This window comes from Microbacterium sp. Root1433D1, assembly GCF_001426835.1.
GTDB lineage: Bacteria > Actinomycetota > Actinomycetes > Actinomycetales > Microbacteriaceae > Microbacterium > Microbacterium maritypicum.
The window spans coordinates 224,586-282,256 of record NZ_LMFN01000003.1 but is presented as its reverse complement, the minus strand read 5'-3'; the positions used below and the strand labels follow the sequence as shown (position 1 = coordinate 282,256).

Here is a 57,671-nt window from a genome sequence, read left to right as displayed (position 1 = left end):
CGTGATCATCTTCCTGCTCGCATTCAGCTCGATCCTCGGCAACTACTACTACGGGCAGACGAACATCGAGTTCATCACGTCGACACCCGCCGTCCTGCTCGGCTACCGGCTCTTCGCCATCGGGGCGGTGTTCGTCGGATCGATCGTGTCGGCCGATGTCGTGTGGAACTTCGCCGACGGCGCGATGGGCTTCATGGCGATCGTGAACCTCGTGGCGATCGCGCTGCTCTCCGGAGTCGCCTTCAAGCTCCTCAAGGACTACACGCAGCAGCGACGCGAAGGACTCGATCCGGTCTTCACCAAGGCCCGACTCCCCGAGGTCCGAGGAATCGAGGTGTGGGAGGACGAGCTCTCCGTCACCGGACCGATCGACCTGCCGACGTCTCGCCGCCGCTGAGCCGCCGCCACCACGGCCGCGACGTCAGGAGCCGAAGGTCGCCGCGTCGATGACGAAACGGTACCGCACGTCGGATGCGAGCACGCGCTCGTAGGCGGCGTTGATGTCGGAAGCGGGGATGGTCTCGATCTCGGCGGCGATACCGTGCTCGGCGCAGAAGTCGAGCATCTCCTGCGTCTCCTGGATGCCGCCGATGTTGCTGCCGGCGAGCGAGCGACGGCCGCCGATCAGCGACATCACCCCGACCGAGAGCGGTTCGCCGGGAGCTCCGACGCACACCATGGCGCCGCCGACGTCGAGCAGGCTCAGATAGGAGCGCAGATCGATCACCGCGCTGACGGTGTTGAGGATCACGTCGAACGACGACCGCAGCTCACGGAAGGTCTCCTGGTCGCTCGTCGCGCGATAGTGGTCGGCGCCGAGCCGCAGCCCGTCGTCCTTCTTGCTCAGGGTCTGCGAGAGCACGGTCACCTCGGCACCGAGTGCGTGCGCGATCTGCACGCCCATGTGCCCGAGGCCCCCGAGTCCCACGACGGCGACGCGGGTGCCCGGTCCGACGTTCCAGTGCCGCAGCGGTGAGTATGTCGTGATGCCGGCGCACAGCAGGGGAGCTGCGACATCCAGGGGCAGCGCGTCGGGGATCTTCAGGACGAACGCTTCGGTGACCACGACCTGCTCGGAGTATCCGCCCTGCGTGACGGTGCCGTCACGATCGGTGCTGCCATAGGTGAGGACGGCCCCCTGGGTGCAGAACTGCTCCTCCCCCCGCAGGCAGTTGCGGCACTCACCGCACGAGTTCACCAGGCATCCGACGCCGACGCGATCGCCGACGGCATGCCGGGTGACGCCCTCGCCGATCGCGGCGACGGTGCCGGTGATCTCGTGGCCGGGAGCGAGCGGGTACTGCTGAGGCCCCCAGTCGCCGCGCACGGTATGGATGTCGGAGTGGCAGATACCCGCGAACGCGATGTCGATCAGCACGTCGAGCGGGCCGAGCTCGCGTCGCTCGATGACGGTCTTCTCCAGCGGGGCCCCTTCACGGGGTGCGGCATAGGCGTTCACAGCAGACATCTCGGACTCCTCGGATCGGGTACCTGCCGAGACTACCCAGCACCGGATGGGAATCGGCCGTCCCGGCCGAATCGGCGATTGTCAAGGCCGGGTGCGCTCCGCTCGGCCACGCTTAGGCTCACGCCATGACCACCTCCGACGACACGATCTCCCGGTACCTCACCCGCTATGCGGACAGCCTGACCGCGTTCGATGCCGAGACCGCGGCGAGTCTGTGGTCGACGCCGGGGACGATCGTGAACGACCGCTCCTCCGGTGTGCTGGAATCCCGTGACGCCATGATCGACGGTCTGCGGCATTCCTATCCGATCTACCAGCGGCTGGGCCTGGCCTCCGTCGGATTCGAGCTGCTCGAGCGTCGCGATCTCTCCGACCGGCTCGTGCTCGTGCGCGTGCGCTGGCTGTTCTTCGACGCCGGCGGCGTGCAGCTGACCGACACCGACAGCTACTACCTCCTACGCGACGAAGACGAGGCGGGTCTGCAGGCGTGCGTGTGCGTCGAGACCGACGCGGCGCAGAAGCTCCAGGCCCTGGCCACCGAACGCGGAGTGGATCTCACAGCGGCACCCTGACACCCGATCCGCATCTCCCCGAACACCTGTCGGGAGGATGCGCACCTGTCGGGAGAATCGCGCGGATTCGCCGTACGCTCGTCACGAACTCCCGACAGGTGGATCAGGTCCGGGCTGAACCGCAGGCGGTCAGCGCTGCTTCTTCTTCAGCGCCTTCTCCTGGATCGGCGCCTGACCGGTCGCTGCGAGGTCGGCGTAGTAGGCGCGGGCCTCATCCTGACGCTGCTTCTCCAGGCCGCTGGCGATGGGCGCGCGCACGTGCTCGGGCTCGTAGCCGAACGCGTTCACGAGGTCGAGCGCATACGGACGAAGACGAGCGCACAGGCGGTCGATGTAACTCGACACGGCCGCAGCGCGCTGCGTCGACAGGCGTCCGTTGATCAGGTGCCAGGCGAGGTGCTTCTCGATGAGCTGCAGGCCGAAGAGGTCGCGCAGCCAGGTGAGCACCTTCCGCGTGTCCTCATCGTCGATCTGGTGGACGGCGTCGGTGAACGCCTCCCACTGCAGCAGCTCGCCGTGCGCGCGGGCCGCCTCGATGAGCTCGGCCTGGTTCTCGTTGAACAGGCGGGCGCCGAGGGCCTTGTCCTTCGCACCGGGGCGCAGGCGGGAGGCGATGTCGGCCACCATCTGCTGCACGCGTCCGGCGAGCAGGTCGTGCTGCTGCTCCTCACGCAGACCCCGCTCGACCGAGCGGCTCACCTGACCGAAGTCGGAGACGGCCTGACCGAGCTGGCGGAGACCGGCGCCGTGGAACAGCTTGCCCGCAGTCATGCCGACGGCGAATTTCGCGAGCGCCGCCGCATCCTTGCCCTGGAACTGCTTGGCGTAGTCGGTCAGCAGACGCTTGCCGACGAGCTGCAGCAGCACGTTGTTGTCGCCCTCGAAGGTGACGTAGATGTCGAGGTCGGCGCGGAGTCCGACCAGACGGTTCTCGAACATGAAGCCGGCGCCACCGGTGGCCTCGCGGGCCTCCTGCAGCGTGTCCAGCGCGTGCCAGGTCGACAGCGGCTTGAGCGCGGCGGCCAAGGTCTCGAGGTCTTCACGGTCGGCCGGGGTGTCGGTGCGGCCGGAGAAGACGCCGTCGAACTTCTGCAGGAACTCGTCGTGCGCGAAGATCTGCGCGTACGTGGTCGCCAGGCGCGGGAGCAGACGGCGCTGGTGCTTGCCGTAGTCCATGAGCACGACCTCCTGCCCGTCCGCACCGTCGAACTGGCGGCGCTGGGTGGCGTAGGTGATCGCGATGTGCAGGCCGAGCGCCGAGGCCCAGGATGCCGCGCCGTCGAGCGACACACGTCCCTGCACCAGGGTGCCGAGCATCGTGAAGAAGCGGCGGCCGGGGCTGTCGATCGCGCTGGAGTACGTGCCGTCCGCTGCGACGTCGCCGTAGCGGTTGAGCAGGTTGGTGCGCGGGATGCGCACGTGGTCGAACGAGAGGCGCCCGTTGTCGATGCCGTTGAGTCCGCCCTTGAGGCCGTCGTCCTCGCGGCCGATGCCGGGAAGGTCGACGCCGTCCTCGCCGCGCAGCGGCACATAGAAGCAGTGAACGCCGTGGTTGACGCCGTTCGTGATCAGCTGCGCGAAGACGGTCGCCGCGACGCCGTGCAGCGCCGCGTTGCCGAGGTACTCCTTCGTCGCCCCGCGGAACGGGGTGTTGATCACGAACTCCTCCGTCGCCGGATCGTACGTCGCGGTCGTACCGACGGCCGCGACGTCGGAGCCGTGGCCGATCTCGGTCATCGCGAAGGCGCCAGGGATCGAGAGGTCCATCACACCGGGAAGCCACTTCGCGTGGTGCTGCTCGGTGCCGAGCTGAAGGATCGCGGAGCCGAAGAGTCCCCACTGCACGCCCGACTTGATCTGCAGGCTGGGGTCGGCCACCACCAGCTCCTCGAAGCCAGCGATGTTCGCGCCGTTGTTCTCCTCGCCGCCGAGCGACTTGGGGAACGCGCGGTGCACGGCCTTGTTCTCGACCAGGAGGTGCAGCTGGCTGAGCACGCGCTCGCGGTGCTCGTCCTTGCCGAGCTCATCCTTGCGCCAGAACGCCGAGTCCTTGATCATCTCGCGGGCCTGGCGACGCACGTCTGCCCACGTGCCCATCAGGGCGTCGTTGACGCGGGCGACATCGATGTGCAGGTTCGCATCCGCGGTGTCGGTGGAGGTGCGAGTCGTCTTCGGACGGACGGCGGCGTCGACCATGTGCGTTCCTCTCAGAGGGAAGTGGGATTACAGCCATGGTAGGTCTGCCACAACCAGAGACGAACTGCCCTGTCCACATCCTCCAACGCCCGACGGGCACATCTCGCCGCCGCGTTGTCGTCAGACCACAGTCCGGACTGGCGGAACCGCTTCTGGCGTCGCGGGCGGCGGTGCGGCGCCCGCTTCCTGCCAACGCCGCTTCGTCCCCGCGCTCAACCGCCCCCATGTGCGGTCGCGGATGAAGATCGCATCGATCGCGATCATGGTGAGCGAGAACCACGGGAGCCCCATGAGCACCGCGATGCCGATGTGGAAGGAGAGGATGCCCAGCAGGCCGATCAGCCGGGTGGGACGCGTCAGCAGCATGAGGGGGAAGGCGACCTGCAGGAGGATCGACCCCCAGCTCGCGATCGTGACCATCGGCCCCCACGCGGTGACGAGGTCGCTCAACACCGGCCAGGTGCCGAACCGCGCGGTCTGCAGCGGGTTGTAGACCGCATACCCCTCTTCCCACGGCGCACCACCCGCCTTGTAGAGCGCACCGGACGCGTAGACGAAGAACACCTGGGCGGCGAGTGCCACGAGGGCGAGATTGTGGAACATCGTTCCCAGCAGCGCCGGCTGGCTGTTCGGGGCGAACCACTCCCCCGACTTCGCCCGACGCCTGGCATCCAGCGACCACCGGGCTGCGGGGTCGGCGAAGAGCAGCAGCAGCAGCGCGATGCGGAACATGTTGTCGCCCTGGTCGCCCACCATGTCGTTGGCCTCGATGAAGCCCACCCAGAGGCAGAAGAAGATCGGGAGCACGATCCGGAAGCGCCACCCGAGGACGAACAGCACGGCGAGCACCCCGAGGAGAAGGTAGAGCGCCGTGTAGAGGACGTCGTTGCCCATCGCGGCATGGAACGCGCTGAACGCCCAGATCTTCGGGAACTCGCTCACCGGCTCCGCGAGCTCGCCGTTCCAGGCAGAGCCCGATCCGAAGGTGTACAGGCGGGTGCCGAAGTTCGAGGCCAAGAGGCCGATCGCGGTGACGCCGAAGAGGATGCGCGTGACCGCGAGCCCGTAGAGAGCCTTCTTGCCGTTGAAGAGCCAGTCGCCGATGAACGCCGAGATGCGATCGACGGCCGAGAGCACCATCGCCCAGAGCCCGGCGATCATCGACGACACGAAGCTCAGCAACCGGGTCACGAACGACCTCGGCACGGTGTTCGCCGTCGCGGGCGCCGGATCACGGGGAGCAGCGGGAGGGGCGGTCGCCGGGGCGGGTGCCGACGTGGTCGTGCCCTGCGGCGCAGGATCCTTCCTCGTCTTCGCGTCGGACTTCCGCGCCGAGGTCTTGACCGGCGCGCTCACGGCTGGATCCTCTCGAACTGGCCACGGAAGGTGTTCGCGAAGTTCTCTCGACTCTGCCCTTCCTCTTCTATAGGGAGTCGCCATCCGGTGGTCGAGAACGTGGGGTCCGGCCGCTGGGCGCTCGGATCGTTGCGATCCTTGTAGGGGATCACGTTCTGACGGCTCACGCGGTACTGCACCTTGACCACGGCATCCGCACCCCAGATCGCATAGGCCACCTGGGTCGCATATGCGGTGGAGAGATGCTCCTCGGCCATGTAGGCCGTCGTCGACGGGTTCTCGTCTCCGGGGAGTTCATCGAAGGAGCGCACCATCCACTCCTCCCAGCCCTCCTTCGCGAAGTCGAGACCGACCACCGCCTGCTGGTCGGCGTTGAGCTTGTTGTAGGCGTTCATCTGTCCGCTCGCCACCTCACTCGACTGGATGCCGGCCCGCGGCGGGAAGAGGTTGTACCGGATCATCGACAGCTCGACGTCTGTGGCACTCACCCAGCCGGTCTCGACCTCCTCGCCGTCCTTCTCGATGACGGCGCGGACGTTGAAGTGGTAGTCGCCGTTGATGGGCTCGGGTGCGAAGACGCTCCACGATTGGCCGAACATCGGCAGCATGTATCCCGCCAGCACCTCCTGCGTGGGGATCTCCCGTAGCGCCGAGTAGGGAGCGATCCACAGGAACGACGCGCTGATGTGCCACAGCGTCAGAAGGCAGGCGGCGAAGGCGATGAGCTTCACCCACCAGGTCGGGCGCGGATGCACCGCCGCCGTCTCCGGTGACACGGAAACGTCCGCCTCCGGCGAGGACTCGACTCTGGTGCTCATCCACTTCCCTCCCACCGCCGAGGGTCGGGACCGCCGTGGGGAAACGGCCCCGACCACTCAGCGTTCCTGCATCGCGATCTACTCCGTCTGGACCAGGGGCCGGCGGGATCTCGCGAGTCTCATCGTCCCCAGCCCGAGTGTGAGGAGCAGCGCGGCCAGCGCGATCCACCCGCTCTGGAGCTGCCCGCCGGTCGTGGCCAGGCCCGATGCCACCAGCTGGAACGTCGCCGACACACTGCCGGAGGTCGCCCCGGTCAGTGTCACGGTGTGGGTCCCCAGATCGGTGGCCGCGGGGACCGTCCAGGTGAAGGTGACCGTGCCCTGGGCGTTCGCGACCTGGCTGCCCAGCGCGAGCGGGTCGGAGGTCATCACACCGGTGACCGTCTCTCCGGGCGTGAAGCCCGTGCCGACTGCGGTCTGCTGCTTGCCGCGCTCCAGCACAGGGGACTTGATCGTGATGGCGATGTTCCCGGTGGGATCGGCCGCCGCATCCGCCGAGGCGCTCGCAGTGGCAGTGGCGGAAGCGGTCGCGGAGGCCGCAGCCGTGGCTTCGGCAGAGGAATCCGCCGCAGCCGCCGCCGAGGCCGTGGCCGAAGACGACGCGTTCGCCGCCGCTGCCGCCGAGGCGTTCGGATCCGCATCGGCCGAGGCCGAGGCGTCGGCCGCGCTCGTCGAGGTCGCATCGTTCTGCGCCGCCGCCTGAGCCGCGGCCGCTGCCGAGGCGTTCGCCGCCGTGGTGGCCGTGGTGGAGGCATCCGTGGAGGCATCGGTGGTCGCTGCGGCCTGGGCCGCGGCGCTGGCCGACACGTCCGCCGCGGCGGATGCCTGGCTGGTCGCGTCGGCGAGTGCCGCAGCCACAGCGGCTGCCTCGACCGAGGCGTTGCTGTCATCATCCGCCTGGGCAGACGCCGAGGCCGATGCCGAGGCGTTCGTGTTGATCTCCGCCGAGGCGTCCGCCGAGCCGACCGCATCCGAGGAGGCATCGGTCGAGGCGCTCGCAATCGCCGCTGCGCTCGCGTTCGCCGCTGCACTCGTGCTGGCATCGTCCGTGGCGGACGCTTCGGCCGCCGTGTCCGTCGTGGCGTCGGCCAGTGCTGCCGCCTGCGCGGCGATCGCCGCACCGGCGTTCGCTTCGGAGGTGGCATCCGCTGTCGCCGCCGTGGACGAGGTCGCCGTCGCCGCGGCCTCCGATGCCGCCTCGGCTGCCGGATCCGCTGCAGCCGATCCCTCCGCCGTCGCGTCGGAGAAGGCCGCCGCCTGCGCGGAGGCTTCGGCGACCGCAGCGGTGGAGGCGTCGGCATTGGCCGAAGCGGATGCCGAGGCCGCCGCGTTCGCGTTGGCCGCGGCCTCCGACGACGCGTCCGCCGAGGATGTCGCCGTCGCTGCGGATTCGGACGAAGCCGCGGAGTTCGAATCGGCTGCTGTCGAAGCCGCGGCGTTCACGTCGCTCGAGGCGTCTGCCTGGGCCGCGGCCTGGGCAGCGACAGCCGCTGCGGCGTTGGCCGTCGACGTCGCGTCGGTCGATGCCGTCGTGGACGCCGTGGTCGTCGCCGCGGATTCCGCGGCGGAGGTGGCATCGGCCGTCGCCGCCGCCGATGCGGTGGAGGTCGCATCAGCGAGAGCAGCGGCTTCCGCAGCTGCCTGGGCCGAGGGATCGCCGTCGGCGGTCGCATCGGCCGACGCCGAGGCCGAGGCCGCCGCGTTGGTGTTGACATCGCCGGGATCGCCCGCGGTCACCTCGGTGGTGTCCGAGCCGGTGACCGCACCCGCGGTCGCCGTGAGCGTGTAGCCCGTGCCAGGGGTGGTGTCGATGGGCACCGGATAGTTCGCCGCGAAGGCCCCGGACGCGTCGGTGGTCACCGTCACCGGACCACCGACGTCCGCGCCACCGCCGGGAGCGGTCAGCTGCAACGAGACCGAGGTGCTCACCGGCCACCCGGTACCGGTGACGGTGAGGTTGGTGCCCGCAGCAACCGTCGCCGCCGCATCGACGACGACCGGAGCCGCAGTGACCTCTGTCGTGTCGGTCGCGGTCTGAGCGCCGGCCGAGGCCGTGACCGTGTACCCGGTTCCCGCGGGAGTACCGGCCGGCACCGGGTAGTCGAGCGTGAACGCGCCGAGCCCGCCCGTCGTCACCGTCTGCGGTGTACCGATGGCCCCACCTCCCGGTGCCGAGAGCTGCACGATCACATCGGTGTCGGCCGGCCAGTTGGTGCCGGATACGGCCAGGTCGCTGCCCGCCTGCACCGTCGCCGCCGCATCCACGGTCGCCGCGGCCGTCACCTCGGTCGTGTCCGTGGCGGTCTGGGCGCCGACGGTCGCCGCCACCGTGTAGCCGGTGCCGGGTGTGGCCGATGCGGGCACCGGATAGTCGAGCGTGAACGCACCGGACCCATCGGTCGTGACCGTCTCAGGGCCGCCGATGTCCGCTCCACCGCCGGGAGCGGTCAGCTGCACCGACACCTCGGTGTTCGCCGGCCAGTTCGTGCCCGTGACCGGGAGCGTCGTTCCGGCCTGCACGGCCGCCGCTGCGTCGATCGCCACCGCGGCGGTCACCTCGGTCGTGTCCGTGGCGGTCTGGGCGCCCGCGGTCGCCGTCACCGTGTAGCCGGTGCCGGGTGTGGCCGATCCGGGCACCGGGTAGTCGAGCGTGAACGCACCGGTGCCATCGGTGGTGACCGTCTCAGGGCCGCCGATGTCCGCTCCACCGCCGGGAGCGGTCAGCTGCACCGACACCTCGGTGTTCGCCTGCCAGTTCGATCCCGTGACAGGGAGCGTCGTTCCGGCCTGCACCGTCGCCGCCGCGTCGATCGCGACCGCGGCGGTGACCTCGGTCGTGTCGATCGCCGTGACGGCTCCGGCCGTCGCGGTCACGGTGTAGGCGGCACCCGGTGTCGCAGACGCCGGCACGGGGTAGTCGAGTGCGAACTCGCCGGCTGCATCGGTGGTCGCCGTCTCGGGGCCGCCGATGTCCGCGCCGCCGCCGGGAGCCGTCAGCTGCACCGACACCTCGGTGTTCGCCGGCCAGTTCGATCCCGTGACAGGGAGCGTCGTTCCCGCCTGCACCGTCGCCGCCGCATCGATCGCCGCGACCGGAGCGTCGGTCACCTCGGTGGTATCGGTGGCGGTCTGCGTACCCGCCGTGGCCGTCACCTCATAGCCGGTGGCGGCCGGGGTTCCCGCTGGGACGGGGTAGTCGAGGGTGAAGGTCCCCGCGGCGTCGGTGGTCACCAGCTCGGGACCGCCGATGTTCGCGCCGCCTCCCGGCGCCTGCAGCTGCACCGACACCTGGGTGTTCGCGGGCCAGTTGGTTCCGGAGATGCCGAGGTTCGTGCCCGCCTGCACAGCCGGTGCGGCATCGACCGCTGCTGCGGCGGTGACCTCGGTGGTGTCCGTTGCAGTGCTCGTGCCGTCGGTCGCGGTGACGATGTAGCCCGCGCCGGGAGGTGTCGCAGCGGGGATCCCGTAGCCGAAGGTGAAGGCTCCGTTGATGTCTGTCGTCACCGGCAACGGGTCGTTGACGATCCCTCCACCGGGAGTCGTCACCTGCACCGAGACCTGGGTGTTCGCAGGCCAGCCGGATCCGGTGACGGGAAGGCTTGTTCCCGCCTGCACCGTGGCAGCCGCATCGATCGCCGCGACGGCCGCAGCCGCAGACTTCACCGTCGAAGACCCGAGGTCGAGGGAGACTCCGCCGCCGACCGCAGGGAGCAGGTCCACCGCGAGGGCGCGCACCGTGAAGCTGTCTCCGGGGATGTCCCCCGTGGCGGGCTGTTCGTTGATCGTGATGTCGACGAGATCGGAGAGCACGCCCTGGAGCACAGGATCGAGCGTCGTCAGCACAGGGCCCGTCAACGCGGCGAGCGCCGGCTGCGCGAGCGGGATCACGCTGTTCAGGGCGGTGTTCACGAGCGGACCCGTCGTGGTGGCGACCGCATTCGTGACGGCCGAGACCACCGGGTCGAGGAGGACGCCGATGTTGAGGCCGGCGAGCGTGATGTCCGTCGTGACCGTGGGCACGGGGGTCGCGGTGCCGGCGAACTGCGCCAGCGAGCCCTTGACCGTCACATCCCCCGACACCAGTGCCGTTCCGGTGAGCGGAACAGTGAGATCGACGCCGACCGTCAGCGTCACCTGGAGCGCGTCGAGCGTGGACTTCAGGATCGTGGAGACCTTGCCGTTGAGGCTGTTCGGGTGCGTACCCGTCAGCGCGGAGGTGACCCCCTGCTGGATCGCGGAGATGGTCGTGGCCGAGAGCACCGGGGTGTTCGCCGGCAGGGTGTTGAGGTTCGCTCCTGCGCCGGTCTCGACGAGGATCTTGGCGAGATCGACGGAGACCGTCCCGGTGCTCAGGTCGACGAGCACCGATCCCGTCGTGTTCTCGATCGGGGTCTCCAGCACTTGGGTGGTCACGGTCTGTCCTACCGTGTCGAGTCCGGCGATCCCGACCGTTCCTCCGGTCGCGGTGAAGGCTGCGAGCAGCGGCACATCGGGGATCGCGTTGATCGTGCTGACGAGGGTCGTGACGAGAGCGGTCAGCGCTCCACCGGGGCCTGCGAGATCGCTCACCGGAGTGACGGTGCCCTGGATCGCCGAGGCCAGCGTTCCCGACAGCCCGGCGACCAGGTTGCTGTGCAGGTCGAGGTTCAGATCCGCGATGCGGTACTGGGATGTGGCCGCCGCAGCGTTCGATTCGGCGCGCGACGCGAGGGCACCGATGCCGACCGAGGCCTGATCGAGGACCGCGTCGGTGAGGCCGGCGACGGCGAGCTGGTCGAAGAGGTCGGTGAGCTCGAGCGTGCCGGGATTCACACCGCCGTCGATGGCGCCCGTGTCGATCGCCCCGCCCGTGGTGATCGTGCCCGACGACGCGATCGACTGCGTCTGCGTCGGCGACGAGCTGAAGCTCTGCGCCGCACCCAGATCACCGAGCCGCAGCAGACCCGGCCCGGTGCCGTCGGTCAGCAGCGGCACGTTCAGGGTGCCGACGTCGATGTTGAGCGCCTCGAGCAGACCCACATCCAGCCCGCCGAGCTCAGAGCCCGGGGCTGCGGGGTTGCTGGTGAGCGTGTGACCGAGAGCCGCGATGTCCAGGCCCCCGAGCAGAGCGGCGGGCAGCTGGATGATCTGCCCCTGCGCGACTGCCGGATCGTTCGGATTCGCCGTGTCCAGCGCATTCGCCGCAGTCGGCACCAGCGCACTCGCGAGGATCACCGCGCCGACGGTGACGCCGGCGATGCCTCCTCCAACTGCTCTGCGTCGCCGCAGAACCCTCTCCTGCATTTCCATCCGCTACTCCCGTGTGATGCGATCTTCCGCGTCACATGGCCCCCCCACGGGTCGACTTCAGTCGGCCGAGCGATGTTGCGCCCATTCTTACGGGATCGCAAAGGGGATGTCCAGCATTCGTCCAGAAATCGTCCTGATTCCGGCATCCTGCGAGACATTGCGCCCCCGAGGATGCGTGCGGCGAGACAGGGCACCGCCGTCACGACCTCGGAGACGAAGAAACCGCCCCGCGGACCGGGGGTCTGCGGGGCGGTTCCAGATCGGAAACGGTCAGAGCGAAAGCCCGTGGCCGAAGCGGAACAGCGGATCAGCGGTGTCGAACGGCACGTCGGGACGCGAAGCCTCGACCGCGGCCATCGACCGCGGCAGGTCGAACGGCAGCGCGCCCTGCGCGGGGAACGCGCCGCTGAGCACATCGAGCAGCGCCGCACCCGAAGCACCCCAGTTCACGGTCACCGCGGCGGCAGCTTCCACGATCGGCGTCAGGATCGGCGGACGATCGGCGAGCACGTCGACAACGGTCGGCACGGCGTCCGCGACCTCGCGCACATGCGCGACCACCTGCTCCGAGAACGCGAGGGAGCCGGCGTGGAAGAAGTTCTCGAACATCGTCTCGCGCTCCTCGAACGGGGCGTGCAGGCGGATGATCGCCAGATCGGCCTCGCCCGGCGTCTCCACGACCTCCCCGAAGGATGCTGCGACCTCGGCGTCGATGCCCTCGACGTAGAGCTTTCGGCCGAGCGCGAAGGGCAGAGCACCGTTGTTCGAGAGCACCGTGATCGAGGCGCGCTGGGCGTCCTCCCCGGCGGCACGGAACTCCGCGCGCCCGACGATGTCGTCGGCCGCGTCCTCGTCGACGTACGGGTTCTCGAACAGACCGAGCTCGAACTTCTCGCGCAGGATGCGTCGCGCCGAGACGTCGAGACGGGCCTCGGTCACCTCGCCCTCGGCGACGAGCTCGAGCAGGAGTTCCGGATTCGCCTCACCGCCGAACTGATCGGCACCGGCGTCCAGCACCTTCTTCATGCGCTCGCGCGGCGTGAGGTGCTCCACACCCCAGGCACGTGCAGGGAAGGGCTGGCCGAAGATCTCGGAGTCGCTGATCAGGCCCCAGTCGGTGCACACGACACCGTCGAAGCCGTAGCGCTCACGCAGCAGACCCGTGATCACGGACTTGTTGAACCCGAATCCCACCTCCTCGTACTCCGTGCCGACGGGCATCCCGTAGTAGGGCATCATCTGCCGGGTGCCCGCGGCGAGCGCGTCTTCGAACGGCTTCAGGTGAAGCTCGAACTCGCCGCCAGGGTAGACCTGCTCCCGACCGTAGGGGAAGTGCGGGTCCTCGCCGTCCTTCTGCGGTCCCCCTCCGGGGAAGTGCTTGGTCATGGTCGACACCGAGCCAGGGCCGAACGATGTGCCCTGGAAGCCGCGGATGTAGGCCGCGCCGAGCCTGCCGGACAGCTCTGCATCCTCACCGAAGGTCGCCGTCTGCCGGGCCCACCGCGGCTCCGTCGCGAGGTCGACCTGGGGGTGCAGGGCCACGCGCAGCCCGACCGCCGTGTACTCCTGACGGGCGATATCGGCGAAGCGCTCGACCAGTGCCTCATCGCGGGTCGCCGCGAGGCCGAGGGTCTCGGGCCACTGCGAGAAGGGGCCGGCGAGGATCGAGGCCCCAGGGTTCTCACTGAAGGAATGGCGCGGATCGGTCGACAGCGTCACGGGAATGCCGAGGCGGGTGGATGCCGCCAGACGCTGCAGCGCGTTCTGCCACGCCGCGATCTCCCGCCCGGTGGGCGCGGCGCCGAGCAGGTTGAAGTGGGTCATCCGCTTGGTCTCGAGGAACTCGCGGGCCGACGGAGTCGCGAAGACGGGGTTCGGCTCTTCGAGATCGCCGATCGCGATCATCGTGTGGAAGAACAGTCCCGCCTTCTCCTCGATCGTCATGGCGTCGAGGAGCAGCTGCACGCGTTCGTCGACGGGCAGATCGGCGTCCAGCCAGGGGCGGACCGTGGATGTGGCTGTGGTGTCGGAGATGGTCACTTGACTCCCTTGATGCGGTAGACGAGAACGGCGCCGGCGAGCGCGACGAGCGCGCCGAACAGGTACCAGGTGGTGTAGCCGCCGAGCGGAGTGGCCGCTCCCAGCGCGATGATGCCGGGGGCGATGGCCGGGGCGATCGACTGCGGAAGGGCGTTGGCGATGTTCAGCACACCGAGGTCTTTCGCCACGTCGTCGGGGTTGGGCAGCACCTCGGTCGCGAGGGCGAGGTCGACGGAGAGGAAGGAGCCGGCGCCGAGACCGATGATCGACTGCGCGATGATGACGGTCGTGACATCGGGAGCGATCGCGAGGATGACCAGGCCGATGACCATGATGACCCCGGCGATGGCGACGAACGGGCGACGCTTGCCGATCTTGTCGGAGAGGAATCCACCGAGCGGGGACGAGATCGCCATCGCCGCCATCGAGGCCAGGTTGGCGGCGAGGATGATGCCGACAGCGCCCTGCTCGTCGAGCCCGAACTTGGTGACGAGGTAGAGCGGCAGGAACGTGGCGATGCCGGCGTATCCGAACATCACGAAGAACTTGGTGAGCCACGTCCAGCCGAAGTCGGGGTGCTTGCGCGGATTGAACACGAACGAGCCGAAGAACATCGCGACGGTGAACTTCTCTGCGGGCTTCTCGGTGAGACGCCGGTCCTTGAGGGTCAGGACGAACACGATCACGAGGATCAGCGCGATCACGCCGGGAACGACGAAGCGCTCGAAGTCGCCGGGGAGGAAGTTCACCAAGAAGCTGCCGGCGAGGATGCCGATCGGAGTCGTGATGCCGATGATGCCGGAGACCTTGCCGCGGCTGGTGACCGGCACCTGATCGGGCAGTGTCGCGTTGGCGGCGGCCAGCACGGCGTTCATCGCGGTCTGCACGAGGCACCACGCGAGCAGGACCATCCACACCGAGGTCGCCGACCCGATGAGGACGAAGCCGCCGAGGCCGATGATCGCACCACCGAGGATCCACGGACGACGCATGCCCCAGCGCGACGTGGTGCGGTCGGAGAGCCGACCGACGAGCGGGTTCGCGATGAGGGCGAAGATCGCGCCGACGCCCATCACGAGCCCGAGGCTGCCCTCGGTGTTCACGGGGTCGATGTGCTGGACCTTGAACGCCATCGACACCATGACCGGGGTGAGCAGGGCCAGGTAGACGCCGAAGTTCACGGCGGCGAGGCCCGGCGTGTACCCGCGCGGGGTCTTCAGCGGCGTGGTCCCCGGGGCCTTGAACCCGGTGGTGCCGACCGCGGCCGCGGAAGCGGCGGATGACAACTCTGTCATGACAGTCCTTTCGATTCACCGCACGTCATCGGCGACGCGGTTCTGGGTTGACCATACAGCAATCTCGACCGATTGGTAACTGAAACCAGACCGCTTGGTAATGAGCGAGGATAGGATGCACAAGGAGGATGCGATGACGACCACAGCGACCGGCTCGCGACATGCCCGCGCTGCCGCCACGCGCCAGCGCATCCTGTCTGCTGCGCACGACCTGTTCGTCGCACACGGCTATCGGTCGACATCCCTCCGCGACATCGCCGCCGCCGCCGCCGTCAGCCACCCGGGCCTGCTGGGCCATTTCGCCTCGAAGGACGACCTTCTCGGCGAGGTCGTCGCCGCACTGGAAGCCGACAACGAGAGCGTGTTCAGCGCGATCGCGGCGGCTGCCGAACCCGGCGAGCTGGTCTTCTCCAGCATCGCCGAGCGAAACGCACGCACTCCGGGCTACCTCGAGCTGTTCGCGGCGCTCACCGGCGAGGCCTCGGCCGCCGGTCACCCCGCGCACGCGCGGATGCGTGAGCGCTACTGCCGGCTGCGCTCGCTGAGCGTCGACGTCCTGGAAGACGCGAAGTACCACGGAGTCATCGCGGCTGATCGCGACGTCGACGGCGAGACCGTTAGGCATACGGCCGGGTGGGACGGCCTGCAACTGCTCTCGCAGTACCTTCCGGATCGAGTCGACGTGGTGGAGATGCTCGAGGAACGCGAGAACCTCTGGGCGCTGCCGGTCGCATGGCGCGATCCCGACGACGACCCCTCATCCGACGCGCACGCGGCCGGCCCCCTGCCCGAGCTGCGCACGACGGCGACGCCGGACACCGAACCCGGTTATGCGGTCGGCCGTCGCCGCCGCACGCAGATCCTCGCCGATGCGACGCGCCTGTTCGCACGCGACGGCTACGGCGACACCAGCCTGCAGGACATCGCCACCGCGGTCGGGGTGTCGAAGTCGACGCTGCTGCACCACTACCCGTCGAAGGAGCTGCTGCTCAGCGCCGTCCTCACCGAACGGGACAGCGCCATCAACGAGAACCAGGGGTTCTCCGGCGCAGCGTCCGCCGGAGAAGTGCTCCGCAGCATCCCCGATGGCGCCGCGCGGAGCTCACAGGATGAGCCGGGCCTGATCGAGGTGTATGCGGTGCTGTCCTGCGAGGCGGTTCCCGCCGCCCACCCCGCGCACGACTACTTCGCGACGCGGTTCGCGAACGCGCTGGAGTACTTCACCGAGCTCTTCCGCCTCGCCCAGGTCGACGGCGACCTGCCGACGGATCGCGACCCGGTGCACGAAGCCACGTGGCTCATCGCGATGTGGGACGGACTGCAGTACCAGTGGCTGTACGACAGGGAGCGGCTCGACATCGCCACGCACCTGCGCGCCCACCTCGACGACGTGCTGCCTCCGCGCTGAGTGCTGCGGCCTCGGATCAAGCGCTGACTCCGCGTCGGATCAGGCGGCGGCGATGACCGCCAGCACGCCCTCGCCGTAGGCCTCGCGCTTCTTCGCCCCGATGCCGGTGATGCCGTCGAGGTCGGCGAGGGAGGCCGGACGATGCTCGGCGAGCGCACGGAGGGTGGCATCGCCGAAGACGATGTACGCGGGCACGCCCTGCTCGCGCGCCGTCTCGGCCCGCCAAGCGCGCAGTGCTTCGAAGAGTCCGCGATCCCCCGCGTCCAAGGCGTCGGCGGCGCTGGCCTTGCGAGCGCGGCCGGAGGAGGTGGGGCGCCCGATCGTGTCCTTGCGCAACGGCACGGCGGTCTCCCCTCGGAGCACACCGGCCGCCTGCTCTCCGGGCGCGAGAGTGCCGTAGTCTCCCTGCGCGACCACGATGCCGCGAGCGAGGAGCTGCCGCACGACACTTCGCCAGTCCTGGTCGGAGAGGTCGTTGCCGATGCCGTAGGTCGCGAGCTTGTCGTGGCCCTGCTGCCGGATGCGCTCGGTCGAGGCCCCGCGGAGGATGTCGATCAGATGCCCGGCGCCGAACGCCTGATTGCGCTCGCGCTTGAGCCGCACGATCGTCGAGAGCAGCTTCTGCGCGGGGACGAGGCCGTCGAACGTCTCGGTGTCTTCCAGGCACGTGTCGCAGTTGCCGCACGGCTGCGACTCCTGACCGAAATAGCCGAGAAGGTTCTGGCGTCGACACTCCACGGTCTCGCACAGGGCGAGCATGGCGTCGAGGTGCTGACCCATCCGCATCTTGAACGTGCGGTCGCCGGGGCTCTGGTCGATGAGCCTGCGCTGCTGCACGACGTCGCCGAGGCCGTATGCCATCCAGGCCACAGAGGGCTCGCCGTCGCGACCAGCGCGACCGGTCTCCTGGTAGTAACCCTCGACCGACTTCGGCAGGTCGATGTGCGCGACGAAGCGCACGTCGGGCTTGTCGATGCCCATGCCGAAAGCGATCGTGGCGACCATGACCACGCCGTCTTCGCGAAGGAAGCGCGCCTGGTTCGCCGCCCGCACCTCGGCGGGCAGACCCGCGTGGTACGGCAGCGCATCGAGCCCCTGGGCGGCGAGGTAGGTCGCCGTCTGCTCGACCGACTTGCGGCTGAGCGCGTACACGATGCCCGCGGGCTGCGCACCGTCGTCGCTCGCCGGCGTCTGGGATCTGATGAACGCGACCAGCTGCTTGCGCGGGTCGACCTTGGGCACGATCCGATACTGGATGTTCGGGCGGTCGAAGCTCGCGACGAAGTGCTTCGCGGCGCCGAGCTGCAGTCGCTCGGTGATCTCCTTGTGCGTCGCCGCGGTCGCCGTGGCCGTGAGGGCCATGCGCGGCACCCCGGGGAACCGCTCGCCCAGGTCGCCCAGGGCGAGGTAGTCGGGGCGGAAGTCGTGACCCCACTGCGACACGCAGTGCGCCTCGTCGATCGCGATCACGCTGAGCGTTCCGCGCTGAAGAAGAGCAGTGGTCTGCGCGCTGGAAAGACGCTCCGGTGCGACGTAGATGAGGTCGAGCTCGCCGGCGATGTACGCCCTCTCGACCTCGCGACGCTCATCGATGGCCTGCGTGGAGTTGAGATAGGCGGCGTTGACGCCGTTGGCTCGCAGCGCATCGACCTGGTCGTGCATGAGCGCGATCAACGGGCTGATCACGAGCCCGGTGCCCTCGCGCACGAGAGCCGGCACCTGGTACGTGATGCTCTTTCCGCCACCGGTCGGCATCAGCACGACGGCGTCGCCGCCCGCGATGACCTGCTCGACGATGTCGGCCTGATCGCCGCGGAACTCGTCGTACCCGAAGACTGTGTGCAGCGCCTCGCGCGCGGTCGGGTAGCGACTCGGGGCGGCGGCGCGCACAGCCGACGGCGCGGCCGTGGCGGACCGCGGAGCCACCGGGGTGACCGGCCCCTGCCCCCAGTCGAGCGGGGGCTCGAAGCCCGCGCCCTGCGGCTCCCAATCCATCGGCTCCGGCGGGACGGACGACTCCCACCCGTCGTCGTAGGGCTCGTCGGCGTACGGCAGATCCGCGTACGGGTCACGGGGAGTCTGCGGCATCCCTCCAGCGTAACCACCCCCGCCGACGCGGGCGGCGCGTCCTCCACAGGCGAGGGGCGTCGCGTGCCCCGGGGAGACGGCGCACCGACTCGTCGCCCGGGAGCGACCAGGGCGCTTCCGGCGGGCGTAGGTTGGAGGCATCCCGTTCGAAGGAGCACCCGATGACCGACATCACCGTGACCCGCAACGACGAAGAATCGCGCTACGAGCTCCGCTCCGACGACGTGCTCGCGGGCTTCGCGGCGTTCGATCTGCGCCCCGGATCCATCCGCTTCACCCACACCGAGATCGACCCGGCATTCCAGGGGCAGGGACTGGCGGGAAAGCTCGCATCGGCCGCTCTGGCGGATGCGGCGGAGCGTGGTGATGCGATCGTGCCGCTGTGCCCGTACATCGCGAAGTACCTCGAAACCCACGAGGTGCCGGGCGCGGAGATCCGCTGGCCGAAGCCCCCGTCCGCCCCCGCCGGATCCGCAGGTGAGGACCCGACGGGCCGAGCGGAATGATCGGGCAGCGCCGCCTTATCCTCGAACCCCGCGAAGTGCCGCTCGGCGGGGTACGCGGCATGAACGTGCTGCGCGCACTGCCGCACCGCAACCTGCCGACGATCGGCGCCTGGTGCTTCCTCGACCGGTTCGGTCCCGCCGACACCAAGATGCGGGTCGAACCGCATCCGCACATCGGACTGCAGACGGTGACCTGACCGCTGGTCGGAGAGATCCGCCACCGCGACTCGCTCGGCAGCGACGCCGACCTGCGCCGTGGGCAGCTGAACCTGATGACCGCGGGGAACGGGATCTCGCACTCGGAGTACTCGATCGGCGACGGGCCCGTCCCCCTCGATGCGCTGCAGTTCTGGGTGGTGCTCCCGGATTCCGCGCGCCACGGTGCCCCCGGGTTCGAACGGCACACCGCACTGCCCGCGCTCGCGATCCCGGCCGACGAGGGCGCGGATGCCGAGGCCACCGTCGTGCTCGGCGAGTTCGCCGGGGTGTGTTCCCCCGCCACCGTGCACACCCCGATCGTGGGCGCCGAGATCGTGCTCTCCCCCGGCTCGCGGGTGCACCTGCCGCTGCGTTCGGGCTGGGAGCACGCGCTGATGCTGGTCGAGGGCGATGCCGTGGTGGCAGAGCATCCGCTCGATCGCAACGGCCTGCTCTATCTCGGCGACTCGCGCGACGAGGTGGAGGTGTCGAGCGACGAGGGTGCGCTGCTGTTCCTGCTCGGCGGCGAGCCGTTCGAGGACGAGATCGTGATGTGGTGGAACTTCGCCGGCCGCACGCACGAGGAGATCGTCGCAGCGCGCGACGCGTGGGAGACGGAGTCGTCGGCCGCTGCTGAGCCGGCACGGTTCGGCATCGTCGGCGGTCACGACATTCGTATCCCCGCTCCGCCGCTGCCCGACGTGCAGTTGATGCCCCGCGGACGCCGGATCTGATCCTGATGACGACGTCGGACCTCTTCCCCGGCACTCTGGCGCCGATGCCGGGCGCCACAGCATCCGCCACGTTGATCTGGCCGAGCGTCGAGTCGGTCGCGCCCGCGCGGTTCGTGGAGGGCTTCAAGCCCTTCGCGGCCTTCGCACGCGATTCCGGTGCAGACCCCGCCGCCCTCGCGACCGACCTCTTCGCACTGTGGGACTTCATCGCTGCGCACGCCGAGCTCCTCGATGCTCCCGAGATGACGGAGGCAGCCTCGCGGTTCCTGGGGAACGCGATAGCCGTGGCGCATCCCGCGGCGAGGTGGCGGATGACGAGCGAGCCTGAGGTCGGTACCTCGGCCATGTCGATTCCGGTCGCGGGCGTGCTGCGGGCGATCGTGGAGCACCCGGAGCAGCGTGAGGCGTTTCGAGAGATGCTCGCCTCCTGGCCCCAGGCCGACCGCGACGACCTGGAGTCGAGTGCCCTCGCGCACCACGAGGTCGACGTCGACCTCGTGGTCGCCCCTATGGCGTTCGCACGTCCGCCCCTCGCGATCCCGGAGTTCTTCGACGACGACGGCCGGGTCATCGACTACGGGTCCCGCTGGGCCGGTGGCTCTCCGCCGGACGACGCCTACTCGCGGGTCTCCCATCCTGAGCGCTTCGCCCCCGTGCTGTCCGTCGTCGACGCGCTGGTCGAGCACCTGGCGACCTGGTACGTCGTCGACGTCGACCGACGAGTCTCCGAATCGGGGGCCCGCGTGATGTGCCTGCGCCCCACGACGGGCGCGACGATCACCCTCACGGTGTCGGCCGAGTCCGTCGACATCGAAGCCGGGGCCTTGTTCCGGGACCGTGCGCCCGTATGCACCTGCGACGCCTGCGACGAGACCGCCGAGAGCGTGGCCGACAACCTGGAGCAGACCCTTCTCGCGATCGCGGCCGGAGGGTTGAGGGAGGTCTTCCCCGTCGGACAGCGGCGCTGGCTGCACACCCGGATCCACACCCCCGACGGCAGCGGACGATCCAGTGGCGGCCAGCCCGACCCGGCGATCCCCGCGAAGCGTCTCGACGAGGCCGCCGACGTTCTCGGCCGTCTCCCCGATGGCTGGTGGCCGGCCTGGACGCTGCGCGCGGAGCCGGTCTGACTCAGCCGCGCTCTGGCGTATGCACCCGCGCGAGGAAGCGTTCCGTGCGCGGCGACGGGCCCCGCGGGTCGAGGATCGAGACCACGACGGTCACCGTCGTCGCGAGGGGAATGGTCCAGGCGGCGGGCTGGGCGAGGTACGGCGCCGCCGCCCCGACGCCGTCGATCAGGGCATGCACGAGCAGCGCGAGGCCGGCGGCGAGACCGCCGGACAGCATCCCGGCGACCGCCCCACGCGCGGTGAGTCCTCGCCACCAGACTCCCAACAGCACGACCGGCGACAACGTCGACGCCGCCACGACGAACACCACTCCGACACTAGATCCGAGACCGGCCGGGGCCGTGAGCAGCGCCACGGCGAGCGGCACCAGCGCACAGAGCACCGCCGAGAGCCGGAACGAGCGCACCGATCCTGAGAACACGTCCTGGCTGATCACTCCGGCGAGCGACACCACGAGGCCGGCAGATGTCGCCAGGAAGGCCGCGAACGCCCCGGCAACGATCAGTGCCGTGAGCAGCTCGCCGAACGCCCCGGGGAAGACGCGGGACGGCAGCAGCAGCACCACGGTGTCGGCGATGCCCGGCACTGCGAGGTCGGGAGCGGCGATGCGCGCCAGCAGGCCCATCGTGCTCGAGACCGCATAGAACGCACTGACCATGCCGATCACGATCACCGTCGTGCGTCGCGCCGAGACCCCGGTCGGACTCGTGTAGAAGCGCACCAGGACATGGGGAAGGCCCATGGTTCCCAGCAGCAGCGCAAGCAGCAGCGAGGCCGTCTCGTAGGCGTCGAACCCCGAGGGGCCGGCCTCGACCGGGAAGACCAGCGCGGGGTCGAAGTCGTGCGGACCGCCGCTGAGCGCGAAGGCGATGAACACGACCGGCACGAGGAGAGCGGTGAGCTTGAGCCAGTACTGGAACGCCTGCACATACGTGATCGCGCGCATGCCGCCCGCGGCCACCGCTGCAGCCACGAGCACCGCGACGGTGACGGCTCCCACCCATTCCGGCAGGCCGGCCACGACGAGCAGGGTGAGGCCGGCGCCGTGCAGCTGCGGCACGATGTACAGCCAGCCGATCACGAGCACCGCGATGCTCGTGACACGTCGGGCCGACGTCGACTCCAGGCGCGCCTCGATGAAGTCGGGGATCGTGTAGGCGCCGCTGCGTCGGAGCGGCGCCGCCACGAACGCGAGGACCAGGAGGTAGCCGGCCGCGTATCCGATCGGGAACCAGAACCCGCGGGCGCCGTCGAGCAATACAAGGCCTGACAGCCCGAGGAAGGTACCGGCCGAGAGGTACTCGCCACTGATCGCCGACGCGTTCCACACGGGTCGCACGGTGCGCGACGCCACGAAGAAGTCGCCCGTGGTGCGGGAGATGCGCAGTCCGTAGACCCCGATGAGCAGCGTCGCGACGATGACGAGCGCGACGCCGATGAGATCGAGCACCACGTTCATTCGCGGTCCCGGAGCGCCCGGTACCGACGCTCGTTGCGCGCGGCGGTGCGCACGTAGAGCACCGCGAAGACGACGATGATCGGATAGAACGCGTACGCCTGCAGCAACCACGACAAGGGCAGACCCCAGACCAGGACCTGTCCGATCTCGGGGATGAGGGCGATCGTCAGGGTGAGCGCGATCACGACGACCACGAACCCGGCGACCGTGCCGAGCGCGAGTCGGAGCTGGCTGCGCATCAGGGCCCGGGCGTACACGGCATCCGCCTCGTCCACTGGGGAGCCGGGCAGGGCGATGCCGCGGGTGAAGGTCGCTGGTCGCCGATCGGGCAGGTCGGCCGTGACGCGCACGCGCTTCGGCTTCTCGGTCATCCGGCGCCCTCTCCACGCAGCAGGGCATCGCGCACCGCCGGCACCAGACGCCGACTGACCGGCAGCGAGACCGCGCCGATCGACACGGCGGGCTCCGCCCCGGACAGACGCGCCTCGGTCACGGCGGCCGTGCGCACGAGCGAGGAGCGATGGATGCGCAGGAATCCGGCCGCCGCCCACCGAGCCTCCAGTTCCGAGATCGGGATGCGCACCAGATGCCCTGTGCCGTCGCCGGTGTGCAGCCGGGAGTAGTCTCCCTGCGCCTGCACCCAGCGCACCTCGCTGCGGCGCACGAACCGCACGACGGATCCGACCGTGACCGGCAGCACCTCGTCGTCGCCGAGGCCCGCGGTGTCGCCGAGCTCGACGACCCGGGCGACCGCCTGACGCAACCGCTCGAGGCGCACGGGCTTGAGCAGATAGTCGGCAGCCCGCAGCTCGAACGCCTCCACCGCCCTGGCCTCGTCGGCGGTCACGAACACGACGGACGGCGGTTCGGCGAGGGTCATCAGAGCGCGCGCGAGCTCCATCCCGTTCAACCCCGGCATGTGGATGTCGAGGAACGCGATCCGCACCGCCCGCTCGGACAGCACCCGCAGTGCCTCAGCCCCCGACGATGCCGTGAGGATCTCACCGACGCGGGGGTCGGTGCGCAGCAGATGGACCAGCTCGTCCAGGGCGGGTCTCTCGTCGTCCGCGACGAGCACATCGATCGGAGGTGCGATGGTCATCATGAACGTCAGTCGTTGTCCGGGTCGTGCTGCGGCTGCGATTTCGGGACCCGCATGCGCACCAGGGTACCGGCGCCGGTGTTCGTCTCCACCACCAGGCCTCCGTCCGCGCCGTAGAGCTGACGCAGCCGGGTGTCGACGTTGCGCAGGCCCACGTGGACGCCGTCGTCGCCCGCTGTGAGGGTCGCTCTCAGCCCCTCGGGGTCCATGCCGACCCCGTCGTCCTCGACCGTGATCTCGGTGTGGGTGCCGTCGTCGCGCGAGGCGATGCGGATCTCCCCTCCCCCGACGCCGGGTTCGAGACCATGACGGACCGCGTTCTCGACGAGCGGCTGCACCGACAGGAACGGAATGACCGTCGCGAGCGTCTCCGGCGCGATCTGCAGGGTGACCCTCAGCCGGTCACCGAAGCGGGCCCGCTCGAGCTCGAGATAGGAGTGGATGCTGCCCAGCTCTTCGGCGATCGTGGTGAACTCGCCCTGCCGACGGAACGAGTAGCGGGTGAAGTCGGCGAACTCGAGCACCAGCTCGCGCGCACGCGTGGGGTCGGTGAGCACGAACGACGCGATCGCCGTGAGGGCGTTGTAGATGAAGTGTGGGGAGATCTGCGCCCGCAACGACCGCAGCTCAGCCTCGGCCAGCTGCGTCCTCGACGCATCGAGTCCGCCGAGTTCGACCTGCGCCGCGCACCAGTCGGCGACCTCTTCGGCCGCCCGCACCAGCGCTGCCCGCACGGATGCTGCGAAGGCGACCACGACACCCACCACGCGGCCGTCGACGAGGATCGGAGCCCCGACGGCCTCGAGCTCACCGTCCCTTCCGCGCGCCGGGAAGACCTGCCGTCGACCGGAAGCGCCCACCTGCGCGGCGATGCGGCGTGCCGCGGACTCCAGTCCGTCGGAGGGGCCGTCGAACGACACGGTGCCCTCGGCGCTCACGATCGCGACCGCTGCGCTTCCGAGCAGCACGCGCAGGTGCCGTGCGGCCTTCACGACGTCGGGGGCGGAGAGCCCTGCACGCAGGTGCGGTGCCGCCAGGCTCGCCTGGTGCAGCGCCGTGAGCGCGGCCTGTTCGGCATCGCTTCCCAGGTCGGCGGCCCCGCGGGCGAGTCGGCGTGCGAGCAGGAGGAGCACCGAGAGGACGATGCCGCCGAGCACGCCCAGCACGGCGGCGAGAACGACGTCGGTCATGGTCCCAGCCTAGGCACCGACGACACCGCGCTCAGCAGCAGCGGGCACCGGGGTTGCGATCCTGGTCGTCCATCCGCTGCCGCCAGAACTGCCGTTCGGTCAGCGGCTCCTCGTCCGGGTGCTGGCGACGCTGATGGGCGACATACGTCGCATAGGCGCTGTCGCCCATCAGTGTCGTGATGTACCAGCGGATGCCGCGCCCGGCCCGCGCCACGGCGCCGACGAGCGTCCGCAGGAGGGTGGTCGCGGCATCCGCCCGGTTCATGGTGTCGGCCATCTCAGTGGGTCGACGCCTTGCGCTCGTCGGCCAGGAGCGGCTCCCACTGCTTCTCGAGTTCGCGCTCCTCGGCGCTCGGCAGGAACCCTGCCGGAGCGAAGCGGCGCGAGGCCACGGGGGCCTCCTCGGTGTTCTCGCCGCCGCCGTTGCGGATCGCCTTGATCGTCACGATCACGGCGGCCACCATGACGACGATGGCGAGGGTCACGAAAATGATCGAGAGCGTGCCCTGCACGGCGGTGTTGCGGATGACGGCGTCGAGCACCTGGGGCTCACCGAGCGAGGTGTCTCCGCTGTCGCGGGCGGCGACGTAGCGGAAGTGATTCGCCCAGTAGCCGATCGCCGGAACCGGAGACGCGATCTTGTACAGCGAAGCCGTGATGGTCACGACCGCGGTGAACGCGAGCGGCAGCCCGATGATCCACAGCCACTTGACGTAGCTCCGACCGCGCTTGGCGACGATGGCCATCACCACGGCGAGCGCGATCGCGGCGAGCAGCTGGTTCGCGATGCCGAACAGCGGGAAGAAGGTGTTGATGCCGCCGAGCGGGTCGGTCACTCCGAGGATGAGGATCGCTCCCCAGCCGGCCACCATGATCGCGGTGCAGATCCACACTCCGGGGCGCCACGAGACGTCGCGGAACTTGGGGAACCAGGCGCCGATCGAGTCCTGCAGCATGAAGCGGGCGACGCGGGTGCCGGCGTCGACGGCGGTGAGGATGAACAGCGCCTCGAACATGATCGCGAAGTGGTACCAGAACGCCATCATCGCCTGACCGCCGAGCGCCTGCTGCATGATGTGCGCGAGGCCGAGCGCGAGCGTCGGCGCCCCTCCGGTGCGCGAGACGATCGACTCCTCGCCCACCGCGGCTGCCGTGCCGGTGAGCATCTCGGGTGTGAGGTTCACCCCCGTCAGGCCCAGCGAGTTCACGAAGGCCACCGCCCCCTCGACTGTTCCCCCTGTCGCGGCCGTCGGGGCGTTCATCGCGAAGTAGATGCCCTGGTCGATCGAGATCGCGGCGACGAGGGCCATGATCGCGACGAACGACTCCATGAGCATGCCGCCGTAGCCGATGAAGCGCGTCTGACGCTCCTTCTCGATGAGTTTCGGAGTGGTTCCGGACGCGATCAGCGCATGGAACCCGGAGAGCGCCCCGCACGCGATCGTGACGAACAGGAAGGGGAAGAGGGGCCCTGCGAACACCGGTCCCATGCCGTTCTCGCCGAAGACGCTGACGGCGGGGACGGTGATCTCGGGGCGCACGAGGACGATGGCTCCCGCGAGCATGACGATCACGCCGATCTTCATGAAGGTCGACAGGTAGTCGCGCGGGGCGAGCAGCAGCCAGACCGGAAGCACGGCGGCGATGAAGCCGTAGACGATGATGCCCCAGGCGATGGTCGTGCGGTCGAGGTGGAAGATCGCCTGACCCCACTCGGTACCGGCGACCCAGCCTCCGCCGATGATCGCGGCCATCAGCAGCACGAAGCCGATGATCGACACCTCGGTGACCTTGCCGGGGCGGAGGTAGCGCAGGTAGACGCCCATGAAGAGCGCGATCGGGATGGTCATCGCGACCGAGAACACGCCCCACGGGCTCTCCCCCAGCGCGTTGACGACGACGAGGGCGAGGATCGCGACGATGATCAGCATGATCAGCAGCGAGGCGATGATCGCGGCGGTGCCGCCGATCCGGCCGAGCTCCTGACGGGCCATCTGGCCGATCGTGCGTCCGCCGCGGCGCATCGAGAAGAACAGCACGGTGTAGTCCTGCACGGCGCCGGCGAGCACGACGCCCACGATGATCCAGATCGTGCCGGGGAGGTACCCCATCTGCGCGGCGAGCACGGGACCGACGAGCGGTCCGGCACCGGCGATGGCCGCGAAGTGGTGGCCGTAGAGCACGCGACGGTCGGTGGGGACGTAGTCCTTGCCGTCCTGCTTCACCTCGGCGGGCGTGGCCCTGCGGTCATCGGGGCGGGTGATGTACTTCTCGATCACCTTGGAGTAGAACCGATAGCCGATGAGGTAGGTGCACACCGCGGCGAACACGAACCAGATCGCGTTGACGGTCTCGCCGCGGACGATCGCGAGCATGGTCCAGGCGACGGCGCCCAGCAACGCGATCGCGGACCACAGGATGATCTTCGGCAGAGTCCAGCGGTTCGCCTTCTCGTGGTGCTCCTCGGTGAGGGCGACGGAGGGGAGTTTCGGATCGGTGACGATCACGGGCTCGTCGTCGACGAGTCCGGCGCCGTCGCGGCGGCGCGACGAAGGTGCGGTCATGGAGGTCTCCTCGGGATACGCGACGTTGCGTTCCCCCACGTTAGGAAAGCGATGCCGCCGCACGGGGCCGAGCGAGTGGATGCTGCGACGAGCGGCGCGGATCACGCGGTGAACGGATGCGCGCACGCAGCACAGCACCCCGCGGTCCATCGACCACGGGGTGCTGTGCGGTGTCGCGTGCGGACTACTCCCTCTTCTCCCCACGCGGTGACGGGGTCTCCGGTGCGGGGGTCTCCGGTGCGGGCGTCGCCGGGGCGCTCGTCTCCGGTGCCGGGGTCTGCGGTGCAGGAGCCTCCGGTGCCGGGGTCTCCGGCGCCGGGGTCTCGGGTGCCGGAGCCTCCGGTGCCTTCGCCTTCGGCACGTCGACCGTCAGCACGGTGCGTACATCGGAGTCGCCGTACTGCACGAGCCCGAGGTAGCGCGTGCCGGCGGTCAGACCGGTCCAGCTGAGGTCGTACGACATCTGCTTACCGCGGACCGCGGCGAGCGGGTTCGGCGTGGCGGTGAGGTCGCCCTCGCCGTCGAGCAGCACGTTGGCGTAGGTCATGTCCCACGTCATCGGGCCCGTCGTGGAGTAGATGTTCGCCACCACGAGGTACGTACCGGCCGTCGGCGACGGGATCGTGACCTGCTCGTCCGCCGAGCCGGTCGCCGAGCGCCAGCGCTGGTAGTACTGCAGGTCGTCCGGGCTCACCACCCGGTACACGGTGAGGTCGAGGTCGCTGCCCTTGTCGTCGGACGAGTCGAGGTCGAACCTCGACAGCGTCGTCCCCTCGGGCACGTTCACGATCCACGACACGTCCTTGTTCGCGTCGCCCGACTTCTCATCTCCCGAGTGACCGTCGACGGGGTTGTCCGCGTCGGCGAGCATCTCGAACGGCGTCAGACCCGAGAGTCCGAGTGCCAGATCACCGGTGAGGCCGGGGGTGATGTCCACCGTGGTGCTGCCGTCGACGCCGGTGCCCGTGACCTCCGCCGGAGCGTCGGCCGTGACCGGGAACAGCGCGATCGGCGACCGCACCGAGTTCTTCGCACTCGTCCAGGTCAGCGAGCCGGTGGCCCACTGCTCCACGGGGGCGCTGGCGTTGTCGAACGTGACCGTGAAGGTCTTCGTCTGGCCGGGGCGGTCGAACTTGAGCTGCTGAGGTGTGACCTTGATGTTCACTCCCGGCACCGAGGCCTTGGCGGTGAAGGTGCCCTTCTCGGTCGAGGTGACCGTGCGGGTGACGGTCTGCGCGCTGGTCAGCGAGCCGATCGAGATCGACGCCTGGTTCAGATCGCTGCCGTCGATCGGGTCGATGCCGGGGAAGTCCGACAGCCCCTTCCCGTCGAGGAACGCCGCCCAGTCCTTCACCCCGTTGAGGTAGAGCAGACCCGGGTTCAGGTACCGCTTCGGATCGACCTGACCCGCACCCTGCTCGAACGGGTTCTTGTTCTTCGATCCGTCGGGCAGCACCGTGTCGTAGGCGGTGGTCATCATCGCCGACTTGATCTCGGCCGGCGTCGCCTTGGGACGCTCGCCGAGGTACAGAGCCGCGAGACCTGCGACGTGCGGCGAGGCCATCGACGTGCCGGAGAGGATGCCGAAGGTCGGCTTCTCGCCCGGTGCGTTCTCGGTCGCCGCGAGGATCGCGACACCGGGAGCCGCGACGTCCGGCTTCATCACATCGCTGCCGTCGGCCAGCATCGGTCCGCGGCTCGAGAATCCCGCGATCTGCGGCGTCGGGGTGGTCACGCCCGTGGTGTTCTCACCGACGAGGGTGATCGGACGGTCCACGCCGCCCTGCACGTACGCGAGCACGGCGGCGCGGTGCACGGCGTTCAGGTGCACGGTCGGAACGGCGTGGAAGTCGTTGTCGAGCGAGTCGGCCCCACCGGGCACGTTCACGAGGACCATGCCCATGCCACCGGCGTCCTTGACCACCTGCGACTTCTCGGCGCGGGCGTTGCCTCCGCGATCGCAGACCACGATGTGGCCGGCCACCTTCGCGGGGTCGAGGGTGCCGGGCAGGCAGAGCTGCGGATCGGCGGCTCCTGCGGCGGCGGCATCCACGGCGGCGATCGACGGACCGGTGACCGTCTGCCCGAACGGCACGCTCACCGAGGCTCCGGCCTGCTCGAATCCGTCGAACTGCACCGTGCCCTCCCAGGTGGGGATGGTGGAGGCGGCGACCGTCGTGTACCAGGGCGATGCGTGATCGGCCGTGACCGGGTCGGGGCCGTCGTTGCCGGCGCTCGTCGCGACGAAGACACCCGCGGCTGCGGCGTTGAAGAACGCGAGGTCCTCCGGAGCCATCACGGTGCTCGCGGCGCCTCCGCCGATGGAGTAGTTGATCACGTCGACGCCGTCGGCGACGGCCTGGTCGATCGCGGCGATCAGGTCGCTCTGCGCGCAGATGTCATCCGTGGTCACCGTCGTGTCTGGACCGACGTAGCAGGCCTTGTAGGCCGAGATCTTCGCCGCGGGCGCGACTCCCGAGATCGTGCCGAAATCGACGTTCTCGATGCTGGCCTTGACCTTGAAGTTGCCCGCCGCGGTGCTCGCGGTGTGGGAGCCGTGGCCGTCGCCGTCCCGGGGCGAGAGGTAGTCGTACTGGAAATCGAAACCGGCCGCCTCGGCTCCGGCGTAGAAGTACTGTCCGCCGATGAGCTTCGACGAATAGTCGCTCTTGTCCCAGTCCTGACCCTCGACCATCGCGGCCTGGAACTGCCCGCCGTCCGACTTGTCGAAGTAGACGTAGGTGCCGTCGGTGTAGGGCTGAGCGCCCTTGTTGCGGTTGTGCTGCTTCTTCTGCTTCTTGATCTTCTTGCCCTCGAACGAGGGGTGCTCGGGGGCGATGCCGGTGTCGATCACGCCGACGACGACGCCCTCTCCGGCTTTCTCGACCCCTCCGGTCTGCTGCCACACGCCGCCGCGGCCCTTGCGGTCGTCGCCGAGCCCGAGGTAGTCGGTCGACGTCTGCGCATCGGGGTGACGGATCTCATCCGGGTACACCCCGATGACGTCCTTCGACGCACGAAGTGCGTCGACCTGTTCGCCGCTGAGGTCGGCGCTGAAGCCGTTCAGCACCACCTGGTAGGTGGTGTCGGGGGTGACGCCGATGTCGCTGACGAGATCGGTCTGCTCGGTCTGCAGATGCTCGACATAGCGTTGCGAATCCTGCGACTGCGTCTCCAGCTGCTCGCCTTCGGCGGGCTTGGTGGCCTTCAGACCCTTGACGTCGCCTTCGTAGGTGGCGAGCGGATCCGACTTCATCACCACGATGTAGTGCCCGGGGGTGCCTGCGACGGGGACGGGGTGCGTCACCTCCTCCGTCGCGGCGTAGCCGGTGGTTGCCGTCGATGCGATGAACAGCGTGGCCAGGGTGGTGGCGGCTGCCATCCGGAGGGGTGTTCGACCCATGTGGTGCTCCCGATGATCACGGCGCAGCCGCGTTGCTGCACCGCGGCCAACATAGTCCGGCTCTCGGCGATCGACGCGAGATCTGGCCGATCGACCAACCCGCATTCGCCGATCGACCAGGGTTATCCACGGCCGCCCTCCCGATAGGTCGACAGTAAGCTGGAGAGGTGGCCCGCACCTCCGTCCTGTCGACCCGCGTACTGCTCGTCTGCGCGGCGATCGGTGTCGCAACGGGCATCCTCGCGGGCATCGCCGGCTGGGTGACACCTGTCCTGCTGGCCAGTCCGCTGCTGTTCCTCTACGGCCTCGTGCTCGGTTCGCACGTGCTGCCGGGCATCATCGCGCAGGAGGTGCTGCGCCTTCCGCTCGTCGCGCTCATCACCCATGTGTTCGCCGCCCTGATCGCGAGCGCCTTCAACCCCGCCTGGGCGCTGCGCTTCATCGGCACCGCGCTGCTGTTCGGCCTGATCCAGGAGGGGGTGGCCGCCCTCACCCGCTATCGCTCCTGGGGACCGTGGCGCTTCTTCCTCTCGGCGGCGATCATCGGCGTCTTCGTCGCGGTCGTGGTGTTCTTCGCCGCTCACCTCTCGGTGATGCCGCTGTGGGCGCAGCTGCTGTACCTCGCGATCTCCGTGCTCGGACCCATCGCGTGGACCGCTGTCGGCCTCGCGATCGGCTCGGCGCTCAGTCGCGCCGGCGTCGCCCGCCGGTAGGCACCGCTCCCAGCCGTCTCGCGACCGCGCCCGAGATCGAGCTCACGAGCGCTTCGAGCGGACCACGACGCTGCAGCGCGGCCAGGATAGCACCGACGACGAGCGCCCCCAGGATGTGGACCCCGAGGATCCCCGGCCCGAGGTACCACCACGGGATATCGGCCGGCGCGTCGATCTGACCGACGGACGCCAATGCGACGGTCGCGGCAGCCGCCGCGAGGACGTGGAGCGTGTAGACCGTGAGCGGTGCGGCTCCCGCCGCCCTGATCGGCTCCAGCACGCGGAGGGCGGCCTTCGGGAGGACGCCGGCGAGGAACAGCATGCTCGCGATGACGAAGAGGGCGATGCCGACGCCGCGCAGGATGTCGAGGGTCGTTCCCGTGTGCGGAGTCTGCAGCGCGAGCGCCCACCACTCCGGGGAGAGCGGTGCGCCGAAGCCCGGGGATCCGACCAGGCCGTCGATCGCCTCGGCGGCCTCCACCGGCATCGTCGCGATCACCGCAGCGCGCCCGAAGAGACCGTAGACCAGGGCACTGACCGACACCGCGAGCACGGCGAGAAGAGCGCCGACTCCGGCCATCCAGGCGAGGAGACGGGGCTCCGCCGCATTCCGGCGTGCGCCGATCAGCAGCTTCGCCACGGCCATGCCCACGAGCACGTAGACGATCCAGGTGATGACGGGGTAGGTCCCGGTGACGAAGACCGCCCGCAGAGCCACGAGCGGCTCTCCCCACTGCGGCCAGCTCACACCGCCGCCCTCTCCGACGACGCCGATCATCCCTCGCAGCTGGGCGTTGAGGATGGGGCCGATGACCGCGAGGACTCCTGCCCACACGAGCAGTCCCTTCGCGCCCATCCGCAGGAACGGGATACTGCCCAGCATCGCCACCCCGAAGTAGACGAGGACGACGACGATGCTCCCCGGCGCCAGGGCGAGCGTGGCCCCGAGCACGATGACGAGGAGACCGCGCACAGCCATCGCCCACCGGGCCGCCGCGATGTGACCCCGCTCCAGGTAGGAGCGGGTCGCCAGGACCACGCTGATCCCGCCCACGACCGCGAACAGGGTCGACGCGTTCCCGTCGACGACGTTCGACAGCCAGGAGATGTGGCCCGGCATGCCGACCGGCGGGAGGAGGTGCGCGCAGAACATGCCGATGATCGCCAGGAACCGGGCGAAGTCGATGCCGACCATACGGCCGAGCTCTCCCCGGGATCCGGTCCCGCCTTCGCGGCGCGTCGGCACGCGTCCGCTCTCCTGCGGCTTCGCGATCGCGATCGTGTTCGTGTCTTCTCGCACGTTCTCCCCTTGTTCCGTTCGGCGCACAGAATGACGCCTCTACGACGATGCCCTGCATGCGGGCACAGCGCGTCCGCCTTCGGGATGACCGCTGTCATCCGGAAGAGGGCTTCTGCGCGCATGGATTATCAGGTAAGGCTCAGCTAAGTTAGAGGGGTACGATCCGCCGACCCGGGACTCCACCGTGCGCCCATCCGCGCCCCTGCTCCGCGTGCGTGAGCTCTCGCTCACCCACGCCGATGCGGCGCACCCCTCACCACGCGATGTGACCTTCGACATCGACGCGGGCGAAGTCGTGCTCCTGCTCGGACCGTCCGGTTCCGGCAAGTCGACGCTCACCCTCGCGCTGAACGGCCTGATCCCCCACGCACTCCCCGCGCGCATGGTCGGCACCGTCGAGGCGGGCGGGATCGACACCGCGAGCGCGCAGACGGCCGTGCTGAGCACACAGGTCGCGATGGTCTTCCAGGACCCCGATGCGCAGATCGTCACCGGAAGCGTCTACGACGAGGTCGCGTTCGGCCCCGAGAACCTGCTGCTCCCGCTCGATGTCGTCGAGAGTCGCGTCGAGGAAGCACTGCGACGGGTCGGCCTCTGGGATCGGCGCGATGAGAACCCCGACCATCTCTCCGGTGGCGGGAGGCAGAGACTCGCGATCGCGGGCGCTCTCGCGATGGGATCTGCGCTGATCGTGCTCGACGAGCCGACGGCCAACCTCGACCCCCAGGGCATCGACGACGTGTACGCCGCCCTGGCGGAGGTCGTCGCCGCCGGAGACCGCGCCATCCTGCTCGTGGAGCACAACCTCGACGCGGCGATGGCGTTCGTCACGCGTGCGATCGTGCTCGACCGCGAAGGTCGCGTCGCCTTCGACGGACCGGCCGCCGAGGTCATCCGCGAGCATGCCGATGAGCTGGTAGGGATGGGCGTGTGGCTTCCCGGCGCCACCCTGGCGGCGCTGCGCCTTCGGAGCCAGGGGATCTCCCTCGACCCACTGCCGCTGTCGCCGCAGGAGCTCGCTGCCGCGCTCGAGCGCGAGGGACTCTCCTCCCGCTCCGCCCGGCCGCCCGGCGCCGGAGGTTCCGGGCCACTGAGCGACGAGAGCGACGGCGAGACGAGACGCCAGGCGCCGCCGATCATCCGCGCCCGCGGGCTGACCGTGCGCCGATGCCGGACGGAGATCCTGCACGGGATCGACCTCGACCTCGAGGCCGGCAGTCTCACGGCCATCGTCGGGGCGAACGGTGCGGGCAAGACCACGCTGATCCAGGCACTCGCGGGCGTCGTCCCCCCGCCGCGCGGGCAGGTATCCGTGGACGGCGTCGACGCGGGGGCCGCGTCTCCGCGCGACCTCGCCGCACGCATCGGGTTCGTGTTCCAGAATCCGGAGCACCAGTTCATCGCGGCGACGGTCTTCGACGAGCTGGCCCACGGTCTGCGGCTGCGCCACGTGCCGGATGCCGAGATCACGGCCCGCGTCGACGAGATGCTCACCCGCTTCGGGCTGGAGCACAAGGCGGATGTGCATCCGTTCCTGCTCTCCGGCGGCGAGAAGCGGCGGCTGTCGGTGGGTACCGCGCTGATCACCCGTCCGCGCGTGCTGGCGCTCGACGAACCCACCTTCGGACAGGACCGCGCCAGGGCCGCCGAGCTCCTCGAGCTGCTGCAGAACCTGCGTGCGGAGGGGACGACGATCGTGATCGTCACGCATGACCTCCAGCTCGTGGCCGAGCACACCACCCATGTCGTCGTCCTCGCCGATGGTCGGGTGCGGGCGGTCGGGCCCACCGCCGCTCTTCTGCAGGACGAGCAGCTGTTCGCCGCCGCGGGACTGCGCCTGCCGGCCCTGCAGCGCGTGCTGACCTCCGCCGGGCTCGGAGCGACCTCGTGACCACGGCGACGTTCGACCCCTACGCACGGATGACGGCGACATCGCGACGACAGTTCCTGTACGCGCTGAACCCGCTCGCGAAGATCGCCGGATTCGCGCCGGCGATGGTGCTGCTGGTCTTCGTGCGGGATCTGGCCACCCCCGTGGCCTTCCTGGTGCTCGCCTACGCCCTGATCCTGGTCGGCGCACGCCTGACGGGCAGACTCCTCGCCCTGCTGCTGCTCGGGCTCCCCGCCGGCATGCTTCTGATCGGTGTCGGCTTCTCGCTGTGGGTCGATGCCGGCCTCGTCGCCGGCAGTGCCCCCGTCCTGCAGATCGGCGACTGGACGCTCTACAGCGGGGCCCTGCTGATCGGTTTCGCGACCGCGCTGCGGCTCGGCTCCATCGTCGCGCTCGCGCTCGTCGGCGGGCTCACCACCAGCGGCCCCGATCTCGTGCGGGCCAGTGTGCAGCAGCTGCGGGTTCCTTACCGGATCGGCTACACGGCCCTGGCCGCGTTCCGGTTCGTGCCGCGGTTCGGCCATGAGCTGTCGGTGATCAGGGCCGCTCATCGGGTGCGCGGGTATCACGGCGGACGCGGACCCTTCGCGCGCATCGCTCGGGGGTGGGGGTACATCGTGCCGCTGCTGGCCGGGGCCATCCGTCACGCAGAGCGCGTGGCACTCGCGATGGACTCGCGTGCATTCGGTGCGCACTCGACGCGCACAGAGCGACACCTCGTCCCGTTCCGCACACGGGACACCGTCTTCACCGTCGCGACCCTGCTGGCGTCGGCGGCGATCTTCGTCGTGTCCTTCCCCTGGCAGCTTCCCTGAAAGGCGCATCGTGGCCTACAGCAAGATGGTCAAACCCGAGTCGGCCGATCTCATCCAGCTGGTCGTGCTGCGCACGCGACGGCTGTCGACGCACTGGATCCGTGTGACGCTCGGCGGCGGCGAGATCGAGAAGTTCCGTCCGATGGGGTTCGACCAGTGGTTCCGGCTGTTCCTCCCGATCGGGGGTGATGCGGGCCTGGAGCGGGTGCCGGCGAAGGCGAACAAGGTGTTCGGGTATCTGAAGTTCCTGCGCATCCCCGACGGCGAGCGTCCGGTGATGCGCAACTACAGCGTGCGGGCATTCCGCCCGGCGACCGCGGATGCCGGTGCCGAGATCGACGTGGACTTCGTGCTGCACGGATCGGCGGCCGACGGTACCGCCGGACCGGCCTCGCGGTGGGCCGAGACCTGCCGGCCGGGCGAGCATGTTCTGATCATCGACGAGGGGCTCACGTTCAATCCGCAGCGCGGCGTGGATCGCGTCGTGCTCGTCGGCGATGAGACCGCCCTGCCCGCGATCGCCTCGATCTGTGCCTCGCTTCCGGCCGGCGCCATCGGTACCGCGATCGCGGAGACGCCGAGCGAGGAGGATGCGCTGGAGTTCGCGCATCCCTCGGGCATCGAGGTCGTGCGGATCGTGCGGCCGCACGGCGTCGCTCCCGGTTCGCTCGCTCTGGACGCGCTCGCCCGCACCACCCTGCCGGAGGCTCCGTTCCACGCCTATGCGGCGGGCGAGCAGGCGCTCGCCTCCGGCGCCCGCAAGCACCTCGTCGGTGAGCGCGGGGTGGACAAGAATGCGGTGAGCTTCTGCGGGTACTGGCGGGTCGGTGCAGCCTCCCCCGCGTCGAAGGCCGCTCGCGAGGCCGCGGCGGAGCCCCTGGCATGAGCGCGGATGCCGCGGGCCGGTCGCCCCGCACCGGCGGACGATTCCGCTTCCCCACCGTCATCCTGCTGACCTGTGCGGCGCTCGGTGTGGCGGGAGCGGTGCTTCTCGCACCGATGAACTGGTTCTCGACCGTGCTGACCGGGCCGCTCCCGTTCGTGGGCATGGCGCTCGCCGGTCTCTGGCTGCTGCCATCGGTGATCGCGCTGCGGCTGCTGCATCGTCCGCTCGTCGGACTGCTCGTCGCGCTGATCGCCGGTCTCGTGATGGTGCCGTTCTCCGGATACGGTTTCAGCACCGTGCTGACCAATCTCTGGTGGGCGGCCTTCACGGAGCTGCCGTTCCTGTTCGTACTCTGGCGCTACTGGGGCACCTGGATGCACTATCTCGGCGCCGTCATCGTGGGCATCGTGTATCCGATCTCGGCGTGGGCGTGGTTCGACCTCGGGTCCATGTCTCTCTTCGCCCAGATCGCCTTCTTCGCCGTGACGATCGCCAGCTGTGTCGGCGGCACGGCCCTCGGCATCCTGATCGCCGACCGTCTCCGCAGGGCGGGAGTCGGCAGGCGCCGCTGAACCGCGCGAGCGCAGCCGCACACGCCAGGCAGCGACATCGCCAGGCAGCGATGTCGTCCGGCTTCGAAGCCGTCAGGCCGCGACGTCAAGCAGCACCGTCGTCAAGCAGCGCCGTCGTCAGGCCGCGATGTCGAAGCGTGCGCGGCCTCCGAGCCTCGGGGTTCGCGCAGAGTCGACGTATCGCGGCGGAATGAACCACACCCGCGCCTCCGCACCGCTCCCGCTCCCGCTCCCGCTCCCGCTCCCGCTCCCGGCAGTATCGATGCGGATCTGCCACCCGTTGTCGTGGATGCGATGGTGACACGTTTCGCACAGCAGCACTCCGTTGGAGAGATCGGTCGGCCCGTGGTCTCGTCTCCACCATCGAATGTGATGCGCCTTCGTCATCTCCGGCGGCAACCCGCACATCGCGCATCCCCCATCACGCTCTACCAGCGCCAGCCGTTGCGCCCGGGTGAACAACCGCTTCTCCCGTCCCCAATCGAGAATCTCGCTGTCTCCGCCGAGCACACACGGGATCACGCCGCCCCCGGCCGCCATCCGCCGCGCGGCCCCGACGCTGACCGGCTGATCGACCCCGTCCACGGTCGCCGACCCCGTGCCGGCCTCCAGATCGTCGAGGTTCATCCGCACGATCACCGTCGCACCGGCGACCGGCACCCGCTGCTCACACCCGAGCACGTGCGCGCAGAACACCGCGAGGGCATCGGCCTGGATCATCGGCACCGTCCGCCGATCCGCATCGGGCGCTTCCGCATCGGGCGCGTCTTTCCGCGCGGCGAACACGGCGGTCACGTAGCCCCGGATCGCGGTGACGACCGGCGCCGCGGTCTCGACATCGAGCACGGCGTTCAGATGCACCATTCCCTCACGCTCGAACAGTGTCAGCGCGCGCCTGCCGCGGCGCTCTTCCTCACGAGGCTCCAGACCATCCGGATCGAGCCATGCTTCTGCACGGACCACGAGCTTGCGCACATCGTCGAGTGCCAGACCTGCCGCCTTCTCCGCCAGCATGCGCTCGGCTTCGACGACACGCTCCACCCCCGTGGCGATCCGACAACGATCGAGCAACCCGATGATCATCGCGGCGGCGGGAGCACCGAGCGCCCCCGAATCCAGCGCCTCGCTCACCAGCGGATACTTCGCCGGCAGACGCGCACCCAGAAGGTCGCTCCGGGGTGCCGTCGCCTCTCCCACCTTGACGAGGCGCGACGCATCACCGGTCGACACCCCCGTGGCTGCCGCGATCAACGTCGCCGGGTTGCGGTAGCCCTGCTGCTTGGCCAGGCTCTCCGCCCCGAGCTCTGGACGTGACTCGCGGGAGATGCACGCCGCCACCGACACATGCACGGCATCCAACCGACGCCGCAACACCCCGATAGACGCGCTCACCTCGATCAGCTGCTCGCGGGACAGCTCTCCGGAGTCACCGGCATCTGACCACGCCTCATCGAGGCGTGACATCGCCTCGTGCAACGCGGTCAATTTCGACATACTCGATTCTACCGCGAACCGTCTCGACATTCGAATTTATGTTCTATTGAATACCGGTGCGACCGGCATGTCGTGAAGACCGAGAACCGAGTCAGCCGCCAGGAGTGCGTCGCTCCGAATGCCTGGTGGCACCGAGGTCCGGCGATCGACCAGGGACAGGAAGAGGCCCCGGATGTCGCATCCGGGGCCTCTTCTGCGCAGGTGACGTCAGCGCTTGCCGACGATCTGACGGCCGACGAGATCGCGCATGATCTCGTTCGTGCCGCCGTAGATGCGGTGCACGCGAGCATCGGTGAAAGCGCGGGCGATCGGGTACTCCATGATGTAGCCGTAACCGCCGTGCAGCTGCACGCCCGTGTCGAGCACCTCCCACTCGCGCTCGGTAGCCCAGAACTTGACCTTCGCGGCATCCTCGGCGGTGAGCGTGCTGTTCTTGTAGGCGAGCAACGCGCGGTCGATGTACGCCCACATCGCGTCCGTGGTCGCGGCCATGTCGGCGAGCCGGAAGCGGGTGTTCTGGAAGTCGGCGATGCGCTCGCCGAACGCCTCGCGGTCCTTCGTGTAGGCGACGGTCCAGTCGAGGGCGGCCTGCGCGGCTGCGGCTGCGGCGACGCCGATCGAGAGACGCTCAAGCGGCAGGTTTAGCATCAGCTGGATGAACCCCTGACCCTCCTTGCCGCTGATGAGGTTCTCGTCAGGGACGAACACGTCGGTGAAGCTGAGCTCGGCCGTGTCCCAGCCGTGGAAGCCCATCTTGCTGAGCTTCTTGCCCTGGTCGAAGCCCTCCATGCCCTTCTCCACGAGCAGCAGGCTGAAGGCGTCGGGACGGTTGCCCTCACCGGTCTTGACGAAGGTCACGACGACGTCGGCCGTCGTACCGGAGGAGATGAACGTCTTCGCACCGTTGAGGATGTAGCCGCCGTCGACCTTCTTGGCGTTGGTCTTGATGCCACGCAGATCCGAACCCGCACCCGGGTCGGTCATGGCGAGCGCGCCGAGCACCTCGCCCGTGGCCATGCGGGGAAGCCACTTCTCCTTCTGCGCCTGCGTTCCCATGTGCACGAGGTAGGGCACGGCCAGGTCGTCCTGGATGCCGAAGGCACCGGCCAGCGAACCCGCGCCGGAGGCGATGACCTCCTCCATCACGATCGTGCGGAAGCGGTAGTCCTGCAGCATGCCGGCGCCACCGAACTCCTCCGGGACCGACAGGCCGATCAGACCCGCCTCTCCGGCGGCCAGCATCGTCGCCCGGTCGATCTCCCCCGCGGCGTCCCACCGCTCGATCGCCTCGTTGGTCACGTGGCGCTTGACGAAGTCCTTGACCAGGTCCCGGAATGCCTCGTGATCCTCGTCGTAGATGTCGCGTTCCATGCCGTCCTCCTGAACGTCTCATGCATCGTTGCTCCGGCGATTCTACGTCGCACGACCAGTCCAGGACAGGACGTTGTGAGAATGCATCCCATAAAACGTGACACTGGGTACCGCGGTTGTCGGATGCCGCAACCGTGGCGTTCCGCGCCGATTCAGTGCGCGTAGTCGGGGGCGGCCGGCAGCGCGAAGAACTCCTCGAGCGTGTGGAACCCACCCTCGTGATAGGCGGCGGCGAGGTCGACGCCGACATAGCGGACGTGCCACGGCTCCGGCGCATACCCCGTGACCGGGGTGCCGACCTGCTCGTAGCGCACGATGAATCCGTACTCCCAGGCGTGCGCCGCGACCCAGTCGCTCTGCGCCGTGGCGCCGAAACCATCGAGGCCGCCGCAGCCCGTCCCGCACGCGACCACGTCGAGCGCGAGACCCGTCTGGTGCTCACTGTGTCCCGGACGCGCCGAGCCGGCATCCGCCTCGGCCTGGCCCTGCGATCGCACGTGCGAGCCGTAGGTCGTCACCTGGAGACCGTACGAGCGGTATCCGTTGTTCGCGCCGATCCGCCCGACACCGGCAGCGACCGCCGCATCCGCCATCTCGCCGACGGCAGCGGCCACGTCGGTGCGCACGCGCCCGGACGGCGTCGTCATCTGCAGCGGCACCGAGGCGAGGTCCGTCGGCTCGTACTCTGGCGGGTTCAGCGGCGACGACTTGTTCACCACGACCCACAGCCGCGCCGGATCACTGAGCGAGATGCAGGGAGCGTTGCCCGCGACGACGGCCTCGCGGAAGGCCGCGCCACCCCCGAACGCCGCGATCGTCGCCGCGTCATCGCCGTTCGCGATCGCCTGCTGCACCGAGGAGTCTGCGCAGGGGTCGGCCGCCGTGGTCGCGGCGACCTTGACCGGCGGGACCTGCATGACCGCGACCGGCACCGGCATCGAGTCGGCGCCGGAGGACGGCACCGGACCGGAACCGATCGACAACAGGACCCCGATCGCGGTCACAGCGACACCGATCGGCAATGCAGGTCCGCGGATCGGGGACCGCGGTGCCGCATGCTGAGGGTGCGGCAGGAAGGGCATTGATCCATCCTCTCATTCGAAGATAAGTTGCAGAGTCGCTTGCGTTAACATCGTCTTTCTGTTCGAATTGTCGAATGAGGTGGCAGGGACAGAAGCTCGGAGAGACGGATGCGGCGGCGCTGCCCGGCCTCGAAGACCGATCGAGCGTCCTGCGCTCCGTCACGACTCCCGAGTTCGCCGGGATGACGTTCCACGAGGTGCTGTCGAAGTCGGCGCTGAATCATGTGCCCGGCGCCTCGCGCATGCCCTTCGCCTGGACGATCAATCCCTATCGGGGGTGTTCGCATGCCTGCGTTTATTGCTTCGCCCGCGGAACCCACGAGTACCTCGACCTCGACGGCGGGGCCGACTTCGACTCGCAGATCGTCGTCAAGGTCAACGTGGTGGAGGTGCTCGAGAAGGAGCTGCGGCGCGGCAGTTGGGAGCACGAGACCGTCGCCCTCGGCACCAACACCGACCCGTACCAGCGGGCCGAGGGCAGGTACAAGCTCATGCCTGGCATCATCGAGACCCTCGCCGCGTCCGGCACCCCGATCTCGATCCTCACGAAGGGGACGCTGATCCGCCGGGACATCCCGCTGCTCGTGAAGGCCGCGAAGCGGGTGCCGATCGATGTGCAGATGTCGATCGCGATGTACGACGACGACCTGCAGAAGGCGATCGAGCCCGGGGCTCCGACGACTCAGGCGCGACTCGACACCGTGCGGGCGCTGGCGGATGCCGGGTTCCCGGTGACCGTGTTCCTCATGCCGATCATGCCGCACATGACCGACTCGCTCGCCGCGATCGACAGTGCCCTCGTGCGCATCAAGGAGGCCGGGGCGCGCGCCGTCATCTACGGAGCCCTGCACCTTCGTCCGGGAGTGAAGCCGTGGTTCTTCGAGTGGCTCGGCGAGGCGCGGCCCGACCTGGTGTCGTCTTACCGCGGGCTGTACCCGGGAGCGTCGGCCGAGGCCCCGAAGGGGTACCGACAGTGGCTCGCCAAGCGCACCCGTCCGTTGATCCGCATGCACGGCCTCGACGGCCGCCACGAAGACGACTACTCCCGCCGCGGGTTCCGCCCGGGGCAGGGCCACGTGCAGACGACGGTGTCGACCGCCGCGACGGTGCGCTTCACGCCCAGCGCACGATCCGAGGCGTCACCCGCGCAGCCGATGCTCTTCTGACCCGACGGTCAAGCGCGCATCCCGCAGCCGCGTAGGCTCGGGGATCATGGCGATCGGTTCCACAGTCCACACATTCGAGGTGCAGCTCGCTGACACCGATCGCGGCGTCTACGAGGACTACTCGCTGCGCGTGGCGCGGCATCCGTCCGAGACCGATGCCTACATGCTCACGCGTGTGCTGGCCTACGGGCTCGAGTTCGCCGAGGGCATCGCCTTCGGCGGCAGCATCTCCTCGACCGAGGAACCGGCTGTGCTCGTGCGCGACCTCACCGGCCTCATCGCCGCCTGGGTCGAGATCGGTGCGCCCGACGCCGAACGCCTGCACTACGGCAGCAGGCTCGCCGAGCGCACCGTGGTCTACACCCACCGCGACCCCGCCAAGGTGATGGCACCGTGGACGGACAAGCGCATCCACCGCCGCGAGGACATCCGCGTCTACAGCTTCGACCCCGGCTTCATCGACAGCGCGGCCGGGCTGATCGAGCGCCGCAACACCATGACCCTCACCGTGACCGAGAGCGTGATCTACCTCGACCTCAACGGCACGAACCTCACCTCCGCCGTGCACGTGCACGAGCTCTCCTGACCGCGCACACGCGAAAGGCCCCGCCCCGCGGAAGCGGGACAGGGCCTTCGGAGAGATGACTCAGGCGGTCAGGTCGGCCGCGGTCGGCACGCGACCGGCGATCTCCTCGATCACGTCGTCGTCGAGACGGGCGTTCTCGAACGGCGCGTCGATCTCGGCGCGGTCGAGCAGCTCGGTCATGCGACGCTGGCGCTGACGCGTGATCAGCGTGACGACACGGCCCGAACGACCCGCGCGACCGGTGCGACCCGAGCGGTGCAGGTACGTCTTGTACTCGTCCGGCGCATCGGCCTGGACGACCAGGTCGATGTCGTCGACGTGGATGCCGCGGGCGGCGACGTCGGTGGCGACGAGCACGTTCACCCGACCAGAGGTCAGACGCTCCAGGTTGCGCGTGCGCTTGGCCTGGTTCAGGTCGCCGTGCAGCGAGACGGCCGGGATGCCGGCGTCGTCGAACTGCTCGGCGAGCATGTCTGCGTAGGCGCGGGTGCGGGCGAAGACCAGCGTCTTGCCATCGCGGTCGACGAGCGAGGTGAGGATGTCGGCCTTGTCGCGGTGCTCGATCACGAGCACGCGGTGCTCGATCGTGCTGGAGTCCTGGTCCTCTCCCGCGACCTCGTACACGGCCGGGTCGACGAGGAACTCGTCGACGAGAGCCGCGACCTCACGGTCGAGCGTGGCCGAGAACAGCAGCTTCTGGCTGCCGTCGGCGGTGTGACGCAGAATGCGCTGCACCGGCTCGACGAACCCGAGCTCGCACATGTGGTCGGCCTCGTCGAGCACCGCGATGCGGCAGTCCGAGAGGTCGAGCTTGCCCTGGTTGATGAGGTCCTCGACACGACCGGGGGTGCCGATCACGATGTCGACGCCCTTCTTGAGCGCGCCCACCTGGCGGCCCTGCGGCACACCACCGTAGATCTGCGTGGTGAACAGGCCGACGCTGCGGGCGATCGGCTGGATCGTGCGGTCGATCTGCAGCGCGAGCTCGCGCGTCGGAGCGAGGATGATCGCACGCGGCGACCGTCCGAACTCACGGCGCTTGCCGGCCTGCGACTGCAGCACGCGCTCGACGAGCGGAGCACCGAAGGCGATGGTCTTGCCGGAGCCGGTGCGGCCGCGGGCGAGGACGTCACGCCCTGCGAGCACGGCCGGGATGCTGGCGGCCTGGATCGGGAACGGCGTGGCCGCACCCATACCGACGAGGGTCTCGACGATGTTCGATCCGAGTCCGAGGTCGCCGAAGGTCACACCATCGACCTCGACGGCCGCGACGGACTTCGCCTCGAGGCGCTCGTGCACGACGTCGTCGCCCGGTGCGAACTTCGCTCCGGTCGAGGCCGGACGGCTGGTGGCGTTCCAGTCGTTGCGGCTCGGACGCTCGTTGCGCGCCGGACGCCCCCGGGTGTCGGAGGTCAGCGGGCGCGGGCGCTCGGTGCGGTAGGCGCCGCCGGTCGACGGACGCGAACGCTCGTCGCGGCCACCCTCGTACGAACGCTGCGTGCGGTCGCGGTCGAAGGCACGGCGTGCGCGGTCGGCGTCGAAAGAGCGCTCAGGGCGCGCGGCGCCACGGTCGTTCGACCGGGTCCGGTCGCCGGCACGGTCGTCGCGACGCGGACGCTCGTCGCGGTCGAACCGCGGACGCTCGGCACCGCGGTCGTTGTCGAACCGGGGGCGATCTCCACCGCGGTCGTTGGCGAACCGGGGACGCTCGGCGCCACGTCGATCGTCGCGACCCGGACGCCCACCATCGCGGTGGTCGTTGTCGCGGAAGCCCTGACGCTGGGTGCCGGCACCGCGGTCGTCACGACGCGCGCGGTCATCGCGGTCGAACCGGGGGCGGTCGCCGCCGCGCTCGTCGCGGTAGGTGCCGGGTCCGGTCGGACGCTGTCCGCCGCGATCGTCCCGACGCGGGCGGTCGGCGAAGCGTCCGCCGGCGGTGGGCCGGTCGTTGAAGCGGGGGCGCTCGGAGCGCTCGTCGTTGCGGTGGTGCGGGGCCTCACGACGCCCGGACTCCGCGCGGTTGCGGATGCCGCGGGCCTCGTCGCGGCCGGCGCGCTCAGACGCACCCCAGCGCTGCTTGGGCGCACCCGACTCGGCTTCGGCCGGACGGTAGCCGCGGTGGCCGGCGCTGCGGCTGCCGGGGCGACGGTCGTAACCGCCTGCGGCAGGAGCGGTGCGGCGATCGCCAGCATCCGCTCGTCCACCGCGCTCATCGCGCGCACCGTCACGGGCGGGGCCGCCGTTGTGACGATCGTGGAAGGAGGTCTTCTTCGCGCCGTAGCGCGGCTCGAAGTTCGCGGACGGGCGTCCGCCGCGGGGCTTCTTGTTCTTCGGCATTGCGTGTCTTTCTGTGTTCTCGCACGAGAACAGCGCCGCGCGCACGCGCGAGCACCCTGCGCCTGGTCGAACTCGACCAGCGGGGTTCCGGACTGTCAGCGGCCGGGGCCATTCATGTGATGGTTGATTAGCGTCGAGCGACGCTCACCATCGGCCCCTGGACTCACACTTCACACACATAAAACGTCCGCGCCAACGCGCGGGTGTCCGAAGCCGACCGGTCAAGTGTAGCCGACGCGCCTGAGAGACTGCCGACCCGATGGTGGCCGTACGATGACGAGGTGAGTACCGCTTCCCCCACCGGCGCCCAGATCACCCTCCGACTCGGCGAGGTGGACGCGCAGATCGCTCAGGTCGGCGCATCCCTGCGTTCGCTGCGCATCGGCGGTGTCGACCTCGTGCCGCCGTACCCGTACGACCTGCCCACCCCGGCCTGCTCCGGCGTGGTCCTCACCCCCTGGCCGAACCGGGTGCGAGACGGGGAGTGGGACGACGAGGGCACCACGCGACGGCTCGCGATCACGGAGCCGAAGCTGCGCAACGCGAGCCACGGCCTGCTGCGATTCACGGCCTACGAGGTCGCGCACACCGACAGCGAAGCCGTGCTGCGGGCGAACATCGTCCCCCAGACCGGGTACCCGTACCTGATCGAGACGACCGCGACGTACGCCCTCACCACCGACGGCATCGAGGTGACGCACACGCTCACCAACCGCTCGAGCACGCCGGCGCCGGTCGCCCTCGGCACGCATCCGTTCGTGACGATCGGCGACGTCGATCCGCACGACCTCGTGCTGCGGGTGCCCGCGGAGACGGCGTTCGAGACCGACGAGCGGATGCTCCCCACCGGCACCCGACCGGTCGGACCCGAGCTGCGCGAAGGTGTGCGCCTGGGGGATGTCACCCTCGACACCGGATTCACCGATCTCGCACGCGACCCCGACGGGCGCGTGCGCCACTCGCTCACCGCGCCGGACGGTCGTCGCGTCACGCTCTGGCAGGGCGAGGGCTTCGACTACGCGCAGGTGTACACGACGCCCGCCTATCCCGGGCAGAGCCTCGCGGTCGCGATCGAGCCGATGACCGCGCCCGCCGATGCGTTCAACAGCGGCCTCGGCATCCGTCGCCTCTCCCCCGACGAGACCTGGACCCTGCACTGGGGCATCGCGCTGTCCTGAGCCCGGCCGTTTGCGCTGTGGGCGGCTCGTTGCGGGGCCGCAGCAGTGAGCACCTCCTCGACGATCACGTGGAAAGGCCCCGAATCACGCATCTGGATGCGGATCCGGGGCCTTTCTGCGGAGGTGATCACCACCCGAGCGCGGCTACTCCCCGCGCTCGCGCAGTTCGCGGCGGGTGAGCTGCGATGCGTGCGGCAGGCCGGAGGCGTCGATCAGCACCGGCTGCCCCGACGCCGCAGCGGCACCGGACTCATCAGGCCCGACCGGAGCATCCGGCGTCGGGGTCCCGCCGGCACCCGCTCCACCGGCCTTGCGAGCCGCACGCCGCTCCTTGGCGCCCTCGACGAGGTTGTAGAGCGTCGGCAGCACGATCAGCGTCAGCACGGTCGACGAGATCAGACCGCCGATCACGACGATCGCGAGCGGCTGCGAGATGAACCCGCCGTGCCCCGTGATGCCCAGAGCCATCGGGGTCAGGGCGAGGATCGTCGCGAGCGCGGTCATCAGGATCGGCCGCAGACGCTTCTCGCCTCCGGCCTTGACCGCCTCGATGGTCGACAGACCCTTCTCCCGATACTGGTTCACGAGGTCGACGAGCACGATCGCGTTCGTCACCACGATGCCGATGAGCATCAGCACACCGATCAGCGACGCGACGCCGAGCGGTACGCCCGTGAGGATCTGCAGCAGGATCGCACCCGTCGCCGCGAACGGCACCGACACGAGCAGCAGCAGCGGCTGACGCAACGACTTGAACGTCGCGACCATGACCACGTAGACGATCAGGATCGCCGCGAGCATGGCGAGGCCCAGCTGCGAGAACGAGTCGGCCTGCTGCGAGGCGACACCGCCGACCTCGGCGGAGGCTCCGTCGGGCAGGTCGACCGCCGCGAGCGCCTCGTTCACCGACTGCGTGGCGGTGGCGAGGTTGTCGGATGCCGGGGGCACGGTGATCGTCGCCGTCCGACGGCCCTGCTCGGTGGTGATCGAGGTGGGTCCGTTCTGCTGCTCGACGGTGGCGATGTCCTGCAGCTGCACGATGCCGGCGGGGGTCGGGATCGCGAGCGTCCTGAGCGCCTCGACCGTGGTCGGCGGGTTCGGGGTGACGATGTAGACCGTGAGGGCGGTGTCGTCGATCTCGACGGATCCCGCCTGCTGCGGGCGCATGGTGCCCGACACGATGCCTCCGACGGCGACCTCGGAGAGTCCGCGCTGTGCGGCGGCCTCCCGGTTGACCACGACGGCGATGTACGGCAGCGACGCGGCGAGGTTGTCGCTCACCTGGCCGACGCCGTCGCGCCCGTCGAGCTCTTCGACCAGCGTGGTCGTCGCGGTCTGGAGGTCGTCGGAGTTCGAGGCGCTGACCGTGATCTCGATGTCGCTCGATCCGAAGCCGGCCGATGCCGAGACGGCCACGTCGCCCACGTCGTCGCCGAGTCCGTCGATCGCATCCTGCACGTCGGCGCGGAGCTTCTCCTGGTCGGCATCCGAGTCGGTCAACACCGAGTAGGTGACACCCGCACCGCCGGAGAAGGCATCGCTGAGCGCCGAGCCGCTGGTGCCGATCGAGGCCTGCACATGCTCGATGCCGTCGATGTCGAGGAGGGCATCCTCGACCGCGACCGCGGCATCCGACTTCGCCTGCAGGCTCGCCGACGGGCCGAGGTCCTGCGTGATGGTCATGGTGTTCTGACCGGAGTCGCCGAGGAAGTTGACCTTCATCAGCGGCGCAGCGGCCAGGGTGGCGCCGAGCACGACGACCGCGAGGATCACGGTGATGCCGGAGTGCTTCAGCGTCCAGCCCAGGATCGGGCGGTACTGGCGCTGCAGCCAGGTCGGCGGGGCGTCGGGGTGCTCGGGGTCGATCGCGTCGCCGTGCTCGTCGAGCAGCGGCTTGCCGGGCTTGAGGAACCAGTATGCGAGGACCGGCACGATCGTGAGTGCGACCAGGAGCGACGCGACCATCGCGATCGTCACGGTCATCGCGAACGGACGGAACAGCTCGCCGACCATGTCGCCGACGAAGACGATCGGCAGGAACACCGCGACCGTCGTGATGGTGGATGCGGTGATCGCCATGGCGACCTCGCGCACCGCGAGACGGATCGCATCGCCCTTGTCGGCATCGCCGACGTAGTGGCGTTTGATGTTCTCGATCACGACGATGGAGTCGTCGACCACTCGACCGATCGCGATCGTGAGCGCGCCGAGCGTGAGCACGTTCAGCGAGTAGCCGAACGCCTGCAACCCGATGAACGTGATGAGCACGCTGGTCGGGATCGAGATCGCGGTGACGAGCGTCGACCGGACCGACAGCAGGAACACGAGGATCACGAGCACCGCGAAGACCAGGCCGAGAAGACCCTCGGTGGCGAGCGTCTCGATCGACTGCACGATGAACGGCGCCTGGTCGAAGATCACCGTGAACTGGGCGTCGGGGAAGGCCTCGCCGATCGTGTCGAGCGCGGCGATCACGCCGTTGGACACCTCGACCGTGTTCGCCGCGGGGAGCTTGGTGATCGAGATCGAGAGCGCGTCCTTGCCGTCCACGCGCGAGATGGAGGTGACGGGGTCGGACTCCTGCACGACCGACGCCACATCGCCGATCGTGGCATCGGTGCCGACCAGCGGAAGCGCGGCGATCTCCTCGACCGAGGTGATCTTCGCCCCGGTCTGGACGGTGAGCGTCTGCCCGTTCTCGGTGATGTCACCGCCGGGGAAGAGCGTGCCGTTCTGCTTCAGGGCATCGCTGATCGCCGTGGTGCTCGTGCCGACGGCGGCGAGCTGCGCGACGTCGGGGGTGATGCTGATGCGCTGCCCGACCCCGCCGACGATCTCTGCGGCGTTGACGCCGTCGACGTCTTCGAGTTCGGGGATCGCGACGGACTCGAGCTCGGCCTGGGCGTTCTCGGCATCCTCGAAACCCGTGACGGCGACCTGAATCACCGGGAAGTCGTCGATCGAGACCGAGAGCACCTGGGGGCTCACGTCCTCCGGCAGCTGCGAGGAGATGCGGTTGATCGCCTGCTGGATCTTCTGCTCGGCCGTGGCGAGGTTCGTGCCGTAGGCGAACATCGCCTGCACGATCGACGCGTTGGTGGTGCTGGTCGCCGTGGTCGATTCCAGACCGGGCACGCCCTGGATCGCCGCTTCGACCGGCGTGGACACGTCGTTCTCCACCACCTCGGGCGATGCGCCGGGGTAGGTCGTCATGACCACGAGCGCCGGCAGCTCGAGCGAGGGGATGAGCTCCTGCTTGAGGTTCGTGAGCGCGAGCCCGCCGAACACCGCCGCGACGATGGTGATGAGGGCGATGAGCGCGCGGTTCTTCAGGCTCAGGATGGCGAGTTTCGACAAGGCGGTTTCCTCGGTGTCAGGGGGTGGCTGTCGCTGCGGAAGGGGTGGAGACGGCGTCTCCGAGGATCCGCGCCAGTGCGGACTCGATGAAGGACTGGGCGAGGCGATCGTCGCGGATCTGCATGCTCCACATGACGCCGTCGATGAAGATCATCGCCGCTCTGGCGCGTTCTTCGCCGTAGGTCGGCGCGAGCAGTTCGACGAGGCGGTTCGACAGGTGTCGCGCGAGTTCACGAAGGCGAGGGTCGTGCACGGCTGCCGTGACCACGGCGCGGTCGGCCTGGACGGCGTGGTGGTCGTCCATGCTCTCGAACACGAGAGCGGCGATCACCTCGGGGCTGTCGCCGCGCTCGGCGAGAGTCTGACGGACACCGTCGAGACGCGCGTCGACCTCTTCGGCGAGCGCGCGGAAGGCCGCGGACCTGAGGTCGTCGAGGGTGTCGAAGTACTGGGTCGTCGCCCCGAGGGGCACCCCGGCGCGCGCGGCGACCATGCGGTGCGTTACGGCCTCTGCGCCCACCTCGACGATGAGCTCTGCGGCAGCGGTGACGATCTCGAGACGGCGCGCTTCAGGGTCACGTCGACGACGCGCACCATGCTTCATCCCGCCCCCTTGGACATCCGTACATGTACGTTTGTACATTTTCGGATTGTGAGGATGCTGGGAGAAAGCGGGCGCGCTCGCGACGGCGACCGCTGCGGGGCCCGAGACCCGGTCAGTTCGGCCGACTCTCCGCATCCGTGCGTACCCGGCGGAACCTCATCCGGATGACGACGAACAGTCCCGCGAGGGTGAGCGCGACGCCGAAGATCTGGATCGCCCCCGGCGGAGCGGCGAGACCGAGCAACACCGATGCGATGCCCACCAGTGGCGGCACCGCAAGCCCGAGCAGGGCGACGTATGAAGGGCCGGCGGTGAGGATGATGCGATGCTGCACGAGATACGCGGGAACGTAGATGCCGAGTCCGAGCACGGCCAGCACGGCGATGCTGACCGGCTCGATCATTCCGCCGAGTCCCACCTCGATGACGGCCCACACCAGCAGGGGCACGCTCCCGAGGGCGAACACTGGGAGGATGCGCGCAGTGATCGCGCCGGCGCGGTCCCGGTTCACGTGCGCGAAGAGCAGCCCGTAGACCGACATCGACACCATCGCGCCGAGGGCGGCAAGGATACCCCCGACGACGTCCGCCTCCGCTGCGCCGTCGATCCTAGGGACGATGTACAGCAGGGCGCCGGTGACCGCGACGATGGTCGCCGCGAGCACGAGCGGATGCACACGGGCGCGCGCAAGAGCGCTCTCGAGCAGCAGCACGACTACGGGCGAGAGCGCCAGGACGAGGCTCGGGATCGCCGGGCCCGCGAGAGCGATCGCGAGGGTCGAGAGCATCGTGTAGCCGGCGACACCCGTGACGGCGAGGGCGGCGAGTTCCCCACCGGAATAACGCGGAGCCGTCGCCGGCGAAGGCGGACGCGCCAGAGTCGCCACCGCCACGAGGCCGAGCACGGCGAACCCGGTGCGACCCGCCGACACCACGGCGACCCCTGCCCCCTGCAAGGCGACCCCTGCGATCACCCAGGTCGCGGCGAGCAGCACCACGAGCGCCACCGATTCGAGTGCGAGCCGCACGCGATCGGTGCTCGACGAGACCGACCGCATGGCGACCCGCGCTGCGCTCATACCAGAGCGGCCTCGACCTGGCCCCGCTCGAAGTAGGCGACGAGCTCGGGATCCAGCGGCGGGATCTCGATCGCCGAGCCGTCACCTCGCAACGACGCGGTGGCGAGGATGCCCGCGGCCACTGCCTCGCGCGCGGCGACGGGAGAGGTCTCGGTCAGACCCCCGTGGCGGACGAACCGCAGGAACTCGGCGACGAGCAGCGCGTCGGCGCCGTCGTGACCCGCATCCGGCACCTCGGGGACGATGAAGGTCTCGTCGGCGTCGGCCGCGCCGGCATGCCGCCGATTCCACAGCTTGACCTCGCTGCCGGCCACATCGCCGAAGTTCTCGATGCGCCCCTCGGTGCCGATCACGGTGTAGTTGCGCCAGTAGTCGGGGGTGAAGTGGCACTGCTGGTACGACGCGAAGATGCCGCCCTCCAGCTGCATGTTCACCATCGAGATGTCTTCGACGTCGACCACGGGGTGGAGCCCCGTGAGCGCGGTGGGCGGCCAGTTGTCCATGCTGAACCAGTCCGGCATCCGCTCCCCCGCCCTGTCGCGGCGGTCGGTGATGTCACCGTAGACGCTCAGCGCCCCCATCGCGGAGACCCGCTCGCTGTAGGCGCCGGCGAGCCAGTGGATGATGTCGATGTCGTGGGCGCCCTTCTGCAACAGCAGTCCGGTGGTGCGGCGGCGGTCGGCGTGCCAGTCCTTGAAGTAGAAGTCGCCGCCGTGGCCGACGAAGTGCCGCACCCACACGGCCTTGACCTGGCCGATGCGGCCGCTCTGGATCAGCCCGCGCATGAGGGTGATGACGGGCATGTGCCGCATGTTGTGGCCGATGTAGAGACCAGTGCCGGTGCGGCGTGCGGTCTCGAGCATCGCATCGGCGTCGGCGAGGTCGATCGCGAGGGGCTTTTCGCAGAACACCGGCACTCCGGCTTCGAGGGCTCGGATGCTGAGGGCTGCGTGCGTGTCGTCGGGTGTGAGCACCATGACGGCGTCGACGCCCGAGGCCAGCAGCTCGTCGAGGGAGTCGGTGATGAGGGCGTCCGGCACGAGGGCGCGAGCGTCCTCGCGAGCGCGCGGGGCGAGGTCGCACACGGCGCTGATTCGTGACCCCTGCCCCGGACGATGCACCTCTTCCTGGAGGGTCGAGCGCGCGCCGAAGCCGATGATGCCGATCTGGAGATCCACGATGGTCCTTCTGTGTGATGAGTCTGTGCGGATGCCGAGGTCAGCGGGCCCGCGGTGCGGGGGCGTCGAGGTCGGTCGATCCGCCGGGGAAGAGCGTCCACGCGAAGTCGTGCAGACGCCCGGGTGCGGAGTCGCTCTCGAGGGCACGGTCGACGATGATGCGCGCCTGCCTCTCGTAGAAGTCGGTCGGACCGACGGTCGTGAGCGTGGGCGCGATCAGGCGGGCGTCGGGGGTGTTGCCGACACCCACCACTGCGACGTCGTGCGGCACCCGGAGCCCGAGCATGTGCGCGGCGTTGATCGCGGCGATCGCGGCGAAGTCGGTCGTGGCGTAGACCGCGTGCGGCCGGTTCTCGCCCGACAGCAGCTCGACCGCGGCGGTGAAGGCGCTCGCCTGGGTGTCGGCGTACGTCACCGTCCAGGCAGGGTCAGGCTCGATGCCGGCAGAGGCCAGCTTCTGGAGGTACGGCGTGTAGCGGGTGACCTGCTCACCGGCGAGGCGCACCGCTCCCTCCGCGGCGATGCATCCGATCGCGGTGTGCCTCTCCAGCAGGTGATCCATCGCGATCTCGCACCCCGGGATCGCGTCGGAGCGGATCACGTCGAATCCGTCCGGCTCGAGATGCTCCGAGAACACCACGAGGCGCTGTCCGCGACGCACGAGGTCGGCGAGGTTCTGCCGCGCCTGGTCGTCGAGTCCCACGCCGTCGAGGTAGGCCACGTCGCTCTCGACCCGGTCGAGCGCGGCGTGCCAATCGCCGTCGGCGAGGATCAGCGTGGTGAGCCCGTGCCTGTTGGCCTCGGCGTTCACCGCGTCGGCCACGGCCAGCGACCACGGGTCGCTGAGCATGTGCAGCGACAGCTGCACCATGCCGCTGCGTCCGGTGCGGATCGCCCGCGCCGCGCTGTTCGGCCGGTAGTTCAGCTCGTCGGCGGCCGCCAGCACACGTGCGGCGGTGGCCTCGGCCACACCGGCGCCAGATGCGGCACCCGCCCGTCCGGAGAACACGTACGACACGGTCGCTGTCGACACGCCGGCCCGTTCGGCGACCATGCGCAGGGTCGGACGCCGGGGCGCCTGGTGCTCGCTCTTCGCCATGTCTCAGCCCTTCGATCCGCTGAAGGCGATGCCCTGGATGAACTGCCGCTGCAGGACCATGAAGGTCACGAGCATCGGCAGGGTCGCCAGCAGCGCGCCCGCCATCAGCACCGGGTAGTCGGTGCCGTGGATGCCGACCAGCTGCGAGAGCCCGACCGACAGCGGCATCTTCGCGGGGTCGGTCGTCACGATCAACGGCCAGAGCAGATCGTTCCAGGACCACAGCACGGTGAACACCACAAGTGCGATGATGCCAGGCTTCGCCAGCGGAACCATGATCCGCCAGAAGGTCTGCCACGGATTGGCTCCGTCGATGCGGGCGGCCTCCTCGAGCTCGGCGGGCATCGACAGGAAGAACTGCCGCATCAGGAAGGTGCCGAAAGCACTGAAGATGCCGGGCACGATGAGCGCCTGCAGGGTGTTGAGCCAGCCGAGTGCCTGGATGATCTCGTACTGCGGCAGCAGGTAGAGCTGCGAGGGCACCATGAGCACCGAAAGGAACACCACGAACAGCGCGTTGCGTCCCGGGAAGGGGATGCGCGCGAACGCGTAGCCCGCCATGGTGCACAGCACCACCTGGCCGACCGTGCGCCCCACGGTGAGCCACACCGAGTTCAGGAACATCTGCCCGAACGGCATCGAGTCGAACACCTCGGCGAAGTTGGTGAACACCCATTCGCGCGGCAGGAACGACGGCGGCACCTGCACCGAGTCGGACAGCGTCTTGAACGAGGTCAGCAGCTGCCAGACGAAGGGGAAGACCATCAGCACCGCACCGAGGATGAGCACGAGGTGCACGATCCAGATGCCGCGGTTCTTCGGCGTCCCGGAGCGGCCGGCGGAGGCGCCGACCACGGCGCGCGTGTCGAGCGAGACGTCACTCATAGTGCACCCACTTCTTCTGCAGACGGAACTGCACGATCGTGAGGATCAGGATGATCACGAGCAGCAGGAAGGCCACGGCGGCCGCGTAGCCGCGGTCGTTGTCGAGGAAGCCCGCCTCGTAGAAGAGGTAGACGACCGTGCGGGTGTTCGGCATCGCGGGGTTGCTGCGTCCGAGCATCATGTAGATGAGGTCGAACACCTGCAGCGCCCCGATCACGCTGATCACGCTGACGAAGAAGATCGACGGCGACAGCAGCGGGATCGTGATGGAGAAGAACTTGCGCACGGGGCCCGCGCCGTCGAGGTCGGCGGCCTCCATGATCGTGTCAGGGATGCCCTGGAGACCGGCGAGGAAGATGACGATGTTGGTCCCGAGTCCCGCCCAGATGCCGACGACGGCGATCGCGACCAACGCGGTGTTCGGGTCGGTGAGCCAGCTGCGCCCCTCGATGCCGACCGCGCCGAGCGCGGCGTTGAGCACCCCGTAGTCGCCGTTGTAGATCATGCGCCAGACCAGAGCGATGGCGGCCGGCATGGTGACGACGGGGATGAAGTACAGCGTGCGGTAGGCGCTGCGACCCTTGAGCCCCGCCGTGTTCAGCAGAGCGGCGATCCCGACCGCGAGCGGGATGCCGATGAGGGCGATGATCGTGTAGATCGCGGTGTTGCGAAGGGCTCCGATGAGCTCGGGGTCCTGGAACAGGCGCGTGTAGTTCTCGATGCCCACCCACTCGGATCCGCCGAACGGGCCCGACTTCGTGAACGAGATGATGAGCGTGCGGACGGTCGGCCAGAGATAGAACACGGTGATGCCCAGTGCGGTCGGCCCGAGGAAGACCAGCGCCCACCAGGGCGAGGCTCCCGGGCTCCGCCGGCGGCGGCGGATGCCGGAGCCCTGCGGCTGCGGCATCCGCTGCGCCGTCTCGACCGCACGCGGTGCGATGACGGTCATGCGGTCACTCCTGCTCGGCGTCCAGTGCCGCCTGCATCTGGTCGGCGAGGTCCTGGAGGCCCTCCTTCGGGGTCACCGCTCCCGACCACACCTGCGAGAGCACCTCGCTCTCGATGCTCGTCCAGGCGGAGGTGTTCTTCGACACCGGGTACGGCACGGCGTTGTCGAGGGCGTCGATGTAGACCTGCAGGTCGTACTGCGGCAGGGCGTCGACCCATGCCTGCTGCATTCCCGTGAATGCGGGGATCACGGTGCCGGTCTCGGCCTGGATCTTCGCGGCCTGCTCTCCGGAGGCGAACTCCGCGAACGCCTTGGCCTCGGCCAGGTGCGCGCTCTTCGCATTCGCGACGTTGCCGACGCCGTGGATCACGCTCTGGTTGCCCTCGACCCCCGCCGGGAGCGGGGCGACGTCGACGATGTCGCCGATGTCGGCGTTGTCGGCGTAGGCGATCGCCGCCCACGACCCGTTCTGGAACATGGCGACCTTGCCGGAGAGGAAGAAGTCCTCGGGGTTGGTATCGGTCATCTGCTCCGCCGTGGGCGAGGACCCGGCGGCGATCAGATCGGTCCACAGCTCGATGCCCGCGAGCGCCTCCGGCGAGGCGTATCCGCTCTTCGTTCCGTCGGCCGAGATCACCTCACCACCGGCCTGCGCGATGGAGTTGTAGAAGTTCTCCTGGCCGTACTGGCTGGCCGCCACTCCGAACTGGCCCTTCGCGGGATCGGTGAGCTTCGCGGCAGCGGCGGTGAAGTCGTCCCACGTCCAGTCCGCCGACGGGTACTCGACGCCGGCGGCGTCGAACAGCGCCTTGTTGTACCAGAGGGCGACGGTGTCGAAGTCCCTCGGAGCGCCGTAGAGCTTGCCGTCGTAGGTGTAGAGGTCGATCAGGCCCTGCGGGTAGTCGGCGGCGTCGATCCCCCCGTCATCGAGCGGGGCGAGCTGACCGTTCGAGGCGTAGAGCGGGAAGTTCGGGCCGTTCATCCAGAAGACGTCCGCCGCCGAGCCGCCGGTCGCGGCCGTCTGCAGCTTGGTGAAGTACTCCTTGTACGGCGTGACCTGGACGTCGACCGTGACGTTCGGGTTCTCCTTCGTGAACGCCGCGGCGATGTCCTCCATCGCCGGCTTCTGGTTCTCGTCCCAGATGGCGTAGCTGAGGGTCACGTCGCCGGAGCCGCCGCCGCCCGTCGAGGCGGAGCAGGAGCTCAGGGCGAGGACGGCGACCGCTGATGCGGCGAGTGCGCCGAGAGCGCGGCTGGTCGTACGGGGCATCGGTGTCTCCTTCGACAGGTGCACGAGTGCGGGGGGGTGTTAATCGTTTAGCGTTAATCGATTAGCAAGGAGGATAACGCGACGGAACCGCCCGTCGCAACCCCGGATCAGAAGAGGGAGCCGAGAGCCAGGCCGAGGCCGGCCGCGAGCACGCCGAGCAGCAGCGTCCCGATCGCATTGAACGCGGATGCCCGGCGTTCGCCGTCACGCCACAGAGCGACCGTGTCGAGCATCGCCGTGCTGAACGTCGTGTAGCCGCCGAGCAGCCCCGCCCCGAGGAGGAAGGCGGCATCCGGCAGCGCGGCGGTCACGAGACCGAGCGCGAACGATCCCGAGATGTTCACCAGCAGGATGCCCCAGGGGAAGCGGCGTCCGGCCAGACGAGCGACCCCGAGGTCGACGAGATAGCGCAGCACCGCGCCGATCCCTCCGGCGAGCGCGGCACCGAGGAACAGCAGCGGACTCACGATGTCCTCCCGGTGTGGGGGCGACCGAGATGCAGCCCCAGTGCCGCCGCACCGAGACCGAGCACGAGGGTGCCCACGGCGTAGACGATGGCGAGGATCGGCGCGCTCGTCCACAGGTCGAGCGTGCCCGTCATGAAGGCGCTGTACGTCGTGAAGCCTCCGAGCACGCCGGTTCCGAGCATCAGCCGCAGGTCGGCCGATGCCGGAAGACGCGCGGCCAGCACGCCGATCAGCAGCGCCCCGACCACGTTCGCGATGAGCACCGCGACGGGGAATCCCCCGGTGTCCGGGAGCACGAGGCCCAGGCCGAGCCGCGCCGCCGTACCCATCGTGCCGCCGGCGGCGACGAGGAGGATGCGGCGGAAGTTCACGTCCGCCACTGTAGTCCCCGACTGGCAGTGCGCCGTTCGGATGTCAAGGCGGTGGATACCGGATCGCGAACAGCGTTGACTGACGACATGAATCCCCTGTGGAAGCTCGACCGGACACTGCCCGCCGGATCGCCCTTCGAGCCCGGAGCCCTGCACGACGTCGTGATCGTGGGCGCCGGGATCACCGGCCTCTCGACGGCGGT

General features: G+C 69.3%; 44 protein-coding genes and 1 pseudogene (2 of these 45 cut by a window edge). 15 read left to right on the top strand and 30 right to left on the bottom strand.

Features of this window, described 5'->3' with window-relative positions; translation table 11 throughout:
* Window positions 1-397, top strand: partial view of an alanine/glycine:cation symporter family protein gene (locus tag ASD13_RS12360; RefSeq protein ID WP_055871128.1) — the 3' end only. It extends 1,070 nt beyond the left edge of the window; only the last 397 of its 1,467 coding nucleotides appear in the window; its start codon lies off the left edge, out of view; it ends in the stop codon at window positions 395-397.
* Between the two features lie 24 nt (window positions 398-421).
* On the opposite strand, the gene ASD13_RS12355 is transcribed toward ASD13_RS12360, so the two are convergent.
* A complete protein-coding gene (locus ASD13_RS12355) occupies window positions 422-1,468 on the bottom strand; it encodes an NAD(P)-dependent alcohol dehydrogenase (RefSeq protein WP_055869564.1) in 1,047 nt (348 codons plus the stop codon).
* A 125-nt stretch (window positions 1,469-1,593) separates the two neighbouring features.
* Here ASD13_RS12355 and ASD13_RS12350 point away from each other — a divergent pair, with 125 nt between their 5' ends.
* The gene (locus ASD13_RS12350; protein ID WP_055869560.1) at window positions 1,594-2,040 is read left to right on the top strand and encodes a hypothetical protein; all 447 of its coding nucleotides are present in this window, start codon (window positions 1,594-1,596) and stop codon (window positions 2,038-2,040) included.
* Window positions 2,041-2,169: 129 nt separating this feature from the next.
* Here the strand turns inward: ASD13_RS12350 and ASD13_RS12345 are convergent, their stop codons facing one another.
* From ASD13_RS12345 to ASD13_RS12320, 6 genes are all read right to left on the bottom strand, one after another.
* Window positions 2,170-4,236, bottom strand: a complete 2,067-nt coding sequence (locus ASD13_RS12345) for an acyl-CoA dehydrogenase family protein (protein ID WP_055869557.1) — start codon at window positions 4,234-4,236, stop codon at window positions 2,170-2,172.
* A 120-nt stretch (window positions 4,237-4,356) separates the two neighbouring features.
* Window positions 4,357-5,592 carry an HTTM domain-containing protein gene (locus ASD13_RS12340; RefSeq protein WP_055869554.1) on the bottom strand — a complete coding sequence of 412 codons (1,236 nt, stop codon included), beginning with the start codon at window positions 5,590-5,592 and terminating at the stop codon, window positions 4,357-4,359.
* Window positions 5,589-6,410, bottom strand: a complete 822-nt coding sequence (locus ASD13_RS12335; RefSeq protein ID WP_055869551.1) for a DUF5819 family protein — start codon at window positions 6,408-6,410, stop codon at window positions 5,589-5,591. The genes ASD13_RS12340 and ASD13_RS12335 overlap by 4 nt, the downstream gene beginning before the upstream one ends.
* 78 nt (window positions 6,411-6,488) lie before the next feature.
* Window positions 6,489-11,693 (bottom strand): choice-of-anchor G family protein, encoded by a 5,205-nt coding sequence (locus tag ASD13_RS12330; protein ID WP_162246295.1) that lies wholly within the window; start codon window positions 11,691-11,693, stop codon window positions 6,489-6,491.
* Window positions 11,694-11,969: 276 nt separating this feature from the next.
* Window positions 11,970-13,739 carry a glycoside hydrolase family 3 protein gene (locus tag ASD13_RS12325; RefSeq protein WP_055869545.1) on the bottom strand — a complete coding sequence of 590 codons (1,770 nt, stop codon included), beginning with the start codon at window positions 13,737-13,739 and terminating at the stop codon, window positions 11,970-11,972.
* Complete coding sequence (locus ASD13_RS12320) at window positions 13,736-15,034, bottom strand: MFS transporter (RefSeq protein WP_055869542.1); 1,299 nt, start codon at window positions 15,032-15,034, stop codon at window positions 13,736-13,738. The genes ASD13_RS12325 and ASD13_RS12320 overlap by 4 nt, the downstream gene beginning before the upstream one ends.
* Before the next feature lie 133 nt (window positions 15,035-15,167).
* Here ASD13_RS12320 and ASD13_RS12315 point away from each other — a divergent pair, with 133 nt between their 5' ends.
* Window positions 15,168-16,442 (top strand): TetR/AcrR family transcriptional regulator, encoded by a 1,275-nt coding sequence (locus ASD13_RS12315; protein WP_235562577.1) that lies wholly within the window; start codon window positions 15,168-15,170, stop codon window positions 16,440-16,442.
* A gap of 39 nt (window positions 16,443-16,481) precedes the next feature.
* Here ASD13_RS12315 and recQ read toward each other — a convergent pair whose 3' ends face one another.
* Window positions 16,482-18,530 (bottom strand): DNA helicase RecQ, encoded by a 2,049-nt coding sequence (gene recQ / locus ASD13_RS12310; protein ID WP_055869536.1) that lies wholly within the window; start codon window positions 18,528-18,530, stop codon window positions 16,482-16,484.
* Window positions 18,531-18,691: 161 nt separating this feature from the next.
* Between recQ and ASD13_RS12305 the strand changes: the two genes are divergently transcribed.
* The 3 genes and pseudogenes from ASD13_RS12305 (at window position 18,692) to ASD13_RS12295 (ending at window position 21,098) form a co-directional block, all read left to right on the top strand.
* Window positions 18,692-19,036 carry a GNAT family N-acetyltransferase gene (locus tag ASD13_RS12305; RefSeq protein ID WP_055869533.1) on the top strand — a complete coding sequence of 115 codons (345 nt, stop codon included), beginning with the start codon at window positions 18,692-18,694 and terminating at the stop codon, window positions 19,034-19,036.
* Window positions 19,033-19,968, top strand: a pseudogene (locus ASD13_RS12300) (pirin family protein). The gene ASD13_RS12305 and the pseudogene ASD13_RS12300 overlap by 4 nt, the downstream one beginning before the upstream one ends.
* Window positions 19,969-19,973: 5 nt before the next feature.
* Entirely contained in the window at window positions 19,974-21,098 is a 1,125-nt protein-coding gene (locus ASD13_RS12295; RefSeq protein ID WP_055869530.1) for a DUF6226 family protein, read from the top strand.
* Window position 21,099: 1 nt separating this feature from the next.
* On the opposite strand, the gene ASD13_RS12290 is transcribed toward ASD13_RS12295, so the two are convergent.
* From ASD13_RS12290 to ASD13_RS12260, 7 genes are all read right to left on the bottom strand, one after another.
* Complete coding sequence (locus ASD13_RS12290; protein WP_055869527.1) at window positions 21,100-22,557, bottom strand: sodium/solute symporter; 1,458 nt, start codon at window positions 22,555-22,557, stop codon at window positions 21,100-21,102.
* A complete protein-coding gene (locus ASD13_RS12285; protein ID WP_055869524.1) occupies window positions 22,554-22,928 on the bottom strand; it encodes a hypothetical protein in 375 nt (124 codons plus the stop codon). The genes ASD13_RS12290 and ASD13_RS12285 overlap by 4 nt, the downstream gene beginning before the upstream one ends.
* The gene (locus ASD13_RS12280) at window positions 22,925-23,659 is read right to left on the bottom strand and encodes a LytR/AlgR family response regulator transcription factor (protein ID WP_055871125.1); all 735 of its coding nucleotides are present in this window, start codon (window positions 23,657-23,659) and stop codon (window positions 22,925-22,927) included. Before ASD13_RS12280 ends, ASD13_RS12285 begins: the two co-directional genes overlap by 4 nt.
* 8 nt (window positions 23,660-23,667) lie before the next feature.
* A complete protein-coding gene (locus ASD13_RS12275; protein WP_055869521.1) occupies window positions 23,668-24,849 on the bottom strand; it encodes a sensor histidine kinase in 1,182 nt (393 codons plus the stop codon).
* Window positions 24,850-24,880: 31 nt separating this feature from the next.
* Window positions 24,881-25,126 (bottom strand): YbdD/YjiX family protein, encoded by a 246-nt coding sequence (locus ASD13_RS12270; RefSeq protein WP_055869518.1) that lies wholly within the window; start codon window positions 25,124-25,126, stop codon window positions 24,881-24,883.
* Window position 25,127: 1 nt separating this feature from the next.
* Complete coding sequence (locus ASD13_RS12265; protein WP_055869515.1) at window positions 25,128-27,413, bottom strand: carbon starvation CstA family protein; 2,286 nt, start codon at window positions 27,411-27,413, stop codon at window positions 25,128-25,130.
* A 184-nt stretch (window positions 27,414-27,597) separates the two neighbouring features.
* Window positions 27,598-30,795, bottom strand: a complete 3,198-nt coding sequence (locus ASD13_RS12260) for a S8 family serine peptidase (RefSeq protein ID WP_055869512.1) — start codon at window positions 30,793-30,795, stop codon at window positions 27,598-27,600.
* A gap of 188 nt (window positions 30,796-30,983) precedes the next feature.
* Between ASD13_RS12260 and ASD13_RS12255 the strand changes: the two genes are divergently transcribed.
* Window positions 30,984-31,529: an ECF transporter S component gene (locus ASD13_RS12255; RefSeq protein WP_017831382.1), complete on the top strand. Its 546-nt coding sequence runs from the start codon at window positions 30,984-30,986 to the stop codon at window positions 31,527-31,529.
* On the opposite strand, the gene ASD13_RS12250 is transcribed toward ASD13_RS12255, so the two are convergent.
* Window positions 31,501-32,829 (bottom strand): heparan-alpha-glucosaminide N-acetyltransferase domain-containing protein, encoded by a 1,329-nt coding sequence (locus tag ASD13_RS12250; protein WP_055869509.1) that lies wholly within the window; start codon window positions 32,827-32,829, stop codon window positions 31,501-31,503. The two genes, ASD13_RS12255 and ASD13_RS12250, sit on opposite strands and share 29 nt — an antisense overlap.
* 184 nt (window positions 32,830-33,013) lie before the next feature.
* Here ASD13_RS12250 and ASD13_RS12245 point away from each other — a divergent pair, with 184 nt between their 5' ends.
* From ASD13_RS12245 to ASD13_RS12230, 4 genes are read left to right on the top strand one after another with little or no spacing between them, the layout of a single operon-like run.
* On the top strand, window positions 33,014-34,720 hold the full coding sequence (locus ASD13_RS12245; RefSeq protein WP_055869506.1) for an ABC transporter ATP-binding protein: 1,707 nt from the start codon (window positions 33,014-33,016) through the stop codon (window positions 34,718-34,720).
* A complete protein-coding gene (locus ASD13_RS12240; protein ID WP_082531498.1) occupies window positions 34,717-35,535 on the top strand; it encodes an energy-coupling factor transporter transmembrane component T in 819 nt (272 codons plus the stop codon). Before ASD13_RS12245 ends, ASD13_RS12240 begins: the two co-directional genes overlap by 4 nt.
* Before the next feature lie 10 nt (window positions 35,536-35,545).
* On the top strand, window positions 35,546-36,421 hold the full coding sequence (locus tag ASD13_RS12235) for a siderophore-interacting protein (protein ID WP_082531497.1): 876 nt from the start codon (window positions 35,546-35,548) through the stop codon (window positions 36,419-36,421).
* Complete coding sequence (locus ASD13_RS12230) at window positions 36,418-36,993, top strand: ECF transporter S component (RefSeq protein ID WP_055869503.1); 576 nt, start codon at window positions 36,418-36,420, stop codon at window positions 36,991-36,993. Before ASD13_RS12235 ends, ASD13_RS12230 begins: the two co-directional genes overlap by 4 nt.
* A gap of 117 nt (window positions 36,994-37,110) precedes the next feature.
* Here ASD13_RS12230 and ASD13_RS12225 read toward each other — a convergent pair whose 3' ends face one another.
* From ASD13_RS12225 to ASD13_RS12215, 3 genes are all read right to left on the bottom strand, one after another.
* Entirely contained in the window at window positions 37,111-38,487 is a 1,377-nt protein-coding gene (locus tag ASD13_RS12225) for an HNH endonuclease signature motif containing protein (protein WP_055869500.1), read from the bottom strand.
* Window positions 38,488-38,694: 207 nt separating this feature from the next.
* On the bottom strand, window positions 38,695-39,858 hold the full coding sequence (locus ASD13_RS12220) for an acyl-CoA dehydrogenase family protein (protein ID WP_055869497.1): 1,164 nt from the start codon (window positions 39,856-39,858) through the stop codon (window positions 38,695-38,697).
* 152 nt (window positions 39,859-40,010) lie between these two features.
* A complete protein-coding gene (locus ASD13_RS12215) occupies window positions 40,011-40,940 on the bottom strand; it encodes a M15 family metallopeptidase (protein WP_055869494.1) in 930 nt (309 codons plus the stop codon).
* 74 nt (window positions 40,941-41,014) lie between these two features.
* On the opposite strand from ASD13_RS12215, the gene ASD13_RS12210 reads away from it, so the two are divergent.
* A complete protein-coding gene (locus tag ASD13_RS12210) occupies window positions 41,015-42,106 on the top strand; it encodes an Rv2578c family radical SAM protein (RefSeq protein ID WP_055869491.1) in 1,092 nt (363 codons plus the stop codon).
* A gap of 46 nt (window positions 42,107-42,152) precedes the next feature.
* Window positions 42,153-42,692, top strand: coding sequence for a YaeQ family protein (locus ASD13_RS12205; RefSeq protein WP_055869487.1), 540 nt, complete (start codon window positions 42,153-42,155; stop codon window positions 42,690-42,692).
* Between the two features lie 60 nt (window positions 42,693-42,752).
* Here ASD13_RS12205 and ASD13_RS12200 read toward each other — a convergent pair whose 3' ends face one another.
* On the bottom strand, window positions 42,753-45,029 hold the full coding sequence (locus tag ASD13_RS12200) for a DEAD/DEAH box helicase (protein WP_055869485.1): 2,277 nt from the start codon (window positions 45,027-45,029) through the stop codon (window positions 42,753-42,755).
* A gap of 281 nt (window positions 45,030-45,310) precedes the next feature.
* Here ASD13_RS12200 and ASD13_RS12195 point away from each other — a divergent pair, with 281 nt between their 5' ends.
* The gene (locus ASD13_RS12195; RefSeq protein WP_055869482.1) at window positions 45,311-46,207 is read left to right on the top strand and encodes an aldose 1-epimerase family protein; all 897 of its coding nucleotides are present in this window, start codon (window positions 45,311-45,313) and stop codon (window positions 46,205-46,207) included.
* Window positions 46,208-46,351: 144 nt separating this feature from the next.
* On the opposite strand, the gene ASD13_RS12190 is transcribed toward ASD13_RS12195, so the two are convergent.
* The 10 genes from ASD13_RS12190 to ASD13_RS12145 form a co-directional block, all read right to left on the bottom strand.
* A complete protein-coding gene (locus tag ASD13_RS12190; RefSeq protein ID WP_055869480.1) occupies window positions 46,352-49,564 on the bottom strand; it encodes an efflux RND transporter permease subunit in 3,213 nt (1,070 codons plus the stop codon).
* A 16-nt stretch (window positions 49,565-49,580) separates the two neighbouring features.
* Entirely contained in the window at window positions 49,581-50,168 is a 588-nt protein-coding gene (locus ASD13_RS12185; RefSeq protein ID WP_055869476.1) for a TetR/AcrR family transcriptional regulator, read from the bottom strand.
* A gap of 112 nt (window positions 50,169-50,280) precedes the next feature.
* On the bottom strand, window positions 50,281-51,246 hold the full coding sequence (locus ASD13_RS12180; protein ID WP_055869473.1) for a DMT family transporter: 966 nt from the start codon (window positions 51,244-51,246) through the stop codon (window positions 50,281-50,283).
* Entirely contained in the window at window positions 51,243-52,424 is a 1,182-nt protein-coding gene (locus tag ASD13_RS12175; RefSeq protein ID WP_200935183.1) for a Gfo/Idh/MocA family protein, read from the bottom strand. Before ASD13_RS12175 ends, ASD13_RS12180 begins: the two co-directional genes overlap by 4 nt.
* Window positions 52,425-52,464: 40 nt before the next feature.
* The gene (locus ASD13_RS12170) at window positions 52,465-53,523 is read right to left on the bottom strand and encodes a LacI family DNA-binding transcriptional regulator (protein ID WP_055869471.1); all 1,059 of its coding nucleotides are present in this window, start codon (window positions 53,521-53,523) and stop codon (window positions 52,465-52,467) included.
* Between the two features lie 3 nt (window positions 53,524-53,526).
* The gene (locus tag ASD13_RS12165) at window positions 53,527-54,408 is read right to left on the bottom strand and encodes a carbohydrate ABC transporter permease (RefSeq protein ID WP_017831365.1); all 882 of its coding nucleotides are present in this window, start codon (window positions 54,406-54,408) and stop codon (window positions 53,527-53,529) included.
* On the bottom strand, window positions 54,401-55,360 hold the full coding sequence (locus ASD13_RS12160) for a carbohydrate ABC transporter permease (RefSeq protein WP_055869469.1): 960 nt from the start codon (window positions 55,358-55,360) through the stop codon (window positions 54,401-54,403). Before ASD13_RS12160 ends, ASD13_RS12165 begins: the two co-directional genes overlap by 8 nt.
* Before the next feature lie 4 nt (window positions 55,361-55,364).
* Window positions 55,365-56,630 (bottom strand): ABC transporter substrate-binding protein, encoded by a 1,266-nt coding sequence (locus ASD13_RS12155; protein ID WP_055869465.1) that lies wholly within the window; start codon window positions 56,628-56,630, stop codon window positions 55,365-55,367.
* A 107-nt stretch (window positions 56,631-56,737) separates the two neighbouring features.
* A complete protein-coding gene (locus tag ASD13_RS12150) occupies window positions 56,738-57,097 on the bottom strand; it encodes a fluoride efflux transporter FluC (protein ID WP_055869463.1) in 360 nt (119 codons plus the stop codon).
* The gene (locus ASD13_RS12145) at window positions 57,094-57,468 is read right to left on the bottom strand and encodes a fluoride efflux transporter FluC (protein WP_235562575.1); all 375 of its coding nucleotides are present in this window, start codon (window positions 57,466-57,468) and stop codon (window positions 57,094-57,096) included. Before ASD13_RS12145 ends, ASD13_RS12150 begins: the two co-directional genes overlap by 4 nt.
* Window positions 57,469-57,555: 87 nt before the next feature.
* Between ASD13_RS12145 and ASD13_RS12140 the strand changes: the two genes are divergently transcribed.
* Window positions 57,556-57,671, top strand: partial view of an FAD-dependent oxidoreductase gene (locus ASD13_RS12140; RefSeq protein WP_055869461.1) — the start only. It continues 1,411 nt past the right edge of the window; 116 of the gene's 1,527 nt are visible here — the first part of the coding sequence; its start codon is at window positions 57,556-57,558; the stop codon falls past the right edge of the window.

Coding starts and splice junctions, on each gene's coding strand:
- ASD13_RS12355 (WP_055869564.1), bottom strand. CDS start 1,468: ATGTCTGCTGTGAACGCCTATGCCGCACCCCGTGAAGGGGCCCCGCTG.
- ASD13_RS12350 (WP_055869560.1), top strand. CDS start 1,594: ATGACCACCTCCGACGACACGATCTCCCGGTACCTCACCCGCTATGCG.
- ASD13_RS12345 (WP_055869557.1), bottom strand. CDS start 4,236: ATGGTCGACGCCGCCGTCCGTCCGAAGACGACTCGCACCTCCACCGAC.
- ASD13_RS12335 (WP_055869551.1), bottom strand. CDS start 6,410: ATGAGCACCAGAGTCGAGTCCTCGCCGGAGGCGGACGTTTCCGTGTCA.
- ASD13_RS12330 (WP_162246295.1), bottom strand. CDS start 11,693: ATGCAGGAGAGGGTTCTGCGGCGACGCAGAGCAGTTGGAGGAGGCATC.
- ASD13_RS12320 (WP_055869542.1), bottom strand. CDS start 15,034: ATGACAGAGTTGTCATCCGCCGCTTCCGCGGCCGCGGTCGGCACCACC.
- ASD13_RS12315 (WP_235562577.1), top strand. CDS start 15,168: ATGACGACCACAGCGACCGGCTCGCGACATGCCCGCGCTGCCGCCACG.
- recQ (WP_055869536.1), bottom strand. CDS start 18,530: ATGCCGCAGACTCCCCGTGACCCGTACGCGGATCTGCCGTACGCCGAC.
- ASD13_RS12305 (WP_055869533.1), top strand. CDS start 18,692: ATGACCGACATCACCGTGACCCGCAACGACGAAGAATCGCGCTACGAG.
- ASD13_RS12295 (WP_055869530.1), top strand. CDS start 19,974: ATGACGACGTCGGACCTCTTCCCCGGCACTCTGGCGCCGATGCCGGGC.
- ASD13_RS12290 (WP_055869527.1), bottom strand. CDS start 22,557: ATGAACGTGGTGCTCGATCTCATCGGCGTCGCGCTCGTCATCGTCGCG.
- ASD13_RS12285 (WP_055869524.1), bottom strand. CDS start 22,928: ATGACCGAGAAGCCGAAGCGCGTGCGCGTCACGGCCGACCTGCCCGAT.
- ASD13_RS12280 (WP_055871125.1), bottom strand. CDS start 23,659: ATGACCATCGCACCTCCGATCGATGTGCTCGTCGCGGACGACGAGAGA.
- ASD13_RS12275 (WP_055869521.1), bottom strand. CDS start 24,849: ATGACCGACGTCGTTCTCGCCGCCGTGCTGGGCGTGCTCGGCGGCATC.
- ASD13_RS12270 (WP_055869518.1), bottom strand. CDS start 25,126: ATGGCCGACACCATGAACCGGGCGGATGCCGCGACCACCCTCCTGCGG.
- ASD13_RS12265 (WP_055869515.1), bottom strand. CDS start 27,413: ATGACCGCACCTTCGTCGCGCCGCCGCGACGGCGCCGGACTCGTCGAC.
- ASD13_RS12260 (WP_055869512.1), bottom strand. CDS start 30,795: ATGGCAGCCGCCACCACCCTGGCCACGCTGTTCATCGCATCGACGGCA.
- ASD13_RS12230 (WP_055869503.1), top strand. CDS start 36,418: ATGAGCGCGGATGCCGCGGGCCGGTCGCCCCGCACCGGCGGACGATTC.
- ASD13_RS12225 (WP_055869500.1), bottom strand. CDS start 38,487: ATGTCGAAATTGACCGCGTTGCACGAGGCGATGTCACGCCTCGATGAG.
- ASD13_RS12220 (WP_055869497.1), bottom strand. CDS start 39,858: ATGGAACGCGACATCTACGACGAGGATCACGAGGCATTCCGGGACCTG.
- ASD13_RS12215 (WP_055869494.1), bottom strand. CDS start 40,940: ATGCCCTTCCTGCCGCACCCTCAGCATGCGGCACCGCGGTCCCCGATC.
- ASD13_RS12210 (WP_055869491.1), top strand. CDS start 41,015: ATGAGGTGGCAGGGACAGAAGCTCGGAGAGACGGATGCGGCGGCGCTG.
- ASD13_RS12205 (WP_055869487.1), top strand. CDS start 42,153: ATGGCGATCGGTTCCACAGTCCACACATTCGAGGTGCAGCTCGCTGAC.
- ASD13_RS12200 (WP_055869485.1), bottom strand. CDS start 45,029: ATGCCGAAGAACAAGAAGCCCCGCGGCGGACGCCCGTCCGCGAACTTC.
- ASD13_RS12185 (WP_055869476.1), bottom strand. CDS start 50,168: ATGAAGCATGGTGCGCGTCGTCGACGTGACCCTGAAGCGCGCCGTCTC.
- ASD13_RS12180 (WP_055869473.1), bottom strand. CDS start 51,246: ATGAGCGCAGCGCGGGTCGCCATGCGGTCGGTCTCGTCGAGCACCGAT.
- ASD13_RS12170 (WP_055869471.1), bottom strand. CDS start 53,523: ATGGCGAAGAGCGAGCACCAGGCGCCCCGGCGTCCGACCCTGCGCATG.
- ASD13_RS12165 (WP_017831365.1), bottom strand. CDS start 54,408: ATGAGTGACGTCTCGCTCGACACGCGCGCCGTGGTCGGCGCCTCCGCC.
- ASD13_RS12160 (WP_055869469.1), bottom strand. CDS start 55,360: ATGACCGTCATCGCACCGCGTGCGGTCGAGACGGCGCAGCGGATGCCG.
- ASD13_RS12155 (WP_055869465.1), bottom strand. CDS start 56,630: ATGCCCCGTACGACCAGCCGCGCTCTCGGCGCACTCGCCGCATCAGCG.